The sequence below is a fragment of the Dapis brunnea BLCC-M229 genome (genome assembly GCF_050015995.1).
GTDB lineage: Bacteria > Cyanobacteriota > Cyanobacteriia > Cyanobacteriales > Microcoleaceae > Trichodesmium.
In genome coordinates this window covers 1-46852 of sequence record NZ_JBNHEP010000035.1, presented here as the reverse complement: position 1 = coordinate 46852, position 46852 = coordinate 1, and the positions used below count along the sequence as shown (strand labels likewise).

Annotated in this window: 34 protein-coding genes; 15 read left to right on the top strand and 19 right to left on the bottom strand. The window is 36.3% G+C overall.

The window, feature by feature from the left end; genetic code table 11:
- The first annotated feature begins 864 nt into the window (after positions 1 to 864).
- From ACP6PM_RS03425 to ACP6PM_RS03405, 5 genes are all read left to right on the top strand, one after another.
- The gene (locus tag ACP6PM_RS03425; RefSeq protein WP_426581869.1) at positions 865 to 3060 is read left to right on the top strand and encodes a tetratricopeptide repeat protein; all 2196 of its coding nucleotides are present in this window, start codon (positions 865 to 867) and stop codon (positions 3058 to 3060) included.
- Positions 3061 to 5020: 1960 nt separating this feature from the next.
- Entirely contained in the window at positions 5021 to 6403 is a 1383-nt protein-coding gene (locus tag ACP6PM_RS03420; RefSeq protein WP_426581867.1) for an ion transporter, read from the top strand.
- A 1124-nt stretch (positions 6404 to 7527) separates the two neighbouring features.
- Positions 7528 to 8127: a MiaE family protein gene (locus tag ACP6PM_RS03415; RefSeq protein ID WP_426581865.1), complete on the top strand. Its 600-nt coding sequence runs from the start codon at positions 7528 to 7530 to the stop codon at positions 8125 to 8127.
- Positions 8128 to 8815: 688 nt separating this feature from the next.
- Entirely contained in the window at positions 8816 to 9313 is a 498-nt protein-coding gene (locus ACP6PM_RS03410; protein ID WP_426581863.1) for a GNAT family N-acetyltransferase, read from the top strand.
- 64 nt (positions 9314 to 9377) lie between these two features.
- Positions 9378 to 10559, top strand: coding sequence for an FtsW/RodA/SpoVE family cell cycle protein (locus tag ACP6PM_RS03405; RefSeq protein ID WP_426581883.1), 1182 nt, complete (start codon positions 9378 to 9380; stop codon positions 10557 to 10559).
- A 40-nt stretch (positions 10560 to 10599) separates the two neighbouring features.
- Here ACP6PM_RS03405 and ACP6PM_RS03400 read toward each other — a convergent pair whose 3' ends face one another.
- The 8 genes from ACP6PM_RS03400 to ACP6PM_RS03365 all read right to left on the bottom strand — a co-directional run bounded on the left by ACP6PM_RS03400 (position 10600) and on the right by ACP6PM_RS03365 (position 20334).
- Entirely contained in the window at positions 10600 to 11262 is a 663-nt protein-coding gene (locus ACP6PM_RS03400) for a Crp/Fnr family transcriptional regulator (RefSeq protein WP_426581861.1), read from the bottom strand.
- A 510-nt stretch (positions 11263 to 11772) separates the two neighbouring features.
- Entirely contained in the window at positions 11773 to 11907 is a 135-nt protein-coding gene (locus ACP6PM_RS03395; RefSeq protein WP_426581859.1) for a hypothetical protein, read from the bottom strand.
- A gap of 10 nt (positions 11908 to 11917) precedes the next feature.
- Positions 11918 to 12934: a CHAD domain-containing protein gene (locus ACP6PM_RS03390; protein ID WP_426581858.1), complete on the bottom strand. Its 1017-nt coding sequence runs from the start codon at positions 12932 to 12934 to the stop codon at positions 11918 to 11920.
- Positions 12935 to 13145: 211 nt separating this feature from the next.
- Positions 13146 to 13985, bottom strand: coding sequence for a sulfite exporter TauE/SafE family protein (locus tag ACP6PM_RS03385; RefSeq protein WP_426581856.1), 840 nt, complete (start codon positions 13983 to 13985; stop codon positions 13146 to 13148).
- Positions 13986 to 14089: 104 nt separating this feature from the next.
- A complete protein-coding gene (locus ACP6PM_RS03380; protein WP_426581854.1) occupies positions 14090 to 14404 on the bottom strand; it encodes an RNA-guided endonuclease InsQ/TnpB family protein in 315 nt (104 codons plus the stop codon).
- Positions 14367 to 15275, bottom strand: a complete 909-nt coding sequence (locus ACP6PM_RS03375; RefSeq protein ID WP_426581852.1) for an RNA-guided endonuclease InsQ/TnpB family protein — start codon at positions 15273 to 15275, stop codon at positions 14367 to 14369. Before ACP6PM_RS03375 ends, ACP6PM_RS03380 begins: the two co-directional genes overlap by 38 nt.
- A gap of 852 nt (positions 15276 to 16127) precedes the next feature.
- Positions 16128 to 16829 carry an MBL fold metallo-hydrolase gene (locus ACP6PM_RS03370; RefSeq protein ID WP_426581850.1) on the bottom strand — a complete coding sequence of 234 codons (702 nt, stop codon included), beginning with the start codon at positions 16827 to 16829 and terminating at the stop codon, positions 16128 to 16130.
- A gap of 154 nt (positions 16830 to 16983) precedes the next feature.
- On the bottom strand, positions 16984 to 20334 hold the full coding sequence (locus tag ACP6PM_RS03365) for a WD40 domain-containing protein (RefSeq protein WP_426581849.1): 3351 nt from the start codon (positions 20332 to 20334) through the stop codon (positions 16984 to 16986).
- Positions 20335 to 20612: 278 nt separating this feature from the next.
- On the opposite strand from ACP6PM_RS03365, the gene ACP6PM_RS03360 reads away from it, so the two are divergent.
- Positions 20613 to 21440 carry an SDR family oxidoreductase gene (locus ACP6PM_RS03360; protein WP_426581847.1) on the top strand — a complete coding sequence of 276 codons (828 nt, stop codon included), beginning with the start codon at positions 20613 to 20615 and terminating at the stop codon, positions 21438 to 21440.
- Between the two features lie 774 nt (positions 21441 to 22214).
- On the opposite strand, the gene proC is transcribed toward ACP6PM_RS03360, so the two are convergent.
- The 6 genes from proC to der form a co-directional block, all read right to left on the bottom strand.
- Positions 22215 to 23042 carry a pyrroline-5-carboxylate reductase gene (proC, locus tag ACP6PM_RS03355; protein WP_426581845.1) on the bottom strand — a complete coding sequence of 276 codons (828 nt, stop codon included), beginning with the start codon at positions 23040 to 23042 and terminating at the stop codon, positions 22215 to 22217.
- A 138-nt stretch (positions 23043 to 23180) separates the two neighbouring features.
- On the bottom strand, positions 23181 to 23816 hold the full coding sequence (locus ACP6PM_RS03350; RefSeq protein WP_426581843.1) for a cell division protein SepF: 636 nt from the start codon (positions 23814 to 23816) through the stop codon (positions 23181 to 23183).
- A gap of 275 nt (positions 23817 to 24091) precedes the next feature.
- Positions 24092 to 24766, bottom strand: a complete 675-nt coding sequence (locus tag ACP6PM_RS03345; RefSeq protein ID WP_426581842.1) for a YggS family pyridoxal phosphate-dependent enzyme — start codon at positions 24764 to 24766, stop codon at positions 24092 to 24094.
- 131 nt (positions 24767 to 24897) lie between these two features.
- Positions 24898 to 25167 (bottom strand): transcriptional coactivator PipX, encoded by a 270-nt coding sequence (gene pipX / locus ACP6PM_RS03340; RefSeq protein WP_293105872.1) that lies wholly within the window; start codon positions 25165 to 25167, stop codon positions 24898 to 24900.
- A gap of 384 nt (positions 25168 to 25551) precedes the next feature.
- A complete protein-coding gene (locus ACP6PM_RS03335) occupies positions 25552 to 26556 on the bottom strand; it encodes an energy-coupling factor transporter transmembrane component T family protein (RefSeq protein ID WP_426581839.1) in 1005 nt (334 codons plus the stop codon).
- 453 nt (positions 26557 to 27009) lie between these two features.
- Entirely contained in the window at positions 27010 to 28368 is a 1359-nt protein-coding gene (gene der / locus ACP6PM_RS03330; protein WP_426581837.1) for a ribosome biogenesis GTPase Der, read from the bottom strand.
- A gap of 338 nt (positions 28369 to 28706) precedes the next feature.
- Here der and ACP6PM_RS03325 point away from each other — a divergent pair, with 338 nt between their 5' ends.
- The 3 genes from ACP6PM_RS03325 (at position 28707) to ACP6PM_RS03315 (ending at position 31094) form a co-directional block, all read left to right on the top strand.
- Positions 28707 to 29936, top strand: coding sequence for a NupC/NupG family nucleoside CNT transporter (locus ACP6PM_RS03325; protein WP_426581835.1), 1230 nt, complete (start codon positions 28707 to 28709; stop codon positions 29934 to 29936).
- An 11-nt stretch (positions 29937 to 29947) separates the two neighbouring features.
- Positions 29948 to 30187 carry a hypothetical protein gene (locus tag ACP6PM_RS03320; protein WP_426581833.1) on the top strand — a complete coding sequence of 80 codons (240 nt, stop codon included), beginning with the start codon at positions 29948 to 29950 and terminating at the stop codon, positions 30185 to 30187.
- 388 nt (positions 30188 to 30575) lie between these two features.
- The gene (locus tag ACP6PM_RS03315; protein ID WP_426581831.1) at positions 30576 to 31094 is read left to right on the top strand and encodes a GNAT family N-acetyltransferase; all 519 of its coding nucleotides are present in this window, start codon (positions 30576 to 30578) and stop codon (positions 31092 to 31094) included.
- Positions 31095 to 31313: 219 nt separating this feature from the next.
- Here the strand turns inward: ACP6PM_RS03315 and ACP6PM_RS03310 are convergent, their stop codons facing one another.
- Entirely contained in the window at positions 31314 to 32795 is a 1482-nt protein-coding gene (locus ACP6PM_RS03310; protein ID WP_426581829.1) for an adenylate/guanylate cyclase domain-containing protein, read from the bottom strand.
- Between the two features lie 1398 nt (positions 32796 to 34193).
- Here ACP6PM_RS03310 and ACP6PM_RS03305 point away from each other — a divergent pair.
- Positions 34194 to 35888 (top strand): ABC transporter ATP-binding protein/permease, encoded by a 1695-nt coding sequence (locus ACP6PM_RS03305; protein ID WP_426581827.1) that lies wholly within the window; start codon positions 34194 to 34196, stop codon positions 35886 to 35888.
- 495 nt (positions 35889 to 36383) lie between these two features.
- A complete protein-coding gene (locus tag ACP6PM_RS03300) occupies positions 36384 to 36800 on the top strand; it encodes a hypothetical protein (protein ID WP_426581825.1) in 417 nt (138 codons plus the stop codon).
- A gap of 505 nt (positions 36801 to 37305) precedes the next feature.
- On the opposite strand, the gene pip is transcribed toward ACP6PM_RS03300, so the two are convergent.
- The 3 genes from pip to ACP6PM_RS03285 form a co-directional block, all read right to left on the bottom strand.
- A complete protein-coding gene (gene pip / locus ACP6PM_RS03295; RefSeq protein ID WP_426581823.1) occupies positions 37306 to 38244 on the bottom strand; it encodes a prolyl aminopeptidase in 939 nt (312 codons plus the stop codon).
- 420 nt (positions 38245 to 38664) lie between these two features.
- On the bottom strand, positions 38665 to 39624 hold the full coding sequence (locus ACP6PM_RS03290; RefSeq protein ID WP_426581822.1) for a hypothetical protein: 960 nt from the start codon (positions 39622 to 39624) through the stop codon (positions 38665 to 38667).
- Between the two features lie 372 nt (positions 39625 to 39996).
- Positions 39997 to 40200, bottom strand: a complete 204-nt coding sequence (locus tag ACP6PM_RS03285) for a hypothetical protein (protein ID WP_426581820.1) — start codon at positions 40198 to 40200, stop codon at positions 39997 to 39999.
- Positions 40201 to 40859: 659 nt separating this feature from the next.
- Here ACP6PM_RS03285 and ACP6PM_RS03280 point away from each other — a divergent pair.
- The 4 genes from ACP6PM_RS03280 (at position 40860) to ACP6PM_RS03265 (ending at position 44884) form a co-directional block, all read left to right on the top strand.
- Entirely contained in the window at positions 40860 to 41597 is a 738-nt protein-coding gene (locus tag ACP6PM_RS03280) for a hypothetical protein (protein WP_426581818.1), read from the top strand.
- A gap of 382 nt (positions 41598 to 41979) precedes the next feature.
- The gene (locus ACP6PM_RS03275; RefSeq protein WP_426581816.1) at positions 41980 to 42477 is read left to right on the top strand and encodes an HAD domain-containing protein; all 498 of its coding nucleotides are present in this window, start codon (positions 41980 to 41982) and stop codon (positions 42475 to 42477) included.
- A gap of 145 nt (positions 42478 to 42622) precedes the next feature.
- On the top strand, positions 42623 to 43603 hold the full coding sequence (locus ACP6PM_RS03270; protein WP_426581814.1) for an aldo/keto reductase: 981 nt from the start codon (positions 42623 to 42625) through the stop codon (positions 43601 to 43603).
- A 321-nt stretch (positions 43604 to 43924) separates the two neighbouring features.
- Positions 43925 to 44884 carry a M12 family metallopeptidase gene (locus ACP6PM_RS03265; RefSeq protein ID WP_426581812.1) on the top strand — a complete coding sequence of 320 codons (960 nt, stop codon included), beginning with the start codon at positions 43925 to 43927 and terminating at the stop codon, positions 44882 to 44884.
- Positions 44885 to 45487: 603 nt separating this feature from the next.
- Here ACP6PM_RS03265 and ACP6PM_RS03260 read toward each other — a convergent pair.
- Complete coding sequence (locus ACP6PM_RS03260) at positions 45488 to 45748, bottom strand: hypothetical protein (protein ID WP_426581810.1); 261 nt, start codon at positions 45746 to 45748, stop codon at positions 45488 to 45490.
- Positions 45749 to 46852 lie beyond the last annotated feature (1104 nt).

Sequence of the window (46852 nt, the reverse complement as noted above, 5' to 3'; positions counted from 1 at the left end):
TTTTAGCAATCTTCAACTGTAATTCTGTGCTTTAGGGGAGCTTTGTGTCAGCAATGGCTTAATTGTTTATTCAAAAAACTTCAGTTACTTAGACTCAAATAAGTTTCATTTTATCAGCTACCTTTAGTCATCTTTTAGATGACTTCTACTGTGTAGCCCAGAAATTTATTTCTTGGAGGATAAAAAAGCTACAGAACTTACGCAAAGACACTATATAATATAGTGCATAATAATTTTAGCAATCTTCAACTGTAATTCTGTGCTTTAGGGGAGCTTTGTGTCAGCAATAGCTTAACTGTTTATTCAAAAAACTTCAGTTATTTAGACTCAAATAAGTTTCATTTTAATTGAAGGATATTTTAATTATAATGCCAGATAATTTGATAACAATTCATGCTTAACTTGATAAATAGTTTTTCCTATTTTCACTGCTAATTTTTTTTAAAAATTCCACAGTCCTGACCTAATAGACCTCTCCAAAAATAAAAAATCAAATCAATCCCATACGCAGAAACCGTCAATTATTTCCCCCCTACTCCCTACTTCCTCTTTTCTGGAGATGTCTAATAAACTGGCAAGGATTTTAATCCTTCGCTAATGGTATTAGGTCTAAAGCCCTACTACGAAGATATAATTATAACTATTCAACCAGACATGATCTAAATCCTACTAAGCTATCAAATATAGCTGAAGTTCAGAAGTCAGAAGGCGCGATAGGGGAGCCGTCGAATTGGCAATGTACAAAAGTTAAATTTTTGCTGTGACTATATTTGAGAAGAGCGAGAATGTCCTAGTAGTAATGACGACTACTATATGATAAATTTGAAACTTTAACTAATTAGAATTAGCACAAAAAGTTGTTCAATGAATACTCCCTCTAGTTTTTCCAGCTCACAAACTCCATATTTTGAGACGTTGACACAACAGGCTGAACTTTACTACGCTCAAGGACAATTATCAGAAGCCATAGCTTGTTGTCGTCAGGCTTTAAGTTTACAACCTAATTGGCCTCCTACTTATGTTACTCTGGCAAATATTTTTCAGGCCCAAGGTAAAATCTCTGAAGCAATTAGTCTATATTATCGGGCTATAGATTTTAATCCTAATTTATCCCAGGCTCATGTTAATTTAGGCAGTATGTTTTATCGCCAGGGAAAATTGGAAGAGGCGATCGCTTGTTACCGGAAGGCTATTCAACTACAACCAGAGATGGCCGCTGCTTATTGGAATTTGGCCAAGGTTTGGCAGGGGTTGGGCAAGTCGGATGAAGCGATCGCCTCCCAGCAAAAGGCATTAGAATTAAATCCTAGTTTGGGTGGGATAGAGTTTAATTTAAGGGAAGGATATAGGTTAGCTGAAGAGGGTAAATTAGGGGAAGCTATTGCTGTTTGGCAAGCAGGTATTAAGCTTAAGCCAGATTTAGCAGAAGCTTATGGTCAAATTGGAGTTACTTTGAGAAATCAAGGTAAGTTTTCTGAAGCTATTGAAAATCTGAAGAAAGCTATTGAAATTCAACCGGACTATGCTACAGCTCATCAACATTTATGTGGCATTCTGAGGGATGGTAATAATTATAAAGTTGCTAGGGAAGCAGTCAATAAATATAGTCAAGAATGTAGGGAAGTCGATCCGATTATGACTGCTATATATATGATTAGCACTTATCAAGTATCTGGTTTAAATGAAATTGCTAAAGATAGATTTTTTGAGTTGGAGGCTAAACTTAGGGAAGATATAAATATTGTCAAAAAGTCAGTGGAACTAAAATCTTTATATGGAAATTTTTTATTCAGTGTTCCTTACTTAAGAGATGATATTGAAGCTAATTCTCATCTCTACAAGTTAGTATCTAAAGCTTATACTCAACTACGTTTCAAACCTAAGTCTAATCATCAGGAAAAATTTGCAAATTTTGAGTTTAGTCAGAGTCGGAAATTAAAAGTTGGCTTTATATCCAGTCATTTTTGTAGGCATTCTGTGGGTTGGTGCAGTCTCGATATAATTCGGGAGTTGGGAAAGCTCAATACAGAAACATATTTATACTTAACGGAACGTTTAAAAGTAGACGACCAAACTCATAAATTTAGTCAAACTGCCACTAAACTATATGTACCGAAAAAATATCCTAAAGGAATAGCGGATGTGGGAGAAATTATTCGTGAAATTCAGGAAGACAAAGTAGATATATTAATAGATTTAGATTCTTTGAGCTTACCAATTAATACGGAGATTTTTTCTTATCAACCAGCACCTATTTGTATATCTTGGTTAGGGTTTGATGCTCCTTGCATATCTTCGGATAATTATTTTCTCTGTGACTGGTACACCCACCCCCAAGATAGAGATAAATACTATGTAGAAAAATTGGTGAGAATGCCAGATTCATTTGTGGCAGTTTCTGGTTTTGAAAGAATAGAAAGAAGTCAAGTTAATTTAAGAAAATCCCAGAGAATAGGTTTAGATCAAATAGTTTATCTTTGTTTAGCACCAGGTAGGAAATTTAATCGAAATTTAGTTAATGCCCAAGTTGCTATTTTGAAGCAAGTGCCTAATAGTATCTTAGTTCATAAAGGATTAGGAGATGTAGAGGTATTTCAAGCTGCTTATCATCAAGCTTGTCAAGCTGAGGAGGTGAGTATTCATCGGATTAAATTTATGGATAGATTTTCTACAGAAGAAGAACATAGAAGTATTTATTCTTTAGCAGATATTTTACTTGATTCTTATCCTTATAATGGTGGTACTCATACTTTAGAAGCTTTGTGGTTTAACTTGCCAGTTGTTACCCACGTCGGAGAACAATTTTTATCTAGAATGGGTTATTCTTTTTTACAAAGTTTAGATATTAAGTTAGGGGTATCATGGTCATGGGAAGAATATATTGATTGGGGTGTGAAATTAGGTCAAAATTATAACTTACGGCAGGAATTTATTGATAGGTTAGTTAGGTCTAAGGAGTCAGAAAATTTAGCACCTTTGTGGAACTCGAAAAAATTTGCTCAAGATATTTATAGTGTGATGGTAAAATTACGAGGCGAGGATTTAGCTATCAGGAATTAACAGTTAGTAATAAAAATGAAAGAAAAATTTCGTAAGTTATTATAGCTTTTATCAAATTAGTGAGATACAAAATTTTTCGATTTGAGAGAATAGGGAATAGGGAATAGGGAATAGGGAATAGAAAAAATACTGTATCTCATTAATATAGCAATTCCCAAAAAGCGTGAGGTACGCCCATTCGTAACTTTTAGGGAGTAGGGAGTAGGTAGTAGCAATTTGGGAAATAAGGAATAGAAAATAAGAAAAACAACTGTACCGACCATGCTTGAGAAACGCTATATGAGAACTGCTATAAAAATTTCATCAAATATTGCTACATTAAGTTTGTTACTAGGTAGTAGATTTGAGGAAGGGTGCAGATATCTTATACCAATTTCATAAAATATTGCTACAGTCTCGACACGGGGAACAGGGAACATATAACAGAGAATAGTGAAAGAAAAACTGGATAAAAAAGAAGAAAAAATGCTTAATTTTGACATTTGATGGATATATACAATTAAAAATTGTAGCAATAAATCACAAATTAAGATGTAACTACCTTTTTTGAATTTGATATTAAGTACCTAGGCAAAATTAATTACCTAATACCAATTTTATAAATATTTCCTACAAATACCTAGGTTATTTCTGAGGAGTCAGGAGTCAGGAGTCAGAATGAATAGCTTCAATACCATTTATTAGGTCGTAAGTTATCTTTTTAGTCAAAGAGACATCTCCTGTAAAGTATTTTAATAGTCCTTATTATTCGTAACATTCTTTTTTCAAATTGATATAATAGCATTTTGATCAAAAAATTTTACAAATGAATGGCTGGAAGAATATCCTAGTTTGGGTTTTGCTATAGTAGCCATTTTTCAAATTGGTATAATTTGTAAATATTCAGGTAGTTCGCCTTTCCTACGGAATGCTACACCAACAGCTTTTCGGTGGTAATAATCCTGCACCAAATAATTAATAAAAAAGATTAGCTAATATACTTTGAAAGTAACTTTTAATTTTATCTCAATCTTTCAATTCTGATTCTTCCTTCAAAAAGAATAAGTTAATGGCGCTCCAGCTAATAGTTGATTGCTGTTAGTTCGGCATTCCGCAGGAAATACTTACCCTAATTTTATTCTGTGTGATTTTTACAATATAGGATTTTCAGGCTTAGAGTATGTAAAATTACGGCAGTTTTGGAGTTAATCAGGTACAAAATTTTAGGACTTTAGGGAATAGAGAATAGGGAATATAAATTAGTCTTAAACTGTACCTCATCATCCTAAAAATTGTTGTAATTTTGCAGAACTACTTAATAGTTTTCCTCGTTTGGCAGACGATTTTACTTGAGACATATTTTTTGAATTTTCTATGATATCATTTGAGCCGATATGCTTTTACCAAAAAGAGATATTGAGAGTAATTTATCTTTGAAAAAAAAACGATTCGCAAGGAAGGCTAGACGACTTTATTTTTCAATTTATTATAATAAATAAGTATGTTTAAAAGTAAAAAAATGTATATTTGTTAGCAATTTTTAGTCGGTCAAAATCTAGAATTAACTGCTATCAAAACATTCTTTTCTGAACAGTCCCACAAGCTAATTAAAATGGGAAAATATTATGCTAGAAAATTATATTTTAAGGGTGCTATTCGTATTGGCAAACTTTCCTCAAAAAAATGTCTACAAAAAAACACTTATTATCCCTTATTATCAAGTGTTAGATTCACAAGTACTACAAAAATATAGTTCAATTATTTATAGCAGTTTTGATTAACATAGAGTACAAAAATTTCGACTTAAAGGCAAAATACAACAGGCAGAAGGCAGAAGTTTTGTAGTCAAAATTTTGAAAAACCGCTATAAATATTATTATGGTTTCATTAAAGCCTATAAATAAGAAAGAATCATAGACATTTCTAGAATACCTAACTGGTTATCTATCCTAATTTTTACTTCTTTAGACAACTTTTACTAATGACTAAAATAAAAAATCAAGTAAAAAGACCTATATTTTATCCCGATACTAAATTGATTAGATTATGGGAAGTATTAATTGTATCTATTACTATTTATAATGCTTTTATTGTACCATTCAGAATCGCTTTTATCAAAAGATTTGATGGCATCTGGATTTTATTAGATTTAATCGGAGATAGTATTCTAATCGCTGATATATTTCTTCGATTTCATCTTGGTTACTTTGAGCGTGGAGAATATATTGAAGACCCAAAAAGGATAGCTCAACATTATCGTTCTGGACTTTTTATCAGACATTTAATAGTGAGTTTTCCAGGAGATTTAATCACACAAATTTTGTTGCCAAATTCACTATTTATTATTGCCTTGTTAAGATTACCTCGTTTATTACGCTTACCTCAATTTTATCGAATTTTTAACAAGTGGGAAACTAATATTCATATTAATCCCACCTTGATTAGAATGTTTAAATTAGTAATAGTAATTATTTTAATTACTCATTGGGTAGCTTGTATCTGGTTTATGATTGGTAGTTGGGAATCTAGTACCGGAAATTCTTGGTTAATTCCTAAATCATTAGAATCAGCAACTAGAAGAACCCAATATATAAACTCTCTGTATTGGGCAATCACAACTCTTACTACTGTTGGATATGGAGATATCACTCCTGCTACTGAGATTGAAATAATATTTACTTTGATAGTCATGTTTTTAGGGATATCCATGTATGCTTATATTATTGGTAATGTATCTTCATTAATTTCTAACTTAGATGCTGTAAAAGCTAGATATCGAGAAAAGTCTGGGCAAATTCAAACCTATATGCGAGATAATAAAATAACTCCTAAATTACAACAAAAAATTCGAGACTACTATCAATATAGATGGCTAGAAAATCGAGATATTAGAGATTATCATATACTAGATGAATTACCAGCACCTTTAAGGATGAGATTAGCACTAGAACTACACAAAGAAGTAATTGAGAAAGTTCCAATTTTTCAAAGTGCAACTCCCAATTTTGTGGGGGAAATAGTAATGGCATTAAAACCCGAAATACTTCCGCCTCATGAATATATAATTCGTGAAGGAAAATGGGGTCACGAAATGTATTTTATTAGGCGTGGAACGGTGAAAGCTTTTTCAGAAAAAACTGGTATTACATATAGAATTATGGAAGCAGGTACATTCTTTGGAGAGATTGCCCTTTTATACGAAAAACGACGTACTGCATCTGTTCAAACATTAACTTACTGTGAGTTATTTGTCCTAGATAAAGATGACTTTAAAAAAGTATTAGACCATTATCCAGACTTTGCAGATCATGTTCAGAAAATAGCAGAAGAACGTTATGGGAGTGAAAATAAGGAAAAAAAATAGCAGTTCAATAATTAATAATTAACAATTAACAATTAATAATTAATAATTACCTTTTATTATAAAGAATAGGATTGGGTTCAAAGTAATTTTTTTATCCATGAATGGAGAGGCTTTATATCTTAATTTCTCGGTAACGGGTAATACTAATTCCCAAAAGTAATGCTATACTTGGGAAATACTTCAGTTATTAAGTAATTAAAACAAGTCGAATATTTTTTTTGCTCATAATTAGCAAGATAATGTTAATTATTCTTCTGTTTACTTCTCCCCTACTCTCCCGCTCAATAAAATGTATAAAAGCTTTTGAGAAATCGTATAATAGGAAAGGATAAATTATTTGAGCTAAACTACTTCCTTCCCGGCACAAAATTATAATCAGTAGATCATTGCAGCATATAGTTTATAGCCAAATTTGGTTAGGTAACCTTCTAGCGGGAAGGGAGTATAAGGTAAGGAAGAAAGACTAAAAGTAGGAGAATAAAAAAGACGACAAGAGGTTCAAAAACAAGGTAAATCAAGTAAGCAGTCAAACAAATATAGCAATCAGGAATCAGTTGTGAGAATTGAGATGTTCCTTAAAAGTATAGAATATAGCAATTATTATATTAATATGATACTAATATGATACGTTTTTTTCTTCTTCTCTGTTCCCTGTTTCCAGTTAAGTGTTCCCTGTTCCCTAAAAGTTTTCAATATCTCACAACTCAAATCATATTGCTATATTGCGTCTAATTCAGCGAATATTGGGATAATTTTCACCAAAAATACAAACACAAATATAACAGTTATCTTTAGCAAAATTAGACCTTTGAGCAGAATAAATATTTGAGATGACAACTATTGATAATCTGGAGAATTGGTTAGATAATTAAAGAAATAGCTATACACAGATGCTTCTTGTGCACGAGCTTCGTTTTCGGGCAAAATTCGGCAGATAATATTAAACCCCCTAGCTACGGGGAATGGGGACTCGAACGCAAAATTTAGAATTTCTTCAATGCCAACAACTAATTTATATTCACAAAATCTGACTTTAAAAAAGTATTATCAAATTATTTATACCTGAAATTTAATGCTATAAAAATAGCAACAAAAGCTGATTAAAAGTAAAATCAAGAATAATTATGCAATTATCAAAAACACCAACAATTAAATATATAAAAAAACCTAGCTCCCAAGCTTGGCTCGAACAAGCGATCGCCAATTTAGACATTATATTATTAGACCATTCCCACTGTGAACGAAAGGCAGCAGGAGTAGCTTTAAATTTAATGTTTCGCTATCCTTCTAGTGCTAAACTTATCAAAATGTTAACAGCTATTGCCCGTGAAGAACTAGAACATTTTGAACAAGTTAACCAGTGGCTAGAACGTCGTAATATCCCATTAGCTCCCCTAAATGCTCCTCCTTATGGAGCAGCTTTAAATAGTCAAGTTCGGCGGAATGAACCTGAAAGAAAGTTAGATTTATTATTAGTTTACTGTTTAATTGAAGCTCGTAGTCACGAACGTTTAGGCTTACTTGCCGATCATTCTCCCGAACCAGAATTGGCAAAATTTTATCGTAGTTTAATGGCATCTGAAGCTAGACATTATGGAGTATATTGGATTTTAGCTACAACTTATTTTGAACAGACAATTGTGGAGAAAAGATTAGAGGAATTAGCCATATTTGAAAGTGAGATACTGAGTAATTTACATCCAGAACCTCGGATTCATAGTTGATTAATAAGCATTCAGCGATTAGCAATTAGCATTCAGCATTCAGGAGCCTAAATTAATCAGTAAAAATATTTTAAACTAGGAATATTTTAATTATGACTTATGAATTCTATAGCGCTACGCGCAAGTCAAAAATTAAAAGTTAAAAGTAATCTCTGAGTTATTTTTAGCCCAAATTATCTCCAAAAAGGATTTACCAATGTCTGCGCCCTAAATAGGGCTTACCGATAAAATATAAAACCATTGACTCTTAAAGGTAAGTGCCTTTTTCGATCGAAAAAAGTTCCTGGTTTTTAGTTAAAAACCCTCAAAAAATTAGCATAAAAGGCAGGGGGGATTAGGAGAAAAATTAAGGTACAAATATATCCGATTATCTCCTAATTAATTCCTCGTTTTTCCTAATTACTCTCTACTCCCCTACTCCCCCGCTCCCCTACTCCTGAAAAAGACTTTTGAGCGCCAACCCTAAATAGGTAGTGCTACAATTCCTAATATTTAGTAGGAATATAACCATAGCAATTAAATATAGAAAATTTCATATCATTTAGGTACACTACTAGCGGGCAAGATAAGATACCTGCATTATAGAGGTATTAATGTAATATTTGTACCTCACATACTTGGAATCTGCTGTGGTATTATTCCGTTTTTTATTCCCTACTCCCTACTCCCTACTCCCTACTCCCTAAAAATGAAAAAATATTATCGTGAATTTTTAATTAGAAATTGGCAACCAAATGACCGTAAAATAGCAGCAAATATTATTGGTTATGTTCTCGCCGAATATAATCTAAACTGGGAACCAGAAGGAGCAGATCGAGATGTTTTAGAAGTAGAAAAATTTTATCAAAATATAGGAGGAGAATTTTGGGTAATAGAACGGCAAGGAAAAATATTAGGAACTTCAGCATATTATCCAATTGAACGAGGTAATAAAGCAGTCGAAATTAGAAAAATGTACTTATTACCAGAAATTAGAGGTCAAGGATTAGGCAAATTCTTATTAAAAGAATTAGAAAACAGAATTGCTGAACGTAAATTTCAAGAAATTTGGATAGAAACAGCAACAGTCTTGCAAGAAGCTGTTAAATTATATGAAAGTAATGGTTATCAGCTAACAACAGGTGTCGAAACAAAACGTTGCGATCGCGTTTATAAAAAAGTTTTAGATCCGATAGTAGTGGACTAACACAACTCACTTTTTTTATTCCCTATTCCCTATTCCCTATTCCCTATTCCCTATTCCCTTGACTATGTATTTACGTTATCTAATTCCTTTTTTTGACCCTAAAGTCCAAACATGGGCAATAGAAGCTAGATTATTACGATGGTTAACATTTCTCTGGCTATGCACAGGTCTAGTAGTATTATTTTCAGCTTCCTATGCCAGTGCTGCAACAGAATATGGAGACGGCCTATACTTCTTTAAACGCCAGTTAATATGGGTTTTAGTAGGGATGGTAGGATTCAATGTAGTTGTTTATACCCCCTTGTCTGCAATATTACAAACTGCCAAAGTAGGTTTAATTCTGATACTTACTCTATTATTAATTACCTTGATACCCGGAGTAGGAACCACTATTAATGGGGCAACTCGCTGGATATCTTTAGGCCCAGTACTGCTTCAACCCTCTGAACTAATGAAACCTTTTCTAGTACTACAAGCAGCTTATTTGTTTAGTAAATGGAATCGCTTGAGTTGGTTAGTTAGAATAACTTGGTTATCCATTTTTTCTTTGGTACTAGCATCTATTCTCCTGCAGCCTAACTTGAGTACCACCGCTTTATGTGGTATAATATTATGGTTTATTGCCTTTGCTGCTGGACTACCTTACTTTTATCTTGGAGGTATTGCTTTAGCTGGATTTCTTTTAGCTACCATTAGTGTCAGCATTAATGATTATCAAAGGAGGCGAATTCTTTCTTTTACAAATCCTTGGGCAGATGCAATGGGTGATGGTTATCAGTTGGTTCAAAGTTTACTAGCAGTTGCTTCTGGAGATATTTGGGGACGTGGTTTTGGATTATCTCAACAAAAGTTACATTTTCTCCCTATTCCCTATAGCGACTTTATATTTTCTGTTTATGCTGAAGAGTTTGGTTTTGTAGGGGCCTTAATATTATTTCTCTTATTAGTTGTCTACAGTATTATTGCTCTGAAAGTTGCCTTCAAAGCTCGACTCATGGAACATCAACTTGTAGCCATTGGAGTTATGATAGCCTTAGTAGGGCAGTCTTTACTAAATATAGGTGTTGCTACTGGAGCGCTACCAACTACAGGTTTGCCATTACCAATGTTTAGTTATGGTGGTAGTTCAATGATTGGTAGTTTGCTTTTAGCTGGATTATTAGTTCGGGTTGCTAGAGAAGAAAATCAGGCAGAAGTTTTAATATTAAAAGAACGTCGTTTACGACGGCGACGCTATGTGCAATAAATTTTTTCCATTTTTTGTACTAAGTAGAGATAATAGTAAATTAAGTTCTGTAATAAGTATTTCTGTCAAATCTAAACAAATCTGATGAGTTTGCAAAAGTCTCATTTCTCAAGATTAGATGGCGATCTTTATCTATACTAATCCACTCCTGCTGTTTTAATTTTCCTAATAGTCTGGTGACAGTTACTCGCGTGGTACCAATTGCAGCAGCAATATCTTGATGAGTCAAACGAATATTTAACCTAGTAGCATCACCCAAAGATTGACCAAATTCTTGCTTTAACAACAATAATAATTGATGCAGGCGATCTTCTACTCGTCGTTTTCCAGCGATCGCTAATAAAGCCTCTGTTTGCCTAAATCGTCTTCCTAACTGAGGCAACAACTCTTGGGTTAGTTTTGGGGAAGTTTCTATTTCGATCATAGTATAGAACATTAAACAAACATCTGACAAAGCAGTTGCTCGATAACTGTCCAAGTAGGAAAAACAACTGCCAAAGCACATAGAAGGACCTGCCCAACCCAAAAGACTTTCTTCACCTACTGGATAAAGGGTATTGAGTCGCACTAAACCCTGACAAATTTGCCAAATACCTTGGGACATTAAAGGTATTGTTTCTCCTTTCTGATAAAAGTGTAGATGAGGTTCAGTGCCTACATGATGTTGATTAGTGTCTATAATTGCTCTTGAAGTTGGAGCCATATTTAAATATTTCAATAAAAAAATACTGATTTGTAATAAACAGTATTGAGCTTATCTCAGTAAAGTAAAAATTAGGTAATTAAAAGATTAGTAATAGGTTAAGCTTTTTGAAGTCAGAAGTCAGAAGTCAGAAGTAAAAATTAGTGGCTAGTTTTAATATCCCACTAATTTTAATTCGCTCAAATGAAATTTATAGTGGGAGTGTTATACCCGATTTTAGGCCGACGAAATAAAAAATCAAATTGGAAAGGCGTTGCTGAATCAAGGCATGAAAATAAAGACTGAATAATCTCAAGTATTTGTTATTCAATGATTTAACAATTACCAACAAATACAAATCATACCCACCCATCAGCAACGCCATTAGAAAATTATTTCTGAAAAACTTATAAGGGATAACTTTCTATTTCTGATGCAAGAAGGAAGCCATAAACATAATTTTTTTTAGATGAGATAAATTTTATATTTTTTCTGTTCTTGGCTCAAGTTTTACCTACTGCCAATCTTTAACTATAACAGTCGCAGTAAAAAGTTAGAGCTTTTGACATCCTCCGGACGTTGCACTTGAGGGACAACGGAAATCTTTTTGTCTGTGCTACCTGTTGCCATATAAGCTTTTGCTTCTTCTGTGCTATATATATACACTCATCCAAACTTATGTCACAGGTCGCAATAATTCAGAGCGGAAATTTTGTCGAACTTGAATATTAAGATACCGTCTTTGTAAAACTTGCCATTTCCGCAATGCTTTCTCTCTACTTTGTTTCAGTTGCATTGCCAAGTTGGGAAGAACTTTGTCAATGTTAGATTGCAAGATATTTTCCATAAATTCTCTTAAAACTGCACTATCTTGAATATCACCAAGATATTCTTGGAGTTCTTTCATATCTTTTAAATAAGCCTCATAAGTTGGGCCGTAAAATTCAGTAAATAAACTCATTTGGTAACGAACCCGCTTTACTTCTTTGCGCAAACTATGTAGGTTTTCCTCCTCAGTATCACTAATATTTATAGCAGAGGTCTCATTATTAATTTTGATAACTTGATATTTAGAATTAGTTTTTTGCAGCAAGAAATCCTGATTATCGCTTGTTTCTAAATCTTCTTTTTCTGCCCCTACTAACCAGCCAGGATGAAGAAATAATTGACTAATTTCAGGTAATAATAAATCTGGTAATACTTCTTGAATTGGTAGTAGAGAAATATCTGTATAAATTGGGCTATCTAACCACTCCTGCAATTTCTGTTTCAACATTAGATAACTCTTATCTCCGAGTATTGCTCGTACTTTTTTAAAAGCTTGGCGACGCTGTTTTCGCAACTGCTGCATAGCCTTATCCAGCTCAACTTGTTCTAGAGTAGGTAAATTTGGTTTATAGCGATTTTCTAGAGCTTCTAAAAGCACATCTAAATCCCTTAAACCCCCTAAACAACGAGCAATTTTACCAATCTTTTGATCTTGAGCAGCTTTTGGCAAAGTTACAACAGGTCGAAAACCTTGAGCAGCAGAGCGCAAACGACGCATACCCACCCGCATTTGATGCAGTTCCTCTGGGTCTCGATCTTTTAGTACCTCTGGTTCATGTTTCAGAGTTTTCTGAAAATGCTTTTCAAAGGCTAAGGATGCCCAGTCTCCAAGGCTATTGACTTTAGGCAATACTTGTGTTGTCATAGTTAATTTTCACCCTAACTCAACCTTGGCATTCATGCTTACAACATTTTGCCAAACTATCATAATAACACTTTTTGTTGCTTATTAACAAGTTTTTTTGTCAAATTATTGGATAAAGTTAAATCGGAGTAATACTTAGAGTTTGTTTAATAAGTATTAAACCTTGAATTAAAGGCCAGAATATCTCTTCTTTTAGTAAATTCTGGCTATATCATCCTAAATCAAAAATCAAACGTTGAGTTAAAATTAAAACTGCTATAGCAAACACAAAATAACCAAACCCCTTCTTAAGTTGTTTGGCCTCAAGCGCCTTAGTTAAATAAGCACCACTAACAGTACCAACTCCTGCGGCAAGTGTAAAAGAAACAATTAAATTAAAATTCAAAACCACTTGGTCTAAATAACCGGCAAACCCCGTTACTGACTTAAAAGCAATAACCAGTAAAGATGTGCCGATCGCTTCCTTCATCGGAATTCCACCCAAAAGCACCAATGCGGGAATAATCACAAATCCCCCACCAATACCTACAAAACCTGTGATAGTTCCTACCCCTAATCCTTCCAGCATCATTGCCCATCCATGATTTTTAGGTGAATGTGGTAATTCATTCTGCAACTGATTTAGCTGACCCCAAATCATTGACACACTGGCAACTAGCATCATTATAGCAAAAGCAATCAATTGAATAGTATCTGTAATCAGTGGTAGTGAAGCTAGACGCGCTCCTAAAAAAGACCCCAACATTGCAGGTGGAGTAAAAATTATGGCAACTTTGAAGTTGACATTTCCCTGTTGCCAATGAGGAATTAGCCCTATTAAACTTACTATACCCACCACCACAAAACTCATGGCAATAGCCTCTTTGGCATCCAATCCCATAACATAGATTAAAACTGGAATTGCCAACATAGAACCACCACCACCCATTAATCCTAGAGTAATGCCAATAGCGACTGCTAGGAAATGACCAATAATCGAAACTAACATGAGTAATACCGTTTCACGGAAGTAAAAAGCAAGTGTTTGACATACTCCCCGGCTATCAGGCACGGGGATTCTCACGCTTATGTGATTCTTTGCTCATCGACACAACTTACTAAATCAAGTCGCCCATCATTAGCAGAGGCCGTTATCTCCCAAAGCGTTCCCTATTACTAGGAGGTTCCCGTATGCCCTACGGTACCTTGATTCCACTCAATGCCTATTATTTCCAATCCACGGCTCAAAATATTTCGTGCTGCGTTAGTGTCACGGCATATTTCAGTTTGCCAGTTAGGGCAAACATGAGTACGAGTTGACAAAGTTTTCTTGACTCTATGTCCACAATTAGAACAATCTTGCGAAGTGTATTTGGGATTCACTACAACAACTGATTTATCCCAAATTTTTCCATAATATTCTAGCCATTGAGTGAATTGATACCACGATGCGTCAGATATAGACTTTGCCAAATGATGGTTTTTGACCATGTTTTGTATCTTCAGGTCTGCCTTCGGCACGCCGCTCCGCGTCTACATAGACGACAACATCGTTAGATGCTACTACGCACCGAGCTTGCTTACAGCTCCAGTCTTTACGCTGTCTACTCACCTTCAAGTGACATAACCCTAGTCTAATTCTTGCTTTGTGGTAATTGTTTGATTGAGGCTTTTTACCTTTAACAAACTTTTTGCTTAACTGTCGTTGTCGGCGTTTTAATTTCTTCTGTGATTTTCTCAAATATTGAGGATAAACAACCCCATTATCGTTTTGGTCTTTATAGAAATACTTTAGTCCTAAATCAATACCTATGACATTACCAGTATAATTTCCTGATTCTTTTCTATCAGCGTCTAAACAAAATTGACAATAATAGCCATCTGCACGTCTAACTATTCTCACCCGATTAATTTTTAGTCTGAACAAATCTTCTCTTGTTTCTGAATCACAATACAGAGAAAACTTGCCAGATTTAAACTTATCGGTGAAAGTTATAAACATACAATCGTCTGACAGTTTCCAACCTGATTGTTTATATTCTACAGACCGACAATGTTTTTTAAATTTAGGATATCCTTTCTTTTTAGCTCCTTCTTTACAGCGACGATAAAAGTTACTAATTGAAGTCCAAGCTACTTCTACTGAGGCTTGTCTAGCTGATGAATTTAATTGATTGACGAAGGCAAACTCACTAGCTAATTCTTTGCTCAGTTTGTATAAACGCGACTTATTTACTCCTTGATTATCTATCCAATATCTGACAGCTTTATTTCTAATAAACTGTGCTGTCCTGATAGCTTCATCCAAGGATTTATATTGATTCGATGTCCCGTTTAATAACTTAGCCTCTCTTACTAACATTGTTATCTTTTTGCTTCTATACTATTATTTTATCACACATTTTCCCAGATAAAACAATTATTTGAAAAAAAATATTAAGGCGAGAAAGTCGCCCTTCTAGGGCGAGGCTTTAGACCCATTTTTTCGGTAATTCTGAGGTCTCCTCAGAATGTAAGACACACTTAAGAGAGTCAAAAGTCAAAAGTAAGATTTTAGATCAAATCCGGTAGTATTCGGTATAAAAATTCTAGAAACCGGATTTGTATTAAATACCTAACCATATTAACATCTATATCTCATAAACCCGGTTTCTTATAGCACTCCGAACCAAGCAGATTTGATATTTTAGGCTAAAAACTTTGACTATACAGTAATTTCAGGAAATTATTTCACATTTTCAGTTTGAAACTATTTGTGACATCTTTAAAGTGATTTGCTACAAATATAACTTATATCATGTTCCGGTAAAATACTTAATAGACATAGGCGTGAAAAAGATATAGACTTTTTGCATATATAGCAATCAGGAATGAGATGTGAGAATTTTTATGATAGTTAATTTGAGCTGAAAAGCTTGAAAATTATGACTCCTGAGGACTGAGGACTGACTCCTAACTGCCACCAAAATCTTACAATTGAAATAGGATTGCTATAGTAGGGAATAGGGAACACTTAACTGGGAACAGGCAAGATATTTTCAGGAAAAAGGTGCGAAAAATGATTTTTTGAGGAACTTTTACAACTCTAGCTGATGCTAAATAAAGGGCAAGTTTATTTTCTGGAGATATCTAATAATAGTAGCTCTAGTTGTTGCGCTAACCCGTGTCCAATTTATTCAGCTTCAGTAGTGAGCCACTAGAAAGGGCAAAGTTTTCAATCCAAATTATCGGTGATTTTACCACACTTTTGATTCGCTGGCACAACTTCTGCCATTTTTTTAGGGTAAGCTAAATTTAAAGTGGCCATAAATTGAATAAAGTTAAAGCGATCGCGACCGACAAAACGGGGATTAAATTGTTTTTCTTCCCCAATAGTAGAAACAGTCTGACCTTTGTAGTCGTGACCGGGATAAACTAAAGTATCATCAGGAAGTGTAAATAACTTTTGAGTCACTACATCATATAAGACTCCTGCATCTCCCCCTTGAAAATCTGTCCGACCACAACCTCTAATTAATAGTGAGTCTCCTGTTAGTAGGTATTTGTTGTTTACTAAATAGGCTAAATGGCTGTCTGTATGACCGGGAGTAGCGATCGCCTGAATCTGAATTTCTCCTACTTCTAATATTTCTCGATCGTCCAGAAAGCGATCGGCACAAGTCACTTGAGCGTTTTTTGGCACAATACCTAAACATCCTGTAGTGGTGCGTAGTTTACCAGCTCCTGTAATATGGTCTGCATGAATATGTGTTTCCAAGCAATAGTTTAGTTGTAATCCTAATTCAGTTAATAATTGCAAGTCTCGTTCCACCTGTTCAAAAACTGGATCGATTAACACTGCTGTTTTATTTGCCCGATCGGCGAATAGATAAGTATAGGTACTTGTTATTGGGTCTATTAGTTGTCGAAATAGCATTTTTTTGCTGATTTATTGAAATAAATATTTAGAAATTTTAGTATAAATCTAAAGCTCTTGCCATATTAGACATCTCCCTGTTCCCTGTTCCCTGTTCCCTCTTTTCTGGAGAAGTCTATTGATACTCCCAATTTTTGATTGACAGAATTGAATATCAAAAATTTTCACATAGTTGGCGATCGCTCTGACTAACATTAGGATTATTTTGGAGATAATCTCCCACCCACTCACAACCGAGTGTTATCAGACTTTCCAGATTCAAATTCCACAAAATTACTTTGCCATCTGTGCTTCCAGAGGCAATCATTTGACCATCTGGACTGAAACAAATACTATTAATACCACGGCGATATCCTTGAAAAGTATGTAATTCCCTGCCATTAAGATTCCAAAGTTTAATAGTTCTATCCATACTCGCAGAGGCAATAATCTGACCATCAGGGCTAAAACAGAGGCTATAAATCCTACCACTATGCCCCTTAAAAGTTTGTAGTTTAATTCCCTCAAGACTCCAAAGTTTAATAGTATCATCATCACTAGCAGTAGCAAGTAGCTTCCCAGTAGGGTCGAAAGTAACTGTAATCACAGCATTCCCATATTCTTGAATAGTTTGTTCTTCCTTACTATCCAAATGCCAAAGTTTGATGCTACCATCCTTACTCACAGAAGCAATTATTCTGCCATCTGGACTAAAACTGACATGAAAGACTACATCTCTATGTCCCTGAAAAGTTTTTAGTTCCTTACCATCTAGACTCCAGAGCTTAACAGTGTTGTCGTAACTAGCAGAAGCAAGGGTTTGACCGTCGGGGCTAAAACTAACATCATAAACTCGTTCTCTATGTCCCTGAAAAGTTTGCAGTTCCTTACCGTCTAGACTCCAGAGTTTAATAGTTTCATCTTCACTAGCGGAAGCAATAATTTTCTGAGTCGGGCTAAAACTGACGCTATAAATTCTACCTGTATGACCATTAAGGGTTTTCAGTTCTCTGCCATCAAGATTCCAAAGTTTAACAGTGGTGTCATAACTAGCGGAAGCAATAGTTTGACCGTCAGGGCTAAAACTGACATTACTAACCTCATTGGTATGACCATTGAAAATATTTCGTTCTGTGCTTTTAACTCTCCAGAGTCTAATTGTATTGTCCCTAGAAGCAGAGGCAATAGTCTGACCATCTGGACTAAAACTGACGCTATAAATTCTATTACTGTGGCCACGGAAAGTTTGTACTTCCTTGTCCTTAATATTCCATAATTTAATGATTTTGTCTGCACTAGCAGATACAAGTATCTGACCATCAGGGCTAAAACTAACCGCATTTACCCAATCTCTGTTACCTGTAAAAGTTTTTAATTCTTTGCCATCTAAATTCCAGAGTTTGATAGTTGTGTCTGAACTGGCAGATGCAATTGTTTGACCATCTGGACTAAAACTGACGCTAGAGACCCGATTCTTGTGTCCAATCAGAGTTTGCAATTCTTTGCCATCTAAACTCCAGAGTTTGATAGTGTTGTCCGCACTGGCAGATACAATCGTTTGACTATCAGGACTAAAACTGATGCTAGAGACCCGCTTGTTGTGTCCAACCAGAGTTTGTAATTCCCTACCATCTAAACTCCAAAGTTTAATAGTTTGATCAAAACTTCCAGAAGCAAGAGTTTGACCATCCGGACTGAAACTAACACTACTAACCAGATCGGTATGTCCTGTTGTCAAACTTTGTAATTCTGTTCCGTCAATACTCCAGAGTTTAATGGTGTTGTCAGAACCCGCAGATGCAAGTATCTGACCATCAGGATGGAAACAGATGCTATAGATGGAAGCGCTATGTCCCGTCAAAGTTTTTAATTCTCTGCCGTCAATACTCCAGAGTTTCAGAGAATTATCCCTACTAGCAGAAGCAATCAAAGTACCACTAGGGTTGAAACAAACACTACTTACTCCATCTTTATGTCCTTCCAAACGATTACGCTCTTTGACTCCATAGACTGCCTGATGCAGTGCTGTTACCACCAGCATTTCAGCATCAGCTTTTGTTCTAGTTAATTTGGATAATGATTGTAGAATTTTTGCTGCTCTTAATGCTTCTAGTAATGCCTCAAATTCTTGACCAGCGATAAATAGAGTTTTTGATGACGCGCTTTTGAGTAATACTTCTAATATCTGATTTGCCTCAGTTAATATTTGAGCTGCTTGTCTTTCTGCTGCCAATGTCTGTTGCATTTCTCGTTTATCTAGTTCTTGACTTGCTGTTAAAAACTGATAATCTTGGTCGCTCAAACTCTTAGCTGCTGCCCATGCTAGAGCTTCCTGTAAAGCTTGACCCCGCAACAGTCGCGACTCATCTTGATAACTAGAAGCTAACCATGCAGCAAAAGCTTCTGAATAAGGTCGCAAACCTGCTAATTCTTTCTCTACCCAAGTAACATTAAATACTGACTGATAAATGCGGTTAGCTACTATCAATTTACCTTCATACTTTACTACTAAACCAGTCAGTCGCAGTTCCATTTGTTCGGAACTATCATCTGCTACTACCTCCCCACTATTCAAAACTTGCTGATACAAACCTAATAACCGACTTGCCCGTTTTTCATTAACTAAAAGGCGATCGCTTATTGTTTTTAAATGTTCTGGGTCGTCATGTATCCGCCAATTTTCAATAATTTGGTTTTGTACTAAATTCTCTACCCATTCTGCTTCTTGATTTTTCCCAATAAAATCTCCATTTTTCTGAATTAAATTGCACAATTTTTGAGTTAAAAAAGGTTGCCCTCCAGTCCAAAATAATACAGCTTCTAATAACCGATTAATATCTTGATTTTTGTCTCTCAAACCTCCACTTAAAGCAGCTACTTCTGAGATTTTAAAACCAGTTAATTCTATAGGTATACCAATATTAAAAGGAGTGCGTTTTTTATCCCTAATTAAATCTGCCGGAGTTGCTACACCAATCATCACAAAAGTTAATCTTTGATAATCTGAATTATCTGCTCTTTTGTTATAACAATCTCGAATCACGGCAAAAAAATCATCAATATTAAAAGGTAGACTGAGGGTACTATCAATTTCATCAATAAAAATTACAATATTTTGCTTAACAGTAGGCAACAAAAAATCCCTGATAAACTTACTAAAACGTTTCACATTCGAGAGTCTATTTGTAACCGACCACCACTCATCAATATCAAAAAAATCATCTAAATTTAAACTACTGACAATACTATCAATAACTCCAGCATACCATTGGTCGGCAGTAACTTCCCAAGTACCAACTTCTGTAATATCAATAGTTGCACAGGCAATTCCTTCTGCTTCCAATCTTTGTCTAGTTTTGACTCTTAAACTAGATTTACCCATTTGACGGCAGTTCAATACATAACAAAATTCACCATCTTTCAAACCTTGATAAAGTTGTTCATCGGCAATTCTGGTTATATAAGTAGGAGCATCCGGGGGTAAACTACCTCCCACTTGATAAATTGAATTTTCTGCTATATTCATAATACTAATAAAAATCTCCCTATAATTAAGAGTCAAAAATTGTTATAGCAATTATCATAATTAGAATAGTAATTAGTATTGAGCTGGTAGTTGGGCTTTAGCCCTAAGATAAAGATGATGGGCTAAAGCCCAACTACAAACAAAAAAATTATTATAATGCGCTGATCCAAACATGATATTACTATTCAAGGAGCAGAGCTAATTACTAATAGCTAAACTACCATATTTTAACTCAATGAGGTATAGTATCAAAAGTAAGTAATATTTGGAAAAACAGAATGAAAATTGCAATTATTGGCTGTGGTTATGTAGGTAGTACAATTGCTAAACTCTGGAGTCAGAAAGGTCATCAATTAACCCTAACTACGACTACTCCGGAACGAGTTTCAGAACTAAAAAATATCGCACCAAAAGTAGTAGTAATGAAAGGCAATGACTCTAGCGCCATGCAGGATGTATTGCAAAATCAAGAAGTAGTATTGTTGAGTGTAGGTTTTCGCTCTCATATCGGGATGGAGTACAAACAAACTTACCTAGAAACTGCCCAAACTCTAGTTGCTACTTTGAAACAAACTCCTACTGTAGAACAAATAATTTATACAGGTAGTTACTCAGTTTATGGTGACAAAAATGGTGAGTGGGTAGATGAAAATTCCCCTGTTACCCCCTCAACTGAAGGTGGAAAAATTCTCCATGAAACTGAGGAGGTTTTATTATCTGCATCCACTCCCCAACAAAGGATGTGTATTCTGCGTTTAGGGGGAATTTATGGTCCAGGTCGGGAGTTAGTGAAAATTTTTAGTAGGTGGGAAGGTAAAACTCGCCCTGGTAGTGGCGATGATGTTACAAACTGGATTCATTTAGATGATATTGTGGGAGCGTTGGAGTTTGCTAGAGAGAAACGGTTGCAGGGTATTTACAATTTGGTAAGTAATGTACCAATGATTAGTCGAGAATTACTTGATGGTTTACACAAATATCAGGGTTTAGGAAAGATTTATTGGGATACCTCGACTCCTTCAACGCGCCCTTTTAATGCTAGAGTATCAAATCAAAAATTGAGGGATGAAGGTTTTGAGTTAATTCATCCGGAAATTTTCTTATAATGCCATATCCGGAGTTTAAAGCTAAAATATCATCGTAAAATTTCGGTAAGTGGGAAACCACCGTCTTTTAAGCGGTGGATGGAAACGATTCGACGGATTTTAATCCGTAGTCAAAAAATGTGTTATAATCAACTAACAACTTAAAAAGTAGGTTCAATGGTATGTATGACCGGAGAGAGTAGTGGCAATTGGCACCGCCTAGTGGACTGCTGCTGTATACGTACCACGGTACGGTACTGGCAATGTGGTTGTTTCGAGCAATGTGAAAATCGTGGTTTTAACCCGATTTACAGCTCCTCTGAAGACTCCACGCGACTTTAGTCCGTGGAGTGTCAAATTAGGTAAAACACTTATAATTAAGCTCGTAGTTTTGCTCTAGCCCTAACATAAATATTAGACATCTCCGGAAAAGAGGGAGTAGGGAGTAGGGAGTAGGGAGTAGGGGGAAAGAATTGATGATTTATGCCCGATAATTGATTTAATTTTTAATTATCGGAGATGTCTATTAGACATCTCCGATAATTCACCTGAAACTCCTGTCATTTCAGTTATAAGTTATCAGTTATAAGTACATCCGGCTTAAGTCGGAGGCTTGAAAACCGGAATTTTTTTTTCATCCCCTTGTAGAGCGAAAGCTCGCGGCACAGCCAAGGGGAGGCTTGAGACCTTATTTCATGGTCACAAGGTTGTTGAATTTTAATTTCCGGAGAGGTCTATTGGAGGGGCTAAAGCCCAACTACAAACAAATTATTATAACTAATTAAATGAAATAATTTATCTATTTCCCAACTCCTGAGACCTTGCTTTTGCTGCCAAGACAGCTTCGATGATAGCAGAACGAAAACCAGCACTTTCTAACTCAGCAATTCCAGTAATAGTTGTTCCCCCAGGACTTGTCACCCGGTCTTTCAACTGTGCAGGATGTATTCCCGACTCCTGTAATAAAACCGCCGTTCCCAAAACTGCTTGCAATGCTAACTTGTAAGCGATCGCTCTAGGCAAACCTGCACAAACACCCCCATCTGTCAAGGATTCTATAAAAATCGTTACATAACCAGGTCCGGAACCAGATACCGCTGTAACTGCATCCATTAAAGTTTCTGGTACTTCCACTACCTGACCTACAGATTCAAAAATGCGAGTAGCTAACTGCTTTTGTTCTGGTTGCACATTCTGCCCCGCTGTGATCGCACTCATTCCTGCACCCACTGTTGCTGGAGCATTCGGCATAACTCTAACTACAGGTTGCCCAGGAAAAGACTCTTGCAACTTTTGCAAAGGCACACCTGCCATAATTGAAATTAGCAAAGGCAAAGTTGTTGTCTGACTACCAACCTGCCAGTTTCCCAGTTGTGATACAACACTATCAAATATTTGAGGTTTAACCGCCAGTAAAACAGCCTCCGTTGTACTCGTAATCACCAAGCGATTATCTGTAGTGACCTCTACCTCATATTCTTGTGCTAAAAAATCTCGCCTTTGTTGCTGCGGGTCACTAACTAAAATTTCTGAGGGTTGATAAACTTTTTGTTGCACTAGGCGGGATAACAAAGCCTCTCCCATTACCCCACCACCGATTAAACCTAACTTAGCAGTTACCATTTTTAAATCTAAAAAATATTATAAATTTAGGAATTGGGAATGGAGTTTGTTAGATATAATTCAAAAATCAAAAATATACTCTACTAGGAAATTATATTTTTACTTTATGATTTTAACCCCATACCCAAAGTTCCTTCACTATTGCATCATCTGAATTTGCTCGGGTTGCCAAACTTGAGACCCAGAGGTCCCCACACGAGGGCGTGGTTGAGTCTGTGGCATTTCGTTGACCACACCTGCTTGAGTTCTGACTTGCACACAGCTTGGTGTAAACAGAAAAATACTTTCTCCGATGCGTTCTTGATGACCATCAAGAGCATAAGTACCGCCTGCTACAAAGTCCACTGCTCTTTGGGCTTGGTCTGGGTCCATAATTGTTAAATTTAAAACCACAGATTTACGCTCCCTTAAGGCCCGAATTGCTTGAGGCATTTCTTCAAAAGTCCGTGGTTCTAGAACCACAACTTCTGACATTCCATTTAAAGCGCCTGGCATTCCAATTACATTATTCATAACCGATCCCATTCCAGATTCTTGTTTAACAACTCCAGTAGTACCTGTGCTAGCAGTAGTTGGAGTCGCAGCAGTAGCCCGATTTCTTAATCGGCGGTTACTGCGACTTTCCTCCTCAGCAGGTACCGCAGCAGGAGGTTGCTGTTGTGGAGGATAAACGCTTTGATACTGTTCTCCTTCCATTTCATCGTAATCATATTCGTACTCAACTGGTTCGTTGAGTCCGACAAAATCTCGTAGCTTGGAAAAAAGACTATTCACTGTTAAAATTCTCCGATACTATTTAGTTAACAAGTATGAGTATTTGTTAACAAATGCACACTTGGACTAAATTCAAGTGAGAGTGTATCTACCAAATGCTTGAGAGCTAAAAATCTAGAGGGCTTAATTTTGACATCTCTAGAGATGAAAATTGGGCGTATTATTTGCTTAACCCATCACATAACTGATAAATCCACTTATGCTTTAAGCATCTCAAGTCGCTTGGTAGTGTACTATATTTTTACTTTTTAAGTTGTATTGGATATAATATCAGCTTATTTAATCCTCCTCTGACCAAATAAAGTTCTACCTAGTCTCACCATAGTAGCACCGGCAGATATGGCTAGATTATAATCTTCTGACATTCCCATTGAAAGCTCCTGGATTTTTAGATTAGACAAATTTTTTTGGCTAATTTCCTGAGCTAACTCCTGGGTTTTCTCAAATACTGATAGGGTTTGTAAATCATCTAATCCTTGGGGTGGAATAGTCATTAAACCTTTAATTTTCAGATTTTGACATTGATTTAACTCTGTTAAGTCAGTCATTAATTCTGGTATGCTCCACCCATATTTGTTAGGATCAGGCAAAATTTTAACTTGTAGGCAGATATTAGGACTACAAGATGACTCTTCTGCTAAACCGTCAAGGCGTTTGGCCAGTTTTAAGCTATCTACAGAATGAATCCATTGAAACTGCTTTAAAGCTTTTACTACCTTGTTACTTTGCAAATGGCCAATTAAATGCCAGGTAATATCTGGTAAATCTTGTAGTTGAGCTTGCTTTGCTTCTGCTTCTTGAACCCTATTTTCCCCAAAATTTCGTATTCCTCCTGCATAAGCAGCACGAATAGTATCAACTGATACCTGTTTAGTTACGGCAATTAACCGTACTGAGTCAGGTAAGTGAGAGCAGATGTTCGTAATACGTTCAGCAATGGACTCAACCATTTTATCTGTTGATTTGAGAATGTTTTATGATAATGTTGGTCTAAGACCTGCGCTCTCGGTCAAGGGAGCGTCGTATCTGAAGACCAATCAATGTTGTACCTCTTAAATTAAGTGGAAGTTAAAGGCAGTTATTATTGAAAAGTATTTTTGTGAACTTGCTGGAGTTTTTGGTAATCAGCCACTTGACCATTGCGACGTAGCTGGCGAAGACGAATTTCCACCATTAAGCGTGCGTCGGAGCGACCCACTGGTTCAAATTTTATACCACCTATTCCATTAGTTACTAAAAAAAATAAGCGTTGAGCATAGAGAGTAGTAAATAATTCTTGCTTATCCTCAACTAAGCACACCCTGTATAAAAGGCCAAAATTAGGATGGTTCATGTAAGTTTCGTTGGTCATTTAGGCTTCAAATCAGCAGATAATCACAAGATTTGTAAATAATTTAGTGGCCTTTGTCAATTGACAGCCCCTATTATTTTAGATTTTAGACTTTCTGGTTGAACAGAAAATCTAGATTTTTGTATTTTCTTAAATACTTTGAGAAGTGGATGAATATATCCAGAAAAAAGAAAATATATATCTGTAAAATATTATATTTTCTCAAAATTGTGATTGTTTGACATTAGTTATAAGTCTCAATCTGCAATTTTGAGCTGAAAAATATCAACAATATTAATCAGAAACTCAAACTAAGTATTCCACAGCTATTTTTACAATAATTATACTTGACTATATAACAATACCAGATAATTACTTGTTAAATTAAGAATATATTATTTTGTTTTAACCTTGTCCTCCCCAAGCCAACCTAATCCACCAGAATAACCCTAAACTAATCAATACTATCCAGTCTAATGCCTTTAACTTTAGATCGTGCCATTGTACTCTATGCTGGTCCGCAGTTGTAAAACCTCTGACTTTCATTGCACTGGCAATTTGATCGGCTCGCAATAGCAAATTTTCTAATAGTCTTTCTGCTACTATTAACCATATCTGAGAAGCTTGTCGGAGTCCTAATTTTTTCCAGTTAATTGCTCTAGTTCTAACTGAACGAACTAAATTCTGTATCTCCTCTAAAACTAGAGGTATAAATCTTAAAGATAGGGTTAAAGTTAAACTTATTTCAGTTACAGGTAATTTTAATTTATTCAGAGGTTCCATTAAGTCTTCTATACCTGCTGTAATTTCTTCTGAGGCTGTGGTTAAAAGATATAGGTTAGTGCTATAAATGACTGTAAATAATAAGGTGGCAATACGAATGCCTAAATCCACGGAACGACGGGTTATGATAATGGGACTTTGTTGAAAAATGATGTAGCTATAAGAAGTTGGTTGAGGTAGTTCAGTTAATTTTGGCGTTTGAGAAATAGCTTCTTGGGGGGTTTCTTTTCCTAGTAAACCAAAAATGTTTTTCCAAGTTTTTGGTTCTGGTGCTGGTGGTAAATTAGCAGTTTGTTGAGCAAAAGCTAATTCATCTTTTGGTAGACGGGGTTGATAGTTAATTGCAATTCCATCCGGAGCGATTGCTGCACTCATAAAAAATATTAAAGAACAGAACATTAGTAACCAACCCATTTGTTTTTTCCAAACTCGTAAAGGAATTGAGGCAGTAAATGTCAATATAATTAATATGCCTACTAATATTAGACGCCAAATTGAACTTCCTAACACTGGACTAAGAAGAAAGCTCATTAGCCAAATTAATTTAACTCTAGGGTCAAGTTTATGTAGCCATGTTATGGGTTTTTCTAGATATAATCCTAAAGGTAGCGATCGTAATAAATCCATATTAATTAAATAGTATAGCGCTACGCGCTAGGGAATAGGGAATAGGGAACAGGGAACAGGGAACAGGGAACCAACAAAAAGTTTCAGGATTTATAAATTTCCTAACGTTTGGTTTGGCTGTGATCAAAGTAAGAAGGAAGAAGATTTTTTATTAATATAAAAATCCTATTTTATTCGTGTCAAAAATATTGCCACTTTTTGGGAATAAGTTTGGAAGCAATGAGAATGTTTCATTAAATAGATAATGGACTTAATAATTAATAATTATCAATTATTCATTGTTAATTATTTGATTGCCAAATTTTGTACTAAATTGAATGATTTTTGCATTCAAAAAGCTTGCTTGTTACTCAAAGCTTAAAAAAATTATCATTATCCATTATCAATTATCTATTGCTAAAGACGCTTTAAACCTCATAGAAATTAATTATCAATTATCCATTATCAATTACTTCAAACACGAGTTGCTCTATTGACAGTATTTTGTTCTACTTCTCTAGCTTTTTTGCCACGCCAAAGTAATCTTATTGGTGTACCTTTAAATCCTAAATGTTGACGAAATTGACTTTGGATATAACGCCGATAATTGTCAGGAAAACGTTTAGGATCGTTAACAAAAAGTGCAATTGTTGGTGGTTTACTTGTTACTTGAGTTCCATAATAAATTTTACCTTGACGACCTTGACGGTTAGTCGGAGGAGAATTCCAACTAATGGCTTCTTCTAATACTTCATTAATTACAGAAGTTGTCACCCGACGTTGATATTCTTTAGCTGCATTATCAATCAAATCTATAATTTTTTCTACTCGTTGTCCGGTTAATGCACTAATAAAAATCATCTCTGCCCATTCCACAAAATATAGTCGTGACCTTACTTCCTGTTCATAAGTATAAATCGTGTAAGAATCTTTTTCTACAGCATCCCATTTATTCACTACAATAACACAGGCTCTACCATCTTCAATAATCCGATTTGCTAATTTTTGGTCTTGTTCTGTTACTCCATCTAAAGCATCAATTACAAATAGCACAACTTCGGCGCGACGAATAGCTTTAAAAGCTCGATTAATCCCAAAAAATTCTGCTCCATATTCCACATTTTTCTTCTTTCTAATTCCGGCAGTATCAATCAAACGATAAGTCTTTCCATTCCGTTCTACTAAAGTATCAATAGCATCTCTTGTCGTGCCAGAAATAGGACTAACAATTGCCCGTTTTTCCCCAATAAATGCGTTTAATAAACTCGATTTACCCACATTCGGACGACCAACAATTGCTATTTTAATTTCATTAGTTTCAGGAATTTCTGCTACTGGTAAATAGGTGATTAAATCATCCAATAATTCTCCAGTACCATTGCCATGAATACCAGAAATAGGGTAAGGTTCTCCTAATCCTAATTCCCAAAACATAGCAGCTTGAGTCAATCCTTCTGTGATAGATTCGCATTTATTTACTGCTAGGAGAGTCGGAACAGGTTGTTGACGTAACCATTGGGCAATTTCTTCATCTCCTCCAGTAATACCCGTTTGTCCATCTACCACAAAAATTGCCACAGTTGCTTCTGCTAGAGCGGCCATAGCTTGTTCCCGGATTAGGGGTAAAAATTCTGTGTTATCATCAAATACTAAACCTCCTGTATCCACAACTTGAAACTCTCGGTCTTGCCAATATGCGTTACGATAAGTGCGATCGCGTGTTATTCCAGGTTCGTCATGGACAATGGCGTCTTTACTTTCGGCCAAGCGATTGACAATTGTGGACTTCCCCACATTTGGCCTGCCAATAATAGCTACAATAGGTAAGGACATAGTTAATTTTAATTAGTTTAGATATATAAAAAATATTCAACTTTTAATTATAGCAATAATTTAATAATTTTCACCAATAAAAAATAAAATAGGGAGTAGGGAATAGGGAGTAGGCAAGAATAATTTATAATTTTTGTGTGATAATTGATTTGATTTTTGATGATTGGATATATCTAAGAATCTAATCAATTAGAGGAAATATAACGAAACTAGGGAGTAGGGAGTAGGGAATAGGGAGTAGGCAAGAATAATTTATAATTTTTGTGTGATAATTGATTTGATTTTTGATGATTGGATATGTCTAAGAGTCTAATCAATTAGAGGAAATATAACGAATTGTGGAAAGATTAATATCAGCACTAGGATTAATAGTTTTTGTAGGTTTAGCTATTTTGTTATCTGCAAAAAGAAATGCAATTAAGTGGCAACCTGTTTTCTGGGGAATAGGTTTACAACTATTATTTGCACTGCTAATTTTAAAAAGCAAAACAGGTTTGGCAGTGTTTAAATTTATCGCCGATATAGTTAGTCAGTTACTCAAATTTTCCGATGCAGGGGCAAAATTTGTCTTTGGAGAAAGCTATCTCGACCACTTTTTTGCCTTCCAAATACTACCAACAATTATATTTTTCTCTTCATTAATTACTATTTTGTATCACTATGGAATTTTGCAACAGGTAGTCAAAGTATTTGCATGGATAATGCTGAAAACTATGAAAACTTCCGGCGCCGAATCTCTCGCTTGTTCCGCTAATATTTTTGTGGGTTCAACCGAATCACCCTTGCTCATTAAACCTTATGTAGAAACTATGACTCTTTCAGAATTACACGCGGTGATGACAGGTGGTTTTGCTACAGTTGCTGGAGGGGTGTTGGCAGCTTATATTTCTTTTGGAGTGCCTGCCGAACATTTGATTGCTGCTTCCGTAATGTCGGCACCCGCAGCATTGGCAATATCAAAAATTTTGTTGCCAGAAACAGAAGAGTCTCCGACTGCGGGAACGGTAAAGGTAGAGGTAAAGCAAACTTATGCCAATGTTATTGATGCAGCAACAGTAGGTGCTAGAGAAGGAGTAAAATTAGCAGTCAATGTGGCAGCAATGTTGATTGCCTTTATAGGATTGATTGCAATGGTAAATGGACTATTGGGATGGATAGGTGCTGTTGTGGGGTTGCCTCAGTTATCCTTGGAGTGGATTTTTTCCATATTATTTGCACCTGTTGCTTGGTTGATGGGAGTACCTTGGACAGACTGTCCTGAAGTGGGGGTTTTGCTCGGAAAGAAAACGATTTTGAATGAATTTATTGCTTATTTAGATTTAAAGACACTGATTGAAAATGCTCAAAAAGGGGAAACAGTAAACGTTATTTCTGAGCGATCGCAAATTATTGCTACTTATGCTTTATGTGGGTTTTCTCATATTGGTGCCATTGCGGTACAGATAGGTGGAATTAGTTCTATTGCACCATCACGACAGCACGATCTAGCAAAATTGGGAGTTAGGGCAATGATTGGTGGATCTATTGCTTGTTTTATGACTGCTTGTATCGCAGGAATCTTGTTGTAGAAATCTCAGGAATGGAAAAGTTTTCAGCTTTGGTGATTTTGGCTATGATTTTTTTTGCATTAGACATCTCCGATAATCAAAAATCGGTGGTGGTGCATAGTAATGGTAGAGAGGGTGTGGGAGGTGTGGTCATAAATTACAAAACTTATGTATCTTCGCCATTCCTCAGCAGGACTACCCAAAAATCAAATCAATCCCATGCGTATAAATCATCAATTCTTTCTCCCTACGTGGTAGTAGTCATACTGTAAAAAAATGGTACAATTCATAACAAATGAAATATCAGTGCCAGAGTTGTCAGAGACAATTTGTGGCCAAGACCTTTACAGCAAAAAAATAGCCTCCTATAATTAATTATATCATGTCCGGATAATCAGTGATAAAAAAACTTTCTCCCTTCTAACCTTGTCTTTCCTTCTGCCCTCTGCCTTCTGCCTTCTGCCTTACTTCCTCCAAAGTGTCAGTATTCAACCGGACATGATATTATAGGTTACGCCCGGAGAGCAAGTTGTTCCCTCCGCGAGCGAGGGTCTACTTGAACCCGAGCAACGCGGTGAAGGTGAATAAGAGCGAAGGCTCTCCAAATCTTGACTTCACCAGTCAGGGGCGTTACTAATTAATGTACTCAAACAAGGCACTATGACCACCGAACTTGCTTGGAAAATCCAGTATGAGGCTTTCGCTGCAGCTGGAGGACTCTATGACGAGCGGCACGCCAAACTCTACGCCGATCTGGCTAGAGACCTGATAGAAGACGGTAGTTTCTCTATCATCTACAAGGGAGTCGCCCACGCTTGCTACACCCCGATGACAATTGACGAAGCACCACACCTTAAAGTGTACGTGCTAGCACCGCTAGCAGTGTTGCCCGAACACCAAGGCAAGCGTTACGCCACACGCCTGATGGAAGAGGCAGAGAAACAACTCGACGCAGACGCAATCTTCGTCGCTGGTCAACCGTTCCACTACGGTCGTCGATACAACACCCCACATAAGATTGGATTCCCGGTTAAGACCGAGGCTCCAATCGAGTGTTGGTTCGCCAAGGCCCTGACCCCAGGTTGCCTGGACGGTATCGTCTCTACTTCCACCATCACAGGTCCTTACTCAACGGAGCAGATTTGGCAGCATCCTAGCGACCAGTTCCCACCTCGATGACCTGGTACTGAGTGTTAAGACCCCTTGACCCAGGGCAAACGCACACAAAACTTAATATAAGCAGGACTTAGGGATATAAACTAGACATCTCCGAAAATTAAAAATAGAATCAATTCTTATCCAGAAATTATCAATTACTTCTTCCTGTTCCCTGTTCCCTCTTTTCCGGAGAGGTCTACTAAATTTGGCACTTTGAAATACAAATTTCACAAAATCTTGCTAAAGAACTATTTTTTTGTCAATTCTCTTGCCGCTCTCTTTTTTTATACTTACTTTTCTCCCAACCAATAAATAAGTTTTCATTTCCCCTTTACCTTTAACGGATATAACCCCACGCTCCTGAAAAACATACTTATTCTCTAATAAATTATAAGTGCTAGTGGTAACTTGAATCGCACCAGGAATTCCATGAGATTCCATGCGACTAGCAGTATTAACTGCATCACCCCACAGATCGTAAATGAACTTTTTCGTGCCAATAACTCCAGCAATAACAGGTCCGGAATTAATCCCAATGCGGATGCTGAGTTCACAATTATTCTCTAGATTAAACTTAGCGATCGCTTGCTGCATATCAAGTGCCATTTCTGCTACTGCCTCAACATGATCTGTCCGTGGTATAGGTAAACCACTAGCAACCATGTAAGCATCTCCAATAGTTTTAATTTTTTCTAGTCCGTGGCGATCGCTTAAGCGATCGAATTCTGAAAAGATTTTATTGAGTAATATAACTAAATCTTTAGGGGGAATTTTTTCTGAGAGTAAAGTAAAACCCACAATATCAGCAAACAGAATAGTCACTTCTGCAAAACCCTCAGCGATTTGATGATGTCCTTGCTTTAATCTATCTGCTATTTGTTCTGGTAAAATATTCAGTAGTAGAGATTCTGACTTTTCCTTTTCCTCCGCCAATTCCGCAGTACGTTCAATTACACGTCGCTCCAATTCTGTTGAAGTCCGTCGGAGTTTGGAAATGACCAAAGTTAGTCCGGCAACTCCCAGAATAGATAATCCTACTAAAGTGAAAAATGTATCTCGCAATCCGGCATTGGTCATCTTAATGGTACTATCTAGAGATTGAGTAATTTCCAAAACACCCCGTACATCCCCAACTTTCCAATCCTTTTTTGGACTATCTGGGTGATTATTATGACAACTAACACAACTAGGTTTCATAATGTCTGCTTCAGCATATCGGAATGAAGGGTGTCCCTGAAATTCAACAAACTTATAGAATGGTAAATCTGGGTTTTTTTCCAAATGGCGGATAGCTTTGAGTTCAAAATTGTCTCTAGGGCCACCTTCTGCTTGACGCCAAGGAAAAGGATAGTTACTGTAAATATAGACTGACATTCCTGGATTTTTTAACTCGATGCGTTGAGCTAGTTCCATCAAAAATGTTATAGGTAGCGGCATTGCTCCTTCTTTTTTTTTGTAGTCGTGAGTCATACTAATACCTTCAATTTTTATAGCATGGCCAACTATTTCTGAACTGTATAGGATACGAGCTTCTTTGAGAGTCTCAGCGTAGTCGCTGACATGTTGAAGCACCTGTGATTTAATCAGGTTAGATGAGAGACGATAAGTATTCCATAGGCCAGCTATAATAGCTATGCAGAACATTAAGCTTAATACTAATGTTGTACGTTTGTAGAGTTGGTGGATGAATAAGGTTGTTACCCTATAAATTAGTTTATTCATAAATTCCCCAGACTAAAAATAATTTTTTGCTTCATCTTGACCAACACTATTTAAGTATTGAATATTATATCAAATTCGCTAGCATCAGTATAGTTAGTTAGGAGTTAGGAGTCAGGAGTCAGGAGGGAAGAGAAGCGCGAAATATTTGGTAATTAGGTCGCTCGGACAATTTTTTTATACTGAATTAAACGGATTTGATCTTATCTGATTATACCTTTGTTATTCTTGGGACTTACGCATAAACCTGGTTTATAGAGGAAATTTCGTGATTTGAACAACAATAATCAGGGCAACAAACCCAGTTTCTTGTTTGGGTGCGTAAGTCCTGATTCTAATATTATGTCTCGTTGAATATCCATAAATAATGGGTATAAGGAACATTTAACTGAGAACAGGGAACAGCAGGAGATTTGGGAGATTTGGGGAGATATTTAGAAGCAAATTTTATTATGGTTAATTAAGCGAATATGATATAATATTTATATTTATAAATAAGAGACTGTTTGTCAAAGGAATATTAAATCTAGGCGTAGGGTGGGTTAGGCGACAATACTTATGAGTCGCGAAGGAAACTCTTAACTGGGAGCCGTAATACCATGTCCGGATAATTAGTCATCAAAAAATTTTTGTTTGTAATATTGCTCTAGCCATACTACGAAGCTCTAATTATAACTATTCAACCGGACATGATATAACCCACCGAACATACCTCAGATTAAGTACTAACCGCTGTCTTAATCTTGGCTTGTGCATTCACTCTCTAAAATTACGAGATTAATTAAGATTTGGATAACTCCCTATATTCACTGAAGCTATCCTGTTTTCATTACTAGAAAATTCTATCCAGAAACCTGGTTTCTGGTTTATGTAGCGTTTTATCGTACCGATACTATCAGATTTGATTCATAGTGCTTTTTGTACTCAAAGATAGCGATCGCCTCTGGAAACTTGGTTGTGATACTTGCGAACTGAGTCTGAAGCTATTACACAAATACTCTTAATCTAGATTGATAGAGTAACTTTTCCTACCCAAAATATAGATTTAAATCTGAGTTATTGGTTGAATTATTTGAATACCGACCAAAGGAAAAATATAGAGTTTATCGTATTAATAATATACAATATTTTTTTCTATTGCCTATTCCCCAAAATAAAAAAATTATATATTCCACCAATTTTGTCAACGGTATATTGATTGACAATTGATTAATATTCTGCTACATTTTTTATGGAAAATTAAGGAAAAAATTATATTAGTATAGCACTATGCACTTAGGTTAGGATACTACTAAATGCTGTTTGCAGAGCATTTCTGCAGGAAAAAGTTAGTCAGAGATTACTTTTGATTTTTGAATGGGTGAATTCTAACTTGCGCGTAGGGCTATAATACCTAAAAATATGCTGAAGAAAAAAAAATTTAACTTAGATTTATTAAAGGATTTTTGGTCAATTGCTAAACTTTATTGGTTCTCAGAACAGAAATGGCGAGCTAGGGGTTTATTGTTACTGGTAATTGTTTTACTGGGAACATTTACTGTATTTAATTTATTCCTCACAAATCAACGAGCAGAATTTATTTCTGCACTATCGGTTCAAGATTCTGATAGATTTTGGCGGTCAATTATAGAGTTTTTTGGCACAGTTGTGGTTGCTGTACCTTTTGTGTCTTCCTACTCTTTTGTCCGACAAAAACTTAGTATATTTTGGCGACGGTGGATGACTCATAGTTTTATGAAAAGTTATTTAGGCGATCGCTCTTTCTATAAAATTAGTTACGACCAAGAAATTGATAATCCAGACCAACGTATTGCTCAGGATATTAAAAGTTTTACAGACCAATCTCTCAGTTTTCTTGTGACTATCCTAAATGCTATATTTCAGTTATTTGGTTTTAGTGCTTTGTTATGGTCAATTTCTAAACCATTGGTATTTTTTGTAGTTATTTATGCTCTTGCTGGCACAGTAATTACAACTGGGGTATTTGGCAAAGTTTTGGTGGGGATTAATTTTGAACAACTGAAGCGAGAAGCTAACTTTCGTTTTGGTTTAATTAGAGTTCGGGAAAATGCTGAATCTATAGCTTTTTATGGAGGAGAAAAACAGGAGTTACAACAGGCAAACAACCTATTTAGTGATGTTTTTGATAATTTTAATCAGTTAATTAAATGGCAACTATATTTAGATATTTTCAGAAACAGTTATGAGTTTATTACTTTTGCATTACCATCTATAATTATTGGTCAGCGTGTGCTTTCTGGTGAATTAGAAATAGGGGTAATTACTCAAGCAGGAACAGCTTTTGCTATTATCTTAAGTTCCTTAACACTGATTGTTAGTCAATTGGATCGACTTACAGAATTTGCTGCTGGAATTAATCGTTTATCTACTTTTTCTGAGGCTATTGAATCACCTCCTGAAGTTCCTGAAGGTGAATCAACAATTGATACAGTAGCAAATTCTCATCTAGCTTTAGAACATTTAACATTAAAAACTCCCAATTATCAAAGAACTTTAGTCAGAGATATTTCCTTAGAAATACCATCAGGAAATGGATTATTAATTATGGGAGCTAGTGGCAGTGGCAAAAGTTCAATTTTAAGAGCGATCGCTGGTTTATGGAACTCTGGTACAGGGGCTATTTACCGACCTAAATTGAATGAAATATTATTCTTACCTCAGAAACCTTATATGGTTTTAGGATCTCTGCGTCAACAACTTTTATATCCCCAGACTAATCTAGATATTTCTGATGTAGAAATACAGAAAGTATTAGAAAGAGTAAATCTTCCCAAATTAGCAGAAAGATTTGGTAGTTTAGATGCAGTAGAAAATTGGAGTCAAGTTTTGTCAGTGGGAGAACAACAAAGGGTTGCTTTTGCCAGATTATTTTTAAGTAAACCCAACTATGTAATTCTGGATGAAGCTACCAGTGCTTTAGATGTGCCAAGCGAGGAACTTTTATATCAACAATTACAAGGAACATCCACAACATTTATTAGTGTTGGGCATCGTCCGACTTTAAAAAATTATCACCAACAATTACTAGAAATTACTGCCAATGAATCTTGGCAGCTTAAACCTATTGCAACCTAAAATAAGTAGGTTTTAATAATTATTAGCCAGACCGAAGTTGGGAAAAGAAAGAGTATTCGGTCTTCCCTTTTCCTTACTTTTACCATTTATAACAAACATCGATCATACTTGGTATAACTTTGCCGAAATAAAAGGTGACAGTTTCTAATTTGTCTACCGATATCTGAACCAATAGGTCTATTAATTAGATATCTCCATAAAATAAACTTGCCCTTTATTTAGCATCAGCTATAGTTGTAAAATTTGCTCAAAAAATCATTTTTCGTGCCTTTTTCCTGAAAATATCTTGCCTGTTCCCTATTCCCTATTCCCTTTTCCCTACTATATGCAAAAAGTCTATATCTTTTTCACCAGATGTCTATTGGAGGTTTGTGTGTGCCAAATTTAATTCTGGTATTTTTATTAACAATAAATACGGATACAAAATTATTCAGTGTGAAGACTTAGTTAGGAAATAAAACGACACTGCTAAAACACGCAAAGGAAGACAAAAATATGAACATCAAAGCTATTGCTCTTGCATCTGTTATTGGTTTATCTGTTCCTGCGATTGCAGATATTACCTTGAATTCTCATAGTGCTTCTGCAATGCCTATCGATTTTGTCCGTCCAACTGGAGCTTTCATGGATAATAGCGAAAATTGGGTTGTTTGGCTGAAATTAGATGAGTTCGGAAACTATACCTATGAAGCTCTATCTCGAAAAACTGGCGGCTCTCTAACTTTGAAAAATGCCTCTATGGAAGGGAATAGAAAACGCTATACTTATATCTTTAGAAATGGAAGTCACAAATATATTATTGCTCACCGACCCAAAGACCCATCAATTATCCGCCTGACTGTTGTCAATCCGCAAGGAGATGTAATCTTGAACCGCTTGATGCAAAGAGTTGGTAATGATTGGGATGTCTAAGTGGGATTCGTTTGGCTTGACAAGCTTCTATTAAAATAGTGCATTAGGGAGTAGGGTAGGGACGTTGCATGCAACGTCCGTACGGGAGAAAGATTGTTGTTGGGTTTCGGTCCCTCAACCCAACCTACATCTATTGCAACATTTAAGATGAAACAGTCCACTACTAGACCGAAACAGTTAATTTAGTGCAAAATTGTAGGGTGCGTTAGACGGCTTAAATTAATACTATGAAAAGGATTCAGCAATCCGTCGCAGGGCACCATTGAATATGTGTCAGTCCACTACAAATGCTGATAACTAATAGCTGACCGCTGAATGCTTCAAAATTTATCAGTTGCTCTAATCAAAGCATCTTTAATTCCAGGTTCAGTGTCAGTCCAGTAGGGTACGTTAGACGGCTTAAATTAATACTATGAAAAGGATTCAGCAATCCGTCGCAGGGCACCATTGAATATGTGTCAGTCCACTACAAATGCTGATAACTGATAGCTGACCGCTGAATGCTTCAAAATTTATCAGTTGCCCTAATCAAAGCATCTTTAATTCCAGGTTCAGTTACTGAATGTCCGGCATCTGGCACTACAATAAATTCAGCTTCTGGCCATGCTTGATGTAATTCCCAAGCTGACACCATCGGACAAACAACATCATATCTTCCCTGCACAATTACTCCGGGAATATGTCGGATTTTATCGACATTTTTTAGTAACTGTTCTTCATCTTCAAAGAAGCATTTATTAATGAAATAATGACATTCTATTCTGGCAAAAGCTACAGCAAAATGACTCTCACCAAAACTTTGCATTAGATTAGGATCTTGAATTAATTTACTTGTACTTGCCTCCCAAATTGACCAAGCACGGGCAGCCTCTAATCGTACCTTTTCATCTGTACTGGTTAATCTTTGATAATAAGCTGTAACTAAATCATGCCTTTCTGCTATTGGAATAGGTTTTAAATATTCCTCCCAAGCATCAGGAAAAATGTTACTTGCACCCTCTTGATAAAACCAATAAATTTCTTTTGGGCGTACTAGAAAAATGCCTCTTAATATTAAACCAATGCAACTTTCTGGATAGGTTTGACTATAAGCTAATGCTAGGGTACTTCCCCAACTTCCTCCAAACACAACCCAGTTTTCAAGATTTAGATGAACCCGTAGTTTTTCAATATCATTAACTAAATCCCAGGTAGTATTTTGATTAAGTTCAGCATGGGGGGTACTACGGGCACAACCGCGTTGGTCAAATAGAATAATCCGCCATTTTTTGGGGTCAAAATATTGGCGATAAATAGGAATAATTCCACCACCCGGTCCACCATGTAAAAAGACTACTGGTTTACCTTGGGCGTTGCCACATTCTTCATAATAAAGAGTGTGAATATCGGAAACTTTTAGATTGCCCGTTTTGTATGGTTGAATAGGTGGATAAAGTTCTCGCATGATTGTATTTAAACGATTTATTAAAATAAATTATACTTTATATAGCGTTGCTGAAACACGGTATGATTTGATAATTTGGGATTGTTTGAAGTACTTGTTAATATTAACTGTTCCCTCCATACCTGTTCCCTGTTACCTATTACTTATAAACTTACTTTCATACCTTAATTCAGCAATGCCTTTTATATAATGTTCAGAATTCCTGTTACAAAAACAACTTCTGACTTCGTTACCGAAAAATTAAGGTATAAAGCCTCTCCATTCATGGAGAAAAAAGCGGTTGTTTGCGGAGCATTCCGTAGGATGGGATGGCGAGGTCTCCTCGCCATATCCAATCAACCAAGAGAAGAAAAAAAAATCCTTTTAGTCAATCCTCTTCTTTCTAAGAAGAGGTAATTAATAATAATTAATTATTAATTATTAATTATTAATTATTGAACGCAGTCCGACACCTAACCCAAAAGTAGATATAGCAACTGCTCTATCTTGCTGATTAAAAACTACTTTAATTCCTGTTTGATCGGGATTCATCCATTTATAAGCATCCTTAATTTTATCTCCTTCTTCTTCTTCTTCTGGCACCACTTGTTCCCTATCAACTAAACCCCGCCGAGAAGCAGTAGAATTAATTTGCATTTGCCTTGCTTCTCTTGATTTTTCAAAAGCTTCTGGGTCAAATTCTGTATCTAATTCTCCTTCCTTTCTCAGGATATTTCTGATTTCTTGATATGTCATTCCTAGCTGCAATTTTTCATACTTTTCTCGCGTAATTGAATAAACTGGTTTAGGCTGATTCCAAAAAGGATTACCAAAATTGTAAGTGTTCATATTTTTGGTTCTAATAGTCACTACTTTCTGATTAGAATCAAAAACTATAGTCATGCTTGTACCATCAGGATTAAGCCAAATATATTCAGTAGTATTAGGATTAGTTAAAGGATTATCTCTAGTTGGTTGTTTTGTTCCTCGACTCCCAATAATTTTTGTTACTTCATCGTAAGTCATACCAACTTTTATATTTTCAAAATTTCTACTCGTAACTACAGGAGGTTTTCTGTTCACTCCAAAGCCAATAGTATTCAAATTTTGAGCAGATAATTTAATTAACTTATTCTCGGAATTGAATACAGCAATTATCCCTGTTCCATCATTATTTACCCAGCGATAAGCTACCCCAAAATTTTCAAGAGTCGGACTATCATATTCCGTATAAATTTTACCTTCTCTGCCCAATATTTGCTTTACTTCCTGATAAGTCATACCAATTTTTAAATTATCATAATCAGCCTCAGTAATTCGATTAGCAAAAACTGGTTGAAGGTTCATAGGTAAGGCATATATCAAACTAGTAATAATTGTTGTTAATAAAAAGTTTTTCATGGTTATTATATAAATATTTCCTAGATTTACTGGTAGTATACAAGTAAGTAGGTAGATGGGAAAATTTACAACTACGTCATTGCGACTGGAACGGAGTGGAAAGAAGCAATCTCAAGGGTATGAGGTGCATCAATATTTCGTTATATAGTTAAGTTTATTCGCGCCTACCTACTTAGCTTTCTACTAAGAAAAAGTCTGATATAGCGCTACGCATTAAGGTTAGGACATTTATACATCCTGAAACCCTTTGACACTTTACTATTCCCTATTCCCTATTCCCTATTCCCTAGCGCGTAGCGCTATAACTTTTAATACCAATTAAAAAAAAGGTCGAACCAAAGCTTAGGACATTTCTAAATTCTCACACCTCAGTCATAGACTATTTTGGACTTTTCCCTTGCGCGTAGCGCTATAAGTAGAAGTGGCCTTCTTAAGCATTGGCCATAATCTTCTTAAGGCCGAACTAATAACTTTAAATGCAATTAAAGTCTTAAAACCTCTAGCTTTCTCAGATGTTCCAGCAACAGGTAAATCCACCTGAACAATAGATATCGCTTTTAATCCCCCTTTGATCATAGGACTTTTTCTGAGGTAATAGATTCATCGTACCTTGGACAATTCGGACAAAGAGAACTAAGAAATAGTTTGAAAAGAGCCAAAACAGCAGTGAAGAATCAGCTAGGAAAACTTACACAACATTTATATAGCAATCATATTATGGAGTTTCATCAATATCAAAAACAACTGTTTTCTCTAAATCTAATTCAAATAATGATAATTTTCTGGTTTATCCCAAGATATTCCTCTAATTTTAATAGATGCTAACCGTTTTAATTCTGATGTGAAAAAAATCTATCAAGAAAATTATGGGGATTTAATTGTTGACGGTTTTTTTAGTTAAAATTCTCAGCAAAGAACTGCTTCTCATTCGATTTTTGAGGCTGCTATCTCACGGAGTGACAAGCACATCAAAACCATCTACCGAAAACTCAGTTATATCAAGTCCGGTTGAATGGTTATAAATAACAAGGGAGTCCTCAGGAGTCAGGAGTCAGAAGAGAAGAGGAGGGAGTTTGAAGATATTAATATGATCGAGTTTTTTGATCGCTAATTATCCGGACACAATATCAGAGATTGCTTTTAACTTTTGACTTGCGCGTAGCATTATACTCTCCCTCCCTACTACAGTCTGCTAAAATAAGAACGGCTATAACCAATACCACAAAAACAACCCAATGACACAATCAAACTTACCAAAACAACAAAACTCCCGCCAGATCGCTATCTTCCTCTGGCTGTTATCAGCAATATATATCTACATCCTCCTATTCTCCCCACCACATCAACTACTTCCCAACGGACCAATTTGGGCAGTCGATCCCGAAACTCTTAAAGAAGCGATCGACGAATCTATCAATTTTTTCTTCATCCTCCCCATTTTTAATACTGTTGGCATCAAATATATGGAAGCGCCAACTATACACCCTTGGTTAGAAAGTTTATTCAACTTTGCTGAAGCATGGATATTTATGTTTCTCCCACTACTGTTAGTAGATCGCCGTGGTGGAGAACTCTCAAAAATCCTGACTTGGAGTATGGCAATGTTCCTTACCAATACTTTTCTCCTACCATACATGGCTTGGCGCAGCACCGCAACTGAACTTCCCACAGAGGAACAAATGAGTAAAGGTTTACTGGCAAAAATATTCGGTGTAATAGGATTAATTATAGGTAGCATCGCCATAGTTTGGGGAATTGTTGCTAGACCAGAATTTGGTGATGTCGCTGCTAGGGCAGAATTTTTCGTGCAAAACTTTCAGAGCGATCGCCTCACCATTGCCTTCTGTATAGATGTGATTTTATTTGCCATTTTCCAAGCAGTATTAATAGGAGATATTGAACCGCCAGAAAGTGGCAAACGTTGGTTAAGATTTATTCCGTTTTGGGGATTAGCTGTTTGGCTAATTTTGTAGAAATTGTGCTTCTATGAAAAATTCTAATATTTCCTATTAGACATCTCCAATAAGAAAAAATCAAATCAATTATCCCACATAAATCATCAATTATTTCTCCCTAATCCCTGCTCTGTGCTCCCTACTCCCTCTTTTCTGGAGATGTCTATTATACCTCTCTATAAATTAGGATTCAATAACCTTTTTAGAGAGGTTTCAGGTTAATTATCGGAAATGTCTATTATTTATAAATAAAATATCAAGTCTTTCCCACCGAGGAAAAAGAAACCGGAGCTATTTCAGTTTCTCCTCTACTATCCACTCCGTACTTAATGATAAGTGATTAGCAAGATTTGATATAATGTAAATTAACCAATCGCCATTCAAGCAGGTGAAATAGATTATGTGGATTTTCTTAGATATTGATGGGGTATTAGTGCCAGAGAAAAAATTCGAGCAACCAGTCTTGCAAAAAGACATGCTCAAATTCGATCCAGTTTGTCTGAATGAATTTGAAAATGTTCTGCGTCGTTATCCCACTGCCAAAATAGTTATCTCTTCATCCTGGCGAGAAATGTATTCTCTAGAGAAAATTTCTAGTTTATTTTCACCGGATATTGCTGTGCGTGTTATTGGAGTAACTCCATGTTTACACCCGATAGTTATTGAAAAAAATAAGCATATTCGGCATCAAGGAGTTTTAGAATATCTCAGACAAAACAATGAAGAAAATCCACAGTGGGTAGCTATTGATGACATTGCCGACTTCTATGAACCAGGTAGTCCGATTGTTGTTACCGATGCCTATTATGGTTTTAATCGCAACTCTGCCGAAATACTCGATCGCTATCTTGCCTCGTTTAGTGAGAAAATAACAGATGAAAATACTATTGGACAATAGTTGAGGATGCAAACTAATCAAAAACTTAAGAAAAGAGGGAGTAGGGAGTAGGGAGTAGGGAGTAGGGAGTAGAGGGAAATAATTGATGATTTCTATGGGATAATTGATTTGATTTTTTATTATTGGAAATGTCTAATAGTTGAGGATGCAAACTAACCAAAAACTTAACTTTCCCAAAATGGGTTGTGGGACATGGGCATGGGGGAACCGCCTCCTCTGGGGATATGACGAAAGTATGGATAATGAGCTGCAAAATGTCTTTAACCTCTGTGTTGCTAATGGCGTAACTTTATTTGATACGGGTGACTCCTACGGGACTGGCAAATTAAACGGACGTAGTGAAATGCTTTTGGGGCAATTTTCCCAAGCATACGCGGGGGCAAACCAAGATAATATTTGCATTGCCACAAAACTTGCTGCTTATCCCTGGAGATGGAGTCGCCAAGCAATGATTTCAGCTTGTGCAGCATCTGCCCAACGTCTTGGTAAAAATGTTGATTTGGTACAGATGCACTGGTCTACTGCGAACTATTTTCCCTGGCAAGAATGGGGACTGTTGGATGGTTTGGCTGATTTGTATGAACAAAGAAAAGTAAAGGGAGTAGGTTTATCGAACTACGGACCGAAACGACTGAAGAAAGTTCATAAAAGATTTAGCGAGCGTGGCGTTCCCATTACTACTTTACAGGTTCAATATTCTCTATTATCAACCGATCCCTGCACAGAATTAGGAGTTAAGGAAGTTTGTGATGAATTAGGAATAAAATTAATTGCATATAGTCCTTTAGCATTGGGAATATTAACAGGAAAATATTCTGAAAAAGGTTCTTTTCCTAAAGGTATTAGAGGCATTTTATTCAAACAAATATTACCAGGAGTTCGCCCATTATTATTATCTTTAGAAGCCGTGGCAAAATCAAGAAATAAAACCATGTCGCAAGTAGCAATTAATTGGTGTATTTGTAAAGGTACAATTCCTATTCCAGGAGCAAAAAATCAGGCACAGGCAGAACAAAATATTGGTGCTTTAGGTTGGGAATTAGACTCTGGTGAAGTTGAAGAATTAGATAAAGCTGCCGCTAATACAGATAAGAAAATGGTGCAAAATATTTTTCAAACTAGGTAATATAATGTGGGCTTAATTAGTGATCAAAAAATTTTCTTCTCCTTCTCCTCCTGATATATCCTTTTTTCCACCACTTTTCCATCCTAACTCCTGAATCCTGACTATTGTAGGGGCGAATGGCGATTCGCCCCTACCACCAAAATATTACAACTTATATCAAAACTGACACCTTCTGGGAGTAAATCCCGGAAGGCGGGTGCATTGTTAGCGCAGCTCCTCTGTAAAGAGGCAGCAGAAAGCCCCTATCAGTGATGCTAGGGAATCCCGCGCTGTCTCGTGAGACCAGCGTCGGGAGGATGTCAATCGGATGATTAGCAAGAAATGGGTGAATGGAACAAAATCCATTACTGTTTTTTCGATCGCGCAAAAGGGCACAACTCTCCGGCTAACTGGACAGGTTCAGAAGAAAATAAACAAATTGTCAGGGCAGCATTTGAGGATTGGAAAGCTGTAGGTATTGGCTTAGAATTTGAAGAGGTCGATACTCCCGCAGATGCAGAAGTTCGCATTGGTTTCCAACAAGGTGATGGGTCTTGGTCTTATGTAGGAACGGATGTGCTTGAGATTCCTTTAAATCAAAGAACCATGAATTTTGGTTGGCCTCTAGATGAAAATTATTATGGAAAAGAAACTGCACTTCACGAAATAGGGCATACATTAGGATTACCACACGAGCATCAAAATCCTAAAGCAGGTATTCAGTGGAATGAAGATGCAGTCAGGACTTCTTTAAGTGGACCACCGAACAATTGGTCGCCAGAGACAATTGAGTATAACATTCTGCGTAAGATACCAATGAATGAAGTTGAAGGTTCTGACTGGGACCCAAACTCGATTATGCACTATCAGTTTCAGGCCGAACTTATCAACAGTCCTGCACCCTATAACCAGGAAGGAATTTTTCCAACACCAGGTTTGTCAATTAAGGATAAAGATTGGTTGCGAAAGTTTTATCCTGTCTTGGAATCAAACGATTATATTGAACTCAAACCTTTTGTTTCAGTGCCACTGGTTTTATCTCCTGGAGAACAAGTTAATTTTATTGTGAAGCCAAACATCTCACGCTCATATAAGTTTCAGACTTTTGGTGAAGTTGATACTGTAATGGTTTTGTTTGAGGAAGAGAATGGCGATCCTAGGTATTTAGCTGATGACGATGATAGTGGTACTGACTACAATGCTTTAATTACTCACAAACTGCTCAAAGGTCGTACTTATATTCTCAGAGTCCGCTTGTATTTTGCTAGTGCTAGTGGTGAGACTGCTGTGATGATGTGGTAGGTATTAAAGATTGTGGTGTTTTCGACCGTTTTGACTTATTTACGTTTTGCTGCCCCTGTTAATTGAAATACAATTTCTGTTCAGAACTTTTTCACCTAATCTTTTAAGACTATCGACATCGTGAGTTTACATCTCCAATTTTCATAATAATTATCCAGTTTCCCTAAATTCTCTGCTTTAAGCTATCAAAAGTCATTGTAGGGACGTTCCATGGAACGTCCCTACGGTCTTTTTTAGAGATGTCTAATACCATGTCCGGATAATCAGCGATCAAAAAAGTTTTTGTTTGCAGTATTGCTCTGATCCCGATCCATACTTAGGGCTAAAGTCCTACTACAAAGTTTAATTATAATGATTCAACCGGACATGATCTAATACCATGTCCGGATAATTAGTGATGAAAACACTTCTTTCTGTTGATAAATTCTTTTCTCCTGACTCCTGTCTCCTGACTCCTGACTCCTCCCTAGAAAAAGCCTAATTATCAAAGAGGATTAAGAGCTATGTCAAAACTATAAATTCTTTAATTGTAGGTAACTGTGACAATTTATCCGCTCTCTCAAATTTTTAATTGACTAAAATTCAGTAGCTGAGATGAGTTATTTATTTTGAACATGGTTTTGGAGCTTGAAATAATGCTGGATGTGTCTGATCTAGGTAATATTGAAGATATTTTTCGCGGGACAATTGCTGCATCTTTATTGTCATGGCACCATCGTTGAAAGTTACCTTTTCCTCTCTATTGTATAGTTCGGGGAGTAAGGGGGGTGGTTCGTGTCGGAAGTGTCGGAAGTGTGGGGGGTGTGGGGGTGTGGGGGTGTAGGGGTGTAGTTTGTGTTGTCCGTGAAGTATAGATATAAACATATAGTATATAACCGGATTCTATATAACGTGGTAAAAATTGGGTTGCTGTTGTGGCTAATGTGCTGGACAATTAGATCAAAAAAAACTTTATACAGGACTCCCAAAATTTGGTCTATTTTTGGTAAATACATCTGCCAAATTGGCAACCACTCCCGAATTATTTTGCTTATATTAAAGATGTCAAACAAAACAAAGTTGTTTGAAGCTTTCAAAAACAAAGTGCGATTCGTTTGGCCTAAGTAAACCCTAGTTTACGTTCAGCCAGCCCTGTAAAAGGGTAACTCTGATATTGATGGAGGTTAAATTCCTTCCCACACCGATGCCGTGTGACTCTAATCTCCGAGAATTCAGAATTAGCAACTTTTGGTCTCAGTGCATGGGTATAAAGGGAAATAAGGGTAATGTCATCCCAATCCTTTGCACAGCTAGTTAGCCAAGGTTATCGTACAGAGAATCTAGTATTATGGGTCGTGATGAGAAACAGGATAAAGGCGTTGATACTCCTGAAGCAAAAGGTATGCATCACATAATTTGAACCAATCTATTTGTTGTTCGTTTCGTATCTAATAGAGGTTGGCCTAGACTAGGGGCCTAAAGCTAACGTCAAATGAGATCGGGGAACGAAGTAACTCCTTTTCGACTCTCAATGATGAGTATGGAAAGCTTAAATAATGTTGATTAGGCATAAGGATTCCTCAAGAGGCAAGCGTGGAGTAATGTTTACGATACCCAGACCAGGGGAGGTAACAAAGGTAGCCGGGAAACTGAAATTGAATAAGGCACGCCCAGACCTCTTGCCAGTATGAGTGGGAGCCCTCACCACTATAAATAAGAGTTGGATCATCTAGGGGTGGTAAAAGTTTTGGACTTTCCTTGAGGAAATGTGTCAAACCCTAGAACCATTGAAATAAAGGTGGGCAGAAGACAGTAGGCGTACCTAAAAAACGCAAATCCTTTGTCATTAGGAGCCGTGTGAGCTGGAAACTCTCATGCACGGTGCGTGAAGCAGAGGTGAGGGATAGGGAAATCCCCATCGACTGTAACCAAGAAGACACACAATGATTATTTCAGAATTAAACTACTTGGAAACTGCCAACGAAGAAG

Coding starts and splice junctions, on each gene's coding strand:
- ACP6PM_RS03425 (WP_426581869.1), top strand. CDS start 865: ATGAATACTCCCTCTAGTTTTTCCAGCTCACAAACTCCATATTTTGAG.
- ACP6PM_RS03420 (WP_426581867.1), top strand. CDS start 5,021: ATGACTAAAATAAAAAATCAAGTAAAAAGACCTATATTTTATCCCGAT.
- ACP6PM_RS03415 (WP_426581865.1), top strand. CDS start 7,528: ATGCAATTATCAAAAACACCAACAATTAAATATATAAAAAAACCTAGC.
- ACP6PM_RS03410 (WP_426581863.1), top strand. CDS start 8,816: ATGAAAAAATATTATCGTGAATTTTTAATTAGAAATTGGCAACCAAAT.
- ACP6PM_RS03405 (WP_426581883.1), top strand. CDS start 9,378: ATGTATTTACGTTATCTAATTCCTTTTTTTGACCCTAAAGTCCAAACA.
- ACP6PM_RS03400 (WP_426581861.1), bottom strand. CDS start 11,262: ATGGCTCCAACTTCAAGAGCAATTATAGACACTAATCAACATCATGTA.
- ACP6PM_RS03390 (WP_426581858.1), bottom strand. CDS start 12,934: ATGACAACACAAGTATTGCCTAAAGTCAATAGCCTTGGAGACTGGGCA.
- ACP6PM_RS03380 (WP_426581854.1), bottom strand. CDS start 14,404: ATGGTCAAAAACCATCATTTGGCAAAGTCTATATCTGACGCATCGTGG.
- ACP6PM_RS03375 (WP_426581852.1), bottom strand. CDS start 15,275: ATGTTAGTAAGAGAGGCTAAGTTATTAAACGGGACATCGAATCAATAT.
- ACP6PM_RS03370 (WP_426581850.1), bottom strand. CDS start 16,829: ATGCTATTTCGACAACTAATAGACCCAATAACAAGTACCTATACTTAT.
- ACP6PM_RS03365 (WP_426581849.1), bottom strand. CDS start 20,334: ATGAATATAGCAGAAAATTCAATTTATCAAGTGGGAGGTAGTTTACCC.
- ACP6PM_RS03360 (WP_426581847.1), top strand. CDS start 20,613: ATGAAAATTGCAATTATTGGCTGTGGTTATGTAGGTAGTACAATTGCT.
- proC (WP_426581845.1), bottom strand. CDS start 23,042: ATGGTAACTGCTAAGTTAGGTTTAATCGGTGGTGGGGTAATGGGAGAG.
- ACP6PM_RS03345 (WP_426581842.1), bottom strand. CDS start 24,766: ATGGTTGAGTCCATTGCTGAACGTATTACGAACATCTGCTCTCACTTA.
- pipX (WP_293105872.1), bottom strand. CDS start 25,167: ATGACCAACGAAACTTACATGAACCATCCTAATTTTGGCCTTTTATAC.
- ACP6PM_RS03335 (WP_426581839.1), bottom strand. CDS start 26,556: ATGGATTTATTACGATCGCTACCTTTAGGATTATATCTAGAAAAACCC.
- der (WP_426581837.1), bottom strand. CDS start 28,368: ATGTCCTTACCTATTGTAGCTATTATTGGCAGGCCAAATGTGGGGAAG.
- ACP6PM_RS03320 (WP_426581833.1), top strand. CDS start 29,948: ATGGAAAAGTTTTCAGCTTTGGTGATTTTGGCTATGATTTTTTTTGCA.
- ACP6PM_RS03315 (WP_426581831.1), top strand. CDS start 30,576: ATGACCACCGAACTTGCTTGGAAAATCCAGTATGAGGCTTTCGCTGCA.
- ACP6PM_RS03310 (WP_426581829.1), bottom strand. CDS start 32,795: ATGAATAAACTAATTTATAGGGTAACAACCTTATTCATCCACCAACTC.
- ACP6PM_RS03305 (WP_426581827.1), top strand. CDS start 34,194: ATGCTGAAGAAAAAAAAATTTAACTTAGATTTATTAAAGGATTTTTGG.
- ACP6PM_RS03300 (WP_426581825.1), top strand. CDS start 36,384: ATGAACATCAAAGCTATTGCTCTTGCATCTGTTATTGGTTTATCTGTT.
- pip (WP_426581823.1), bottom strand. CDS start 38,244: ATGCGAGAACTTTATCCACCTATTCAACCATACAAAACGGGCAATCTA.
- ACP6PM_RS03290 (WP_426581822.1), bottom strand. CDS start 39,624: ATGAAAAACTTTTTATTAACAACAATTATTACTAGTTTGATATATGCC.
- ACP6PM_RS03285 (WP_426581820.1), bottom strand. CDS start 40,200: ATGATCAAAGGGGGATTAAAAGCGATATCTATTGTTCAGGTGGATTTA.
- ACP6PM_RS03280 (WP_426581818.1), top strand. CDS start 40,860: ATGACACAATCAAACTTACCAAAACAACAAAACTCCCGCCAGATCGCT.
- ACP6PM_RS03275 (WP_426581816.1), top strand. CDS start 41,980: ATGTGGATTTTCTTAGATATTGATGGGGTATTAGTGCCAGAGAAAAAA.
- ACP6PM_RS03270 (WP_426581814.1), top strand. CDS start 42,623: ATGCAAACTAACCAAAAACTTAACTTTCCCAAAATGGGTTGTGGGACA.
- ACP6PM_RS03265 (WP_426581812.1), top strand. CDS start 43,925: ATGGGTGAATGGAACAAAATCCATTACTGTTTTTTCGATCGCGCAAAA.
- ACP6PM_RS03260 (WP_426581810.1), bottom strand. CDS start 45,748: ATGTTTATATCTATACTTCACGGACAACACAAACTACACCCCTACACC.